This window comes from Kitasatospora sp. NPDC048298 (assembly GCF_043201465.1).
Taxonomy (GTDB): domain Bacteria; phylum Actinomycetota; class Actinomycetes; order Streptomycetales; family Streptomycetaceae; genus Kitasatospora.
In genome coordinates this window covers 1-53537 of the sequence record NZ_JBICYZ010000067.1, presented here as the reverse complement: position 1 = coordinate 53537, position 53537 = coordinate 1, and the positions used below count along the sequence as shown (strand labels likewise).

The following is a 53537-nucleotide window of genomic DNA, read 5'->3' as shown; positions in this document are numbered from 1 at the left end:
CGACAACCCGACGCCGAAACCCTGCCGCCCAACCCCACACACCATGCCTGAACAGCGAAAAGTCATACGCCGCAAGCGGATTGCGGATGCCTTCTGACTCAGCTTCAGGGCGACCCCGTCGACCTCGGAGGCCAGCTTGTTCAGCAGTTCCTCCCACGCCGCGGTGCAGTTGTGCAGCACGGCGCCGACCTGCCAGCCCGACAGAGCGGCGACCGCCGTGTCGGAGGGCTGGTGGATCGCCTTGAGCTCGCCGGCATCGCCTCACCGCTCTCCTTGGCGGCCTTGGCCGCCAAGTCCAGGTCCGCCGGATTGACCCCGAAGGTCGGTCCGCGCGGCGGCGTGGTGGAGGGGACGGCGTAGAGCCCTCCCGGCCCGTCCGAGCCTGCGTACGCGTTCATGGACTACGGTCCCCCTGCCGGCTGTCCTGTGCCCGCTCACGGAGCAGCACCGCCACAACTGCGATGACTGCACATCTGAGCGATTCATTCGTGCATGTGAACGTAGCAGACCGGAATCACGGCCCATCTCGTCGGACCGGTCGGGCCGGCCGCGGCCCGCCGCGAAGGCGGTTGACCGTGCGGATGCGGTCCTCGACCAGGTCGGCGCGCCGTCCGGTCAGCAGCTTGAGCTCGATCGCGGCCTCGTCGCCGGGCTGGATCCGTTGCAGGTCGCGGCGCATCCGGGCCTGATCGGCGATCACGTAGGCGTCGCGGGCATCGGTCTTGCCCTCGCCGCGGTAGCCCCGTCAGCGGCCCGGTTCACCAGGCGCCCGGGAATGTAGAGGACCTCCTGGCCGTGGGCGATCAGCAGGCTCAGCAGCAGAGCCGGCTCCCCGCCGAGCACAAGGTGGGCGGCTGACCCCCGCGGGTGCGGGGAGGACCCTTTCCGAGCTCGGGCGATGCAGCCGCCGTGCCATGCCTTTGCCAATGCGCTCCGCATCATCCATGCGAGCCCGGTCTCACCCGTATTGCGAAGATCGTCCCGCTGGCCGTCGTCGCCGCCGTCGGTGTCGCCGCCTGCGGCCCGACCAACGGCGGATCGTCCGTCGCCGCCTCCGCCCCCTCGGTCAGCTCCTCGGCCACCCCCGGCGCGGGCGCCGTCCCGACCACCCCCGCCCCGGCCGACACCACCACCGAGGCGACCCCGACCACCGCCACGCCCGCCGCCGAGGCCCCGGCCGAGCAGGCCCCCGCGGCCGTGCCCGCCAAGGCCGACGTCAAGGCCGCCGCCAAGCCCCCCACGAAGGCCCCGGCCAAGCCCGCCGGCGGCATCGGGATCACCTTCAACGGCCTCCACCAGGGCCAGAAGATCCAGGTCGGCAACCAGGTCTCGTTCTCGGTCACCTGGAAGAACAACGACGCCACCGGCACCCGCAGCGTGGCACCGGTGGTCGCCACCCAGCAGTACGAAGGCGCGCAGTGCCGGCGGATACTCTCCATGGCACAGGGCACCCTGGAGCGCAAGGACGCCGCCGGCTGGAAGGCCATGCCCTCGCTCAGCCAGGGCGGCGGCACGGACTACGCCGGCACCGGCAACGACGCCGCCTTCACCCTGGCCGCCGGCGAGAGCCGCACCGGCTGCGCCCGACCGTGTACCTGTCCCTGCCCGCCAGCCAGGGCCTCACCGGACAGGACGTCACCGTCGAGGCCAAGATCGGCAACGAGTGGAAGACCTTCGAAGTGACCGAGGACTGCAACGGACGGCTCGGCGTCGCACCGGCCCAACTGGACGACGTGATGAACGGCAACCCGGTCACGTACACCTTCCGAGTCGGCCTCAAGCGAACCCCCACCGCGCCCGTCGGAATCGAGGTCGGCGCCGCCTCCGACGGCCACTACGGCACCGTCACCACCCTGCACCCCACCATCCAGCACTGACGCCCACCGTCCGGAACCGACGCCGCAAGCCCGCATCCGAAATCGAACCGGCCACGCCAACCTCTCGCTTGCGGGTGTTGCCGGCGCACCCTCAGACCTGGGCCGGGGTTGGGGTTGACCCTGCCGCCAAGCTGGCGACCGACTACCGGGCGCGGCCGATCTCACCGTCCGAGGCGAGGGTCCCGGAGAAGACGAAAGACGCCCCGACGGGCAGGCCGAGCCTCGCCGCCCAGGACAGCGCCTCGGCGCGGGAGGCGTCGCGCTCGGCCAGGCGGGCGGCGGCCAGGGAAGGCGGCACCTTGTCCTTGTCCAGCAAGACGGCCCACTGGCTGCTGGTGAGGGCCAGGTAGCGCAGGTGCGGGAAGTCCACGAGCACGGTCAGGTCCTGGACCGCCGCCTGGGAGAGATCCAGGCCGTGCAGATTCGGTGCCGTGCGCAGCGGGGTGAGGTCGGTCGTGGCGGTGGTGGCGAGGTCCAGCGAGCGGAGGTGGCGGTGGCCCTTGAGCGGTGTCAGGTCGCCGCTGTGGAGGGTGACGGCCAGGGACTCGACGGGCAGGTCCCGGAGGGGGGTCAGGTCGGTGACGGGGCGGCGCTTGAGTTCGAGTCGCCGCAGGTGGGGGGCGGCGGCGAGCGGGGTGAGGTCCAGGGGGCTGGTGGGGGCGTTGGTCTGGATCAGGACGGCCTGGAGGCCGGGCGGCACGTCCTGGGGGATTCCGCCGGATCGCAGCTCGGGATCGGCGTAGGACTCGTCGGGGCCTTGCACGAACTCGATGCAGTCGACGTCGATGTCGGCCTCCTCCACCTCGTAGGCGCCCCGATCCAGCAGGTCCAGGTAGTGGGCGAGGAGCGAGGTGACGGAGTCGCAGACGTGGAGCGGCCCGTCGTCGTAGTCGCGGCCGATCTGGATCACTTGTCCGGGGCGTCCGGCATGGGCGGGGGACATGTCGACCGCCAGGTAGTTGCCGTCGTCGGCGGTGGCGAACGGGAGCCACGCGGGGTGCTCGTGGCAGCGCCGGACCGTACCGGGCGGGTCGGCGTCCAGGACGGCCGCGTCCCAGTGGTTCTCCCAGCCGGTCCACATCGGTTCCCGCAGGTCGGCATTGGCGTCGACCAGCCGGGCTAGCGGTATCCAGCTGAGGTTACCGAACAGGCCGAGGGCGTCGTCCCCGCTGCCGTCGGCGAGCAGGTACAGCGCCCGCAGGTCGGCGGGCAGCGGTCGGCCGAGGCGGCGCTCGGCGTCGGCGAGGGCCACCTCGGTCACGGGCGGGGGCAGCGTCTCGGAGCGTCCCAGGATGTCGGTACGCCGCTTCAGGTAGGCGCGGAGCCGGGCGAGCGCCAGGTCCGGGTCGCCTGCCGGTCCGGCCGTTCCCTCCTTCTGGACGTGTCCTGCCGGGGGGAGCCGGTAGCCGTGGTCCAGGACGGCCAGGAAGCCCGGACGCTCTCCGTACAGGCGTGAGACGACGTCGCGGGACGCGGCCAGCGAGTACTCGCCGGACGGCAGGCACCGGATTTCCAGTCTGGTGCGCTCCCAACCGCGAGCCGTACCCACCGCCGCCGTCACGTCACGCAGGCCCTGGTCGCCACGGGCCAGATGGAACCGCCGCGGGGCCGCGTCGGAGAACATGCACTCGCCGAAGATGTTGAGACCGAAAAGGCCTTCGGTGCTGACCAGCACCGCCTCCGTCCACCCCTCCGGTGCGTTCGCCGCGATCGTCCTGGCCACCCGTGTGACGCCTTGTTCAATCAGCTCGGCCATGTTCTGTTCCGCTTCTGTCGACACTCCGGTGATCATCGCAGGGGGCCATGACAGAGACGGTCAGCAGGATCCCGGCCAGGGACTACCGGAGGCTCAGCCTGGTGGAACCGACGGTCATGGGGCGCAACAGTGCTGGTCGCCGCAATAAACGAGTGGCTGTGAGAGACCCTGGCTGCGACCATGCGGCAGTGAACACAGATCTCCCGGACGGATGGACGATCGAGCGGGTCCGTTCGGTGTCGGGCGACGCCGAAGCGGATCTGCTCTCGCCTGAACGACTCGTCGTTGTCGAACAGGTCGGCTCTGTCGACTACGACGTCCTCCAGCCTGACCTCATCCTGTCCTTTCATGACCTGTGCCTCGCCCGAGCCGATGACGAATGGTTCATGGGACAGCTCGACGACGACGGCTCACTCATCTGCTGGGTTTCCTACGGCTCCGACCTGGCCGAAGCCATCCGCGGGCTGTGAGCTTCACGCAGGTTCCTGATCACTTTCACAACAGGCCCTAGCCTGCGTGTTTCACGTCGGGCTGGGACCGGATGGTGAGCGGGAACGCGAAAGTGCCTTCTGAACTGGGACGATGAGGCTTGTCTAAGGTCTCCGTCGTACCAGCAGGAAGGCACTTTCTGCGTGCACCCTACCCGCTCACGCCCCAAGCTCGTGGTTACTATAGCGCCGACGGGTACGGGGTGGTCAGCCACGCTGGCTCGCGTCTGCTCGCGGACCTGGCCGACACCACCACGCTGACCAGCGCCTTCTCCGGCGCCCTGCGCCGGCTGCGACCACGCGGCACCGGACACGATCCCGGCCGTGTCGCGGTGGACCTTGCAGTGATGCTCGCCGACGGCGGCGAGACGATCCGGGACCTGGCCGTGCTGCGCGACCAGGGCGACGTGTTCGGCCCGGTCGCCTCCACCCCCACCGCCTGGCGAGTGCTGGCAGGCATCAACCCGGCCGCCCTGAACGCACTGCGGGCCGCGAGGGCCACCGCCCGGGAGGTCGCCTGGCTGCAAGCCGCCGAGACCGGACGCCCAGCACCTCCCTCGCGCGCCGGAGGACGTGAACTACCGGGCCTGGTCCTGGACATCGACGCCACCCTGGTCACCTGCCACTCCGAGAAGGAAATGGCCGCCGCGACCTACAAGCGCGGCTTCGGCTACCACCCGATGCTCTGCTTCCTGGACAACACCGGCAAGGCCCTGGCAGGTCTCCTGCGGCCGGGCAACGCCGGAGCGAACACCGCAGCCGACCACATCACCGTCATCGACCAAGCCCTCGCCCAGATCCCCGACGCCCACCGCCACGGCACCCCGATCCTCGTCCGCACCGACAGCGCCGGCGGCGCCAAAGCCTTCCTCGCCCACCTGCGAGGCCTGCGACAGCGCGGCATCCACACCTCCTTCTCGGTCGGACACGCCGTCACCGCCGAGGTCCGCCAAGCCATCCGCGCCCTGCCCGACCAGGTCTGGCACCCCGCGCTGGAACAGGACGGCTCCCTGCGTTCCGGGGCCGAAGTCGCCGAGCTGACCGGCCTGGTCAACCTCACCGGCCACCCGGACGGCACCCGCATCATCGTGCGCCGCGAGCGGCCCCACCCCGGCGCCCAGCTGTCCCTGTTCGACCAGGACGAAGGCATGCGCCACCAGGTCTTCCTCACCGACACACCCGTCGCCGACGGCGGATCCCTGCAGCATCTGGAGGTCCGCCACCGGGCCCACGCCAGGGTCGAGGACCACATCCGCTGCGGCAAGACTACCGGCTTCGGTCGCTTCCCCTCCCGCCACTTCCAGATCAACGCAGCCTGGCTGGAGCTGTCCCTGACCGCCATCGACCTGCTCGCCTGGACCCGAACCCTGTTACTGGACGGCGAGTTGGCCACCGCCGAACCCAAGAAACTCCGCTACCGACTTCTCCACGCAGCCGCCCGGATCACCCGCGGAGCCCGCCGCCTACGGCTGAGGATCGCCGCCGGCTGGCCCTGGCGCCACGAGCTGGCCCTCGCGTTCAGCCACCTCGCGACACTGCCCCGCCCGGTCACCTGACCCGACGAAGTCGTCCCTGCCCACCCACGACCCGAGGACCCTTCGGAGCACCCGACCCGCGCGTCGGGCCCTCAACATGCCCGCTCCTCCACAGCAGCCGCATCACGACCGCCTGGAAGATCAACCCAGCTCAGCCAGCCCCAACCGAAACACGGAGGCTAGCTTGACTCTGTCGGGGATCTTGGTGTTCCGCTGCTGGTGATCATGGTGGTGCGCCAGTCTCGCGGATGTACGACGCCCGCGAGATTCCCGAGGAGTGCGAGATGTCGGTCCGTCCCCGTCTGGGTGCCGAGGTCCCGGTGTTGACGGCGCGGATGGCGCGGGCCAGCAACCCGGGTGGTACGACGGCGATGTGGGTGCGTGACCGTCTCGACGGCCTGTGGCGGGACGAGGACTTCGCCGACTGGTACCCGCGCGACGGGCGCCCGGGGCTCTCGCCCGCGCAACTGGCCACGGTGAGCGTGCTGCAGTTCCTGCTGGGCCTGTCCGACCGCGATGCCGCCGAGGCCGTGCGCTGCCGCATCGACTTCAAGTACGCGCTCGGCCTCGAGCTCGACGATCCAGGTTTCCACCACAGCGTGCTCAGTGACTTCCGTGACCGTCTACTGCAGGACGGCCGGGCGGACCGCCTCCTGGATCTCGCCCTGGCCCGTCTGAAGGAGGCCGGCCTGGTCCGCGAGCGCACCACCCAGCGCACCGACTCCACCCACGTCCTGGCCACCGTCCGTGACCTGACCCGCCTCGAGCTGGTCACCGAGGCGATGCGCGCGGCCCTGGAGGAACTCGCCCGCACCGCCAGCCACGTGCTGGACGGCCTGGTCGGTGAGGACTGGGGTCGCCGATACGGCCGACCGGTGCGCTTGGGCAAGAACCCCACCCGCCCCAAGACCAGGATCAACACCACCGGCGAAGACGCCCGCCGCCTGCTCGAGCACCTCGGCCGGAATCATCCGTCCCTGCTCGGCGGCCCCCAAGCCCAGGTCCTACGGCAGGTCCTGGTGCAGAACTACTACTGGGACCCCACCGGCCGCCTGCGCTGGCGCGATGACGACGGCAGCGGTCTGCCGCCTTCGGCGAACCGGATCGTCTCGCCTTACGACCCGACGGCCCGCTATGCGCGCCGCGGGCAGGTCACCCGCTGGACGGGGTTTCTCGCCCATGTGACCGAGACCTGCTCCGGCGACGGGCCCAACGTGATCACGGACGTGACCACCGTGCCGGCCACCAGCGCCGACACCGAGGTCCTGCCCGGTATCCACACCCGGTTGGAACGCCGGGGCCTGCGGCCCGACCAGCACCTGGTCGACGGCGGCTACACCTCCCTGGTCCACCTGGAACAGGCCGAACGCGAGCACCGAATCACCGTTGTCGGACCGCTGCCGGGCAACCCCACCCGTCAGCACCGCCGGGGCGAGGGCTTCGCCCGCGATGATTTCCACATCGACTTCGACCGCAAGGAGGTCACCTGCCCGCAAGGACAGACCAGCGCCGGCTGGCACGGCCCCTACCCGACCTCCTCACCGACCGCAGCCCCGCTGATCGTGGCCCGCTTCACCAAGAGCCAGTGCCAGCCCTGCCCGGTCCGGGCCAAGTGCACCACCTCCCGTGACTCCGCGCGCACCGTGGGCTTTCCACCGCGCGAGCTGCTCGAGCTCCAGTTGCGCAACCGCGCCGAGCAGCAGGACCCGGCCTGGCACAAGCGTTATGCAGTGCGCTCCGGCATCGAGGGCACCATCTGCGAGTTTGCCCACGGCCATGGCATGCGCCGCTGCCGCTACCGCGGGCTGGCCAAGGCCCACCTGCAGCACGTGCTCACCGCCATCGCCGTCAACGTCGAACGCCTCAGCCAGCAGCCTCCTGGCGAAAGCGCGCCCCCACGACCACCGACGGCCTTCCAGGACTACCTCGACCAGCAGTGCATCCCACGGCTACGTTCCTGGCGAGCCGTCAGCTGACACGACAGCGACCAAGATCCCCGACAGAGTCAAGCTGAGGCCCTGTTCTCGAATTGCTACGGCGACCGGACATGTAGCGCTGCGCAACGGGCTCGACGCCTGATCAGGTCGCTGCCCCGCCCGGCCGGTGACCGCCGATACCACCGGAGAGTGCTCCAGGCAGTCTCCGCGTCGAGTAGCTCAGTCCGCGACGAGTAGCGTGCCGAGTACATCAGAAGGTGATTGCTTCGGACGGCTGGGGTGGGAACGTGGAACGGCAGCAGTACCTGGAGAGATGCTCGGAGCTCTTCGCAGTGGGTGGCTATGAGGCTGTGAGAGCTGCGGCACAGGCGGGGCTCAAGGAATGCGGACCCGATCCGGTCCTCTTCCGCTGGCTCGGACAGGCACATGCCGCAGAAGACGAGGACGACCATGACCGCGAGGCTGAGGCCGCATATCGCGATGGCCTCGCGCTGGCAGCAGATGATCTCGGACTCCTGGTGTCGTACCTGGAGCTGTGCCTTCGCTCGGACTCATTCGAATACCCGGGGCGGGCGGGCCGTGCTGTGGCTCTGCGGGAAAGGATCGAAGAGCTGGCCCCGCCAGGGTCAGCCGAGCGCGAGCGGGTCGATGATGCGACGGGCTGGGCCGGACGGGGCTATTGGGACGACCTGAACGTAGCCGCTGTTCAAGGGCAGGCTCAGCAGGCGGCCAAAGCGGCGCAGAGCGTGCTGGTGACTGACGCGCTACAGAGAGCCGCTCGTGGCGAGTCCAGCGAGGACACAGGTGAAGACCTCCAGGCCGCTGAGCTTGCTGCGGCGGTTGAGCTGTTGCAGGGGCCCGGAACGCACCACTACGCCTGCTTCTCGCGCACCGGGTCGAAGCATACGTGCTGACGTTCGTGGCATCGTTCGGCACGAACAAGGCGCTGGTGTGGAGTGGAGTGCTGGACTTCAGCCTGTGGGGCTGGTTGTTCTGGGCTCCCGTGTTTGTCACCGAAGCCAAGCTTCGCCAAGCAAAGAGGCTGGGACGGGAGCGTGTGATCGCTCGCATACAGGCGCGCCATGACGAGATGCACCTGCCCCAGAGCCCGCCCGAGGGCAAGCATCTGTGACACCACAACAGCACCACCAACCAGATCCCCCACCACGGCCCAAACGGCAGAGCCGCTGCTGCGCCGCAGGTCGGGAAGGTGCGCTCTGCCTGTGCGGAGGTTGGCCCGCCACCGGACCACCATCAAGGTTCGGAAGATAAGTACGCTCCGCCCGCGCGGAGGTGACCCGCTCATGGGCGGCCTCGCTTAGGTCTGGAACGAGTCCGCTCCCGGAGGTGACCCGCGCTGCATCCCGTGCTGGCTACGAGCTCTCGCGTCCGCTCCGCCTACGCGGAGGTGGCCCGGTTCGCCTCGGCGGCCTGGGTGACCGCGCCGGGGCCGCCCGACGGGTTGTCGCAGCCAGCTTGTCGCCACCGCTGCTCGGCTGTCCCGGCTTTCCCCGAACGAGGGAAGCCGACCGCAGCTCACGCCGCTCCGGTCCGCGGCGGGGCCTGGCGGGCGGAGTGCAGCGGGATCGCCCCGGCCCGGGTGGCGCGGGCGACGGCGAGGGCCGCGCGGTGGCGTTCGCGTTGCCGGCGGTCGTGCTCGTCGGTGGCCGTGGTCGGAGCGTTCTCGACGGCGGTCCGGTGGGTGTGCTCGGGTTCGCGCAGGCGGTTGAAGTGCTGGCGCAGAATCTCCTCCCGGGCCGCAGCAGCCTCGTCGAGCGCGGCCTGGCGGGCGGGCGGCATCCTCGCGCATCTGGCGGCGCAGTTCCTGGTAGGCGGTGTGGTCGGCGAGAGGGGACCGGGCCGGAGGGACAGTGGCAGGGGCGGGCCTGGGAGTGGGGCGGTCGTCGAGGTCATGGTCGGGCCGCGGCGCGGGGGCGGGGCCGACGCGGACGTCGATGGCCCGGACGGTGCCGAGGCGCAGCTGGTCGAGGTCGGTGAGGATGCGGCGGGTCTGGTAGCGGAGTTGGGCGGCCCAGGTCGGGGAGTCGGCGATCACGCGCAGGCGGCGGGTGGTGGGGTCGTAGCCGGCGAGGTGCCAGTGGGCAGCGGCGTCGGGGCCGACGATCGTGGGCCAGCGGTCGCGTAGGCCTCCGCCGGCGGTGCCGAGCGTCCAGCCGTGGGCGGCGACCAGGGCGAGGAACACGTCCCGATCGGCTCGGGTTCGCGCGGGCCTCGCCGCGGCGCGGTCGTGGTCTGCCGGGGGGTGCGCTGGACGGGGGCGTTGCCGTGGGTGCGGGCGGCGCGCAGAGCGGTGCGGGCAAGGTCGGCCCCGGTGGACGTGGTCATCAGCGGCTCCCGACGAGTTCGCGCTCACGGCGGCGGGCAACCAGCTGCTCGCGGAAGGCGATGGTGCGCCCGCCCAGTGGTGATCTCCATTCGCGGAAGTTCGGCACGTCGTCGGCGAGGAGCTGCTAGCGTGCGCGAATCGTCAAAAGGTGCACGTCCGCGGGTACAACTGGGCGGTACTGGGGCAGTTTTGTCGGCATGCCAGGTGCGGGCCGTCAGCGCGTGGGGTGTGGCGAAGGGGTGCGTGTGGAGACCGCAGGGGATCTCGCTGGCGATGTGGCAGCGCTACGGCGGACGGCAGCCGACACTGCGGCCGCACTGCGGGAGGTTCCCCGCCCGTCGCCTCCACCGCCGAGCCGCCGACCGCCCACAGCCCCGTGCCGACGATCCCCGGAACCGTGAGCACCGCCGCCCCCAGCACCACCCGGGCGCACGCCGCTCCCGGCACGACCGGCGCCGCCGAGCCCGTCACCGCCAGGCTGAACGCCCCCGAGGCCGCGGCCGCCACCGCCGCCCCCAGCAGCACACCGATCGCCGTGGTCAGGACCGCCTCCACGGAAAGCATCCGCAGCAGCTGCCGCCTCGTCGCCCCGACCAGGCGCAGCAGCGCGAACTCACGGCGCCGGTCGGCGGTGAGCGCCACCAGGGTGTTGACCGTGGAGACCGCCGCGAAGCAGACCAGCAGCCCGAGTTCCATCTCACGCAGCCAGATGTCGCTCGCCTTGGTGACGCTGGTCGCGGCACCCGTCTCCCGGGCGACGTGCTCGGCCGTGCTGGTGAGCACCAGCATGGTGCCGGAGAGCCCGACCAGCAGCGCGACCGGCACCACCGCCGAGGAGAGCCGGGCCGCGTAGCCGCGCAGGTTGGCGTCCGCCAGCCAGCCGGCCCTGGGCACCAGCACCCGCACCGGGGCGCCGAGCACGGCTGCCAGGCCCCGCGCCGCGACCGGCGCCAGCAGTCCGACCGCGACCAGCAGCACCAGCGAGCCGAGCAGCGAGGCCTGCCCCGCCTTGTCCAGCTCTCCGGCCGGTCGGCTCGCCGCCAGTCGCAGCAGCAGCCCACCGCCCGCGAGCACCGCCACCCCGGCGAACAGCCGCGGCAGTCCCGTCCGCCGTGGCCCGCCCCCGCCCTCGGCCAGCGCGACGGCCGGGGCCGGCCCGGTGATCCGGCGGGCCGCCACGGCGGTGGCCGCCAGGCCGACCAGCAGCGCCACCCCGATCCCGATCAGCGCCGGCACCGGCGCCCCGGGTATCCGCAGCCCTGGTGCGGCCATGCCGCGCTCCTGGAGTGCGGCGAGGAACGCCCGGGCGGCGAGGAATCCCACCAGGCCGCCGGGCGCGGCCACCAGCAGGACCGTCAGCGCCACCTGCGCGCGGACCACCCTGCGCACCTGACGGGGTGTCGCCGCGACGGTGCGCAGCAGCGCGAGGTCGCGGTGCTGCTGGCGCAGGGTGAAGCCGAGCGCGTTGACGACGACGAACAGCGCGACCAGGACGGCGATCTCGCCGAACGCCCCGGCGATCAGCACCAGCCCCGGCCCGGGGACCGCCGCCCGCTTCGCCGCGTCCGGCGCCGTGACCTGTGCGGCGACCAGCGAACCGAACAGCGTCACCGCCGCCACCGCCAGGAACAGCGCCGTCCCCAGCCCGGCGAAGGAGGCCGGGCGGCGACGGATCTGCCCCGCCGAGAGACTCAGTACGGGACTGTTCATCGCGCTCACCCTCCCAACCGGCTCAGCCGCTCGCCGACCTGTGCGGCCGTCGGCCTGGCCAGCTCGTCCACCAGCAGGCCGTCGGCCAGCAGCAGCACCCGGTCCGCGTACCCGGCGGCGACCGGGTCGTGGGTGACCATCACACACGTCTGCCCGTCGGCGTCGACGCCCGCGCGCAGCAGGGCCAGGACCTCCTGCCCGGTGGCACGGTCCAGCGCGCCGGTCGGCTCGTCGGCGAACAGCACCTCCGGCCGGGAGACCAACGCCCTGGCGATCGCCACCCGCTGCTGCTGACCGCCCGACAGCTGCCCGGGCCGCTGCCGCTCGCGCCCGGCCAGCCCGACCCGGGCCAGCGCCTCGCGCACCCGGGCCCGCTCCGGCGGCCGCCCGGCCAGCCGCCCCGGCAGTTCGACGTTCTGCGCGACCGTCATCGCGGACATCAGGTTGAAGGCCTGGAACACGAACCCCACCCGGGTGCGGCGCAGCTCCGCCAGCCGCCGCTCGGGCAGCCCGGACACCTCGGTGTCGCCCCACCGCACGGTGCCCCTGGTGGGGCGGTCCATGCCGGCCAGGCAGTGCAGCAGGGTGGTCTTGCCGGAGCCCGACGGCCCCATCACCGCCGTGAACGTCCCCGGTGCGAAGGCCACCGAGACCCCGCGCAGCGCCCATACCGCCGCCGCGCCGCGCCCGTAACTCCCGGTGCAGCCCGGCCGCGCTCAGGGCGGAGCCCGTCACTCCGTCGTGCGCCACCGTGGCGGCGGCTGTCGTCATCCCGTTCATGCCCTCCATCGTGGGCGTCCGGGGTCGGGAGATCGATTGTGCTGGCACCCGAATCCGGGGTTCGGGAAACCGAACCCCACAGGTGGTGCTACACCCCCTCGGAGACATCGCGGGAGACATCGCGACGCCGCCGGGCCCACCCCCGGAGCGTGCTCACCCGGTGGTCGTGCTCGGACTCGGGCCCGGTCAGCGGCCCCAGCAGTCCGACCGCGGTCGCCGTGCGCGGGTCGTCCCGCAGGGCGAGTCCGTGGCCGGCCTCCAGGCGCACCTGCCGGTCGTCCGCGCCCAGCAGTGCGGCCAGGGCGTCGGCGAGCTCGGGCGTCCGGTCCGCGGAGCCGGCGAGGACGGAGACGGCGGCGCCCTGGACGTCCGGGGACTCATCCCCGGTCAGGGCGAGCAGCGCGGCCCTGGTCTCCGGGGTGCGCCGTGCGTCGCCGAGCGATCTGGCGGCGGCAGACCGGACCGATGCGTCCGGGTCCCGGGTCAGCCGGAGGACGCAGTCGTGCCCCGCCCCGGTCAGCGGGGCACCGAGGAGGTTCGGCACCGTGCGGCGCACCCGGGGATCGGGGTGTCCGGCGTGGCGCAGTCCGATGGCCTCCGCGTCGGGGTACTCCCGGCCGTCCAGGGCTCCGAGGAGCGTGGCGAGCACCTCGTCGTCCGGTTCGGTCGACGTCCAGGCGGCGATCAACTCCGTCTCCTCCCCCTCGTACTCGACCGGTCCGCCCTGCCGCAGGAACGGGGCGTCGAGCAGGAAGCCGGCGACGAAGCGGCGGTGCGCGGGGTCCGGGTGCCGGTGGTGGGCCATCAGCGCCGACCAGGCCTGCCGGCTGCGGCGTTCCCCGAGCACGAACAGGCAGGCGGACCGCCCGACGTGGAGCCCGTCCCGGTGCCGGACTGCCCGGGCCACCAGTTCGTCGACGGGGGTGAGGACGCTGAACCTCCACTCCAGTTCGGTCGGCACGGCCCCGTGTCCGGCACGGACGGTCAGCCCGCCGAGGGAGACCTGTTCGACGTCCGCGTGGTCCTCCCTCACCGGCACCCGCTCCGCCGGCACGCCGGCCCCGGTCCGTCGCCGCAGTTCCTCCTCCGCACCGGTCTCGTACCAGGACCTGGCCAGCGCGAGCAGCCGTGCACGGGCCGCGGCGGGCAGCCGCGGCGGGCAGCCGCAGCGCCGGGTCCTTGCCGAGGACCGCCCCGACCAGCGCCGGGGAGCCGAGGTCCACGGCGCGCAGCAACGGGGTCGTCCCGTCGGGCAGCGGACGGTCCGGGTCGGCGCCGTGCTTGACCAGGACGGCGGCGACCTCGTGGTCGATGCCATCCACAGCCGCCCACAGCAGGGGCAGCCCGTCCGCGGTGCGGGCGTCCGGGTCCGCACCGGCGCAGAGCGCCTCCCACACCGCGTCGACGTCCCGTGCCCGGACCGCCGCCACGAGGCGCGCGTCCGCCGCCAGTTGTTCGTCCGCCGCCAGTCGTTCGTCCGCCGTCATCCGCGCGCTCCCCCTCGCCGCACAGCCGTCCCCGTCCGCACCCTGGTCATGCCGCCCCCGGAAGGCTCGGCTTTCCCGTGCCCGCCGCTTCCACCCCCGCCGCTTCCACCCCCCGGCTCCTCGACCGTCCGTCCGACGGGCGATCATGATCAGGTGACCATCGACCTGCTGCCCGGTCGCGGCGTCGGCCTGCCCGCCCCGCTGCCCGAGCTCCGCTTCGGCCTCACCGAGGCGGAGGTGCGCGCACTGCTGGCCCCGCACGCCGGCCTGCTGCCCGACGGGGTGCGGAGCACCTTCGTCTGCGGCTGCTCCTGGGCGCCGGCCTTCGAGCTGCCCGGGGTGAGCGTGACCCTCGGCGCCGACGACCACGACCGCCTCCACTCCGTCTCGGTCGGCCGGAACCCGAGCGACGACCGCCCCGCCTGCCCGGTCGGCTACCACGGGATCGACCTGCTGGGCCGGCCGGCGCACGAGCTGGTCGAGGCGCTGCGCGCCGAGGGCCTCCCGGTGCCCGATCCCGGCGGCGGCAACCTCCGCCATGGAGCGCTCTTCCTCCACCGGGCGCCCGGCCCCCGGCGCCTACCACCCGCCCCGGGCCGCAAGCCGCGCCGCGAGAAACCGTTCGCCTTCGACTACGCCTCCCTGTCCGCCCCCGCCGAGCAGGACGCACCCACCGGGCAGGGCTCACCCACCGGGCACGAAGCACCCGCAGAACACGACGCCCCCACCGGGCACCATGCCCCCGCCGAGGCCGCCGAATGATCCCCCACCCGACCGGTACCGCCACCGGTCCGCACGACGCCGCCTTCCTCCCCCGCAGGCAGCTGTCCCCGCGCCCGGCCGAGCGGCCGATCACCGCACCCGTCCCCAAACTCGGCGGCGAGCCCTGCTGGTTGGCCGAGCCCACCTGGCCGCTCTCCCCCACCACCGGTGAACCCCTGGTGTTCATCGGGCAGTTCCCCGTCCCGGGCGAGCCGAGCCGGCTGGCGTACCTCTTCCTGGAGGAGGCGGACGAGCTCATGGGCGGCCTCGACCCGGAGCGGGGCGACGGCCTGCTGCTGGTCCAACCCGGCGGGCGCATACCGCCGTTCGCGGTGATCGGGCCGCCCGAAACCCGGGGCCGTACGCTCTGGCGCTGCGAACCCGACGGCGAACGGACCCCGGTCGAGTACCACCTGGACGTGGTGCCGCTGCCGGACGGCGTCGACCGGGCGATGGACCGACGGGCCGACTTCCAGCGCTACCTGCGCCACGAGGGCCCCGAGGGCCCCTTCCCGGACGGCGACCACGTGCACGACCACCTCGGCGGGGACCCGTCCTACCCGGCCGGCCGGGCCCGGGTCGCGGCGCCCTGGCGGTACCTCTTCTCCCTCTCGGACGCCCCGGACGAGGGCGACCCGTACTTCCTCAACTTCGGTTACGGCGACGGCTTCGGCTTCCTCAGCCCGGACGGTCTGGAGGGACGGTTCTTCTGGGAGGCCCCGTAGCCGCGCCCGGCCTCCGCCACCCCCATCCCCCGTCCACCCACCCCCACCCACCCACCCATCCATCCACGGGAGCCACCATGACCACCACCCCCCTGACCGTCGCCGTCCTCGGACCGGGCGGCGTCGGCGGACTGATCGGCGGGCTGCTCGCCCGCGACGGCCACCGGGTCGTCTGCCTGGCCGGCGAGGAGACCGCAGCCGCCATCGAGCGGGACGGACTGCACGTCCGCAGCGCCCGGTTCGGCGAGTTCACCGCCCGGGTGGAGGCCGCGACCGAGCTGCGCGAGCCGGTCGACGCGGCCTTCGTGACGGTCAAGGAGACGGCGCTGGCCGCCGCGCTCGACCGGATGCCCGCGCAGGTGCTCGGCACCGGGATCATGGTGCCGCTGCTCAACGGCCTGGACCACATGGCGCTGCTGCGCGAGCGCTACCCGGCCGGACGGGTGGTGGCCGGCACCATCCGGGTCGAGGCCACCCGGACGGCGCCCGGGCGGATCGAGCACACCAGCCCGTTCGCCACCGTCGAGCTCGGCGCGACCGCCGAACCCGACTCCCCCGTGGCCGAGTTCGCCGAGCAGCTGCGGCACAGCGGGCTGGACGTCGCGCTGCGCGAGGACGAGACGGCGATGCTGTGGAGCAAGCTCTCCTTCCTCGCCCCGTTCGCCCTGCTCACCACCCGCCACGCGAGCGGGATCGGCACCGTGCGCACCGAGCACCGGGCCGAACTCCTCGCCGTGCTGGACGAGATCGCGGCCGTCACCCGGGCGGTCGGCGCGCCGGCGGACGCGCAGACCCTGCTCGCCTCCTTCGACCGCCTCCCCGAGGCGATGAAGTCCTCGATGCAGCGCGACGTGGAGGCAGGCCGACCGACCGAACTGGACGCCATCGGCGGCGCCGTGCTGCGGGCGGCCGACGCGCACGCGGTGGCCGCCCCGACCATCGCCGGCCTGGTGCGTGACCTGTCCGACTCCGCCGACCGGTAGCACCAGCCCGGGTGTTCACCCCACGGACGCCTCCCCGGGGTGAACACCCGGCACCCGGCCCAGCCCGTCCTGCCCTGCCCTGCCCTGTCCTGCCCTGTCCTGCCCGGACCTGTCCGGACCTGTCCGGACCTGTCCGGACCAACCGACGGGGCACCACCTCCCCCGAGAGCAAGGACTTTCCCAACAGTTCACACAGCCACCCGGAACCGCCGCACGGCATACCGGCGTTGACCCGGTGGGAGGGATACAGACATGACAAGGAAGCCGTACCGCCTGGCCGCCACCACGCTCGCGCTGCTCCTCGCGGCCCCGCTGTTCACCGCGTGCGACACCGACCAGGCCCTGGACTGCGGAAAGCGGGCAATCAGCCTCACCGGCGACGTCCAGGACCTCGCGGATTCGGCGGTCAACGTCGGGCAGATCACCGACGACAGCCGTCGCACCCACACCGTCGAGGCCCTGAAGAAGGTCGCCGACGATGCGAAGAAGATCCGCCAGGACAACGGGGGCAAGGCCGACGCGGCCGCCGACCGGCTCTCCAAGGCCGTCAACGACGCCATCGACCGGGTCTCCAAGGGCAAGCAGCCCGACTTCAAGCCGATCACCGACGCCGCCGGCGACATCGGCAAGGCCTGCGCGGACTCCTGACGGACCGGAGCACCCGCCGCCACCGACTCACCGCCGCCCACTCGACCGGCTCCCGGCCCGGGCACACCGCACCGGCCGGGAGCGCGTCCCTGCCCCGGGCCCGGCCTGTCGCCGCCGCGCGGGCACCGCCGGACGGTAGGAATGGCACCGGACCGAACCGCACCCCGGAGGCACCGGTGAACCACCCGATCCTCGACCAGATCCACGCCCTGCGCGCCGAACTGGCGCCCGGCGACACGGCCCCCGCGCTGGTCACCGCGCTCGCCGACGGCACCGCGCCGCGCTCGGCACTGGCCGAACTCGCCGCCCAGCAGCACCGGATCATCCGCTCCGACCGCCGCAGCCTGCTGCTGCTCGCCGGCCGCTGCGCGGACCGGCCGGTCAGCGCCTGGTTCGCCACCATGGCCGAGGGCGAGGGCGCCGCACTACGAACCCTGCCCGACCTCGGCGCCGCCGTCGGCCTCGACCGCCGCGCACTGGAGTCCCACCCGCCGCTGCCCGGCTGCCAGGCCTACCCCCACTACCTCGCCTGGCTCGCCCTGAACGGCGAGCCCGACGCCACGGCCGTCGCCCTGGTCGCCAACTTCGCCGCCTGGGGCGGCTACTGCGCCACCATCGCGCAGGCCCTGCGCCACCAGTACGGGTTCTCCGACGGGGCCTGCGCGTTCTTCGACTTCTTCGCCCGGCCCGCACCCGAGCTGGAGCAGCAGGCCGCCGACGCGCTGGGCCCGGGCCGGCTGGACGAGCCGACCCTGGACACCGCGCGCGAGTACGGGCTGCTGCTCCAGGGCTACGAGTACCTGTTCTGGGACACCCTGGGCGTCATCGACGCCTGAGCGCGGACCGCCCCGGGGCCGAGGGGCCTCAGGCCTGCCAGTGCGGCTTCCCGCTGACCATCCGGCAGTAGATCACCCGGCCGCCGGCCTCGTGGGTGCTCTTGCCCAGGTCCGCGTTGCGGCAGAACTGCCCGGCCTCGTAGCAGTTGCCCGCGTTCGAGCGGATCTCGCACCCGGCGCCGGCCCCGGCCGCCGCGGGGGGCTCGGGGTCGGTCGGCGGCTGGGCGGTGGTCACCTTCGGCTGCGGCGCCTTGGTGGCGGGCGCCTGCGAGTGGGCACCGGGCTGGGCCGAAGGCGCCGCGGGCGGGGGCGTGGCCACCGGGGCGGCGGGCGCCGGCTCGGCCGGCGGGGTGCTGACCGGGGCCGGCGCCGCGGGCGCCGCCGGCGGAGTGGTCACCGCGGCCACGGCCGTGGTGGCGGCCGCGGTCGGCGTGGCCGAGGCCGTGGCGGCGCTGTCGGCCGCCGACGGGTCGCAACCGGTCAGCGCCAGGCCGACGGTGAGGACGAGTCCGGCGAATCCGGCCAGGCCGGCCCGGCGGCGACCGGGTATCCGTGAAGGCATGGGTGGAGAACGCTCCGTTCCGTTTGGATGAGTCGTGCGATTCAAGCAGGAACCGCACACGCACCGTCCACCGAATCCCCACTCGTTGGCAGATCGAGACCTTCCGACCACCGAGCGTCGCCGACCCGCCCGAGCCCCGGCCGTCCCACCCGCACACGCCCGCCGTCAGCACCGACCGGCCGTCAGCGCCCAGGCCGGCCATCAGCGCCAGGCCGGCTCTCAGCGCAGCCCTGCGGTCCGGCGCTCGAACACCACGGGGCGGGCGGTCTCCAGCGCCGTGGAGACCGCGCCGAGGAGCACCGCCTCCTCCCCCAGCAGGCTCGGCGCGAGCGTCGGACGCATCGGGGCGAGCCGGTGCAGGGCCTGCTCCAGCGGTTCCAGGAGCAGATCCGCGCTGCTGCCGATCCCGCCGCCCAGCACCACCAGGTCCGGGTCCAGGACGGCCGACAGCACGGCCACCGCGTAGGCGAGCCGCTCGGCCTCCCGCTCCACCGCCCGGACCGCCGCCGTCTCCCCGGCCCGGGCCCGCTCGAACACCTGCTTCGCCGTCAGCTGCCGCGCCGCCGAGTCCCCGTCCAGCCCGAAGTCCCGGGCCGTACGCACCACGGCGTCCGCGGCGGCCTCCTGCTCGATGGTCGCGGTCGGCTCGTCGACCCGCCCGGGCAGCGGGACCAGGCCGATCTCGCCCAGCGCGCCGTGCGCGCCGAGCAGCAGCTCGCCGTCCTTCACCACGCCCAGCCCGAGCCCGGTGCCGACCAGCAGGTAGGCGAACATCCGGCTGCCCCGCCCGGCGCCCAGGGTGTACTCGCCGAGCGCCGCCAGATTGGCGTCGTTGGCCACCGAGACGCCCGTCCCCAGGCCCTCGCCTATCCGGTCGAACAGTCCCGGCCTGCCCCAGCCGGGCAGGCTGTTGGCGTAGCGCACCCCGCGCAGCCGCTCGTCCCACACCCCCGGGGTGCCGATCACCGCGTGCACGATGTCCGGGGCGGCCAGGCCGGCCTCGGCGATCGCCTCGTGCGCGGCCTCGACCACCGCGTCCGCGACGGCGTTCGCCGAGCGGCCCCGGTTGGCCACGTCCCGGCGGGCGACCACCGTCCCGGCCAGGTCCGCCACTGCCACCCGCAGCCGGGCCCGGCCGATGTCCACGCCGAGCACGTGCCCGGCCGTCGGGTCGACCTCGTACAGCACGGCCGTGCGGCCGCGTTCGGGGGCCAACCGACCGGCCTCGCGGACCAGGCCGGCCCGCTCCAGTTCGGCCAGCGCGGCCGACACCGTCGGCTTGGACAGACCGGTGTCCCGGGCCAGCTGGGCGCGCGAGGAGCCGCCGCCGGTGCGCAGCAGTTCCAGCAGCAGCCACTCGTTGTTGCTGCGCAGCCGCTGCCGGTTCCACGGCACCCCTGGGGCCCCGGCCGCCGGGCGACTGGTCGGCTGGTGGGGGCTCATCGGGTTCCTCCGGTGTGGGTCTTCGGGCGTGGGTCGGGTCGGTACGGCCGGGTGGGCCCGGCCCGGGGCGTCCGGGGTCGGGCGCCGCCGCCCAGTATGACCGGTGATCATCCCGCGTTCGCCCGCCGTATCCGTACGGCCCCGCCGGCGACCTCGTCGACATACCCGCGGCCCCGCCGGCGACCTCGTCGACATACCTGCGGACCCGCCGGCCTCGTGGACGTACCCGCAGCCTCGTGGACACACGACGCACTCCGTTACAACACCGTCCCCGGCCAGTCAACGTTTCACCCACTTGTGGGCGTGCCGCGCCCGGGCGCGTGATCATGGGCGTATGCACTTCCGGCACGGCAACCGAGCAGAGGGTCCGCGGCCCGCGACACCGGACTCCCGGTCCCTGGCGGCAGCCGCGGCGGCCCTCGCCGCGCGGCTCGGAGCGATCACCGGCGGTGACGGCGGCGACGATCCGGAGCGGCTCCGCGAGGTCCTCGCGGCCGCCCCGGTCGGGGTCGCGCTGCTCGACGAGCGGCTGCGCTGGCAGTACCTGAACGCGGCCTTCACCACCGCCACCGGGCTGCGCCGGGCGGACCTGCTCGGCCGTGCCGCCGGGACCACCGCCTTCGCCGGGTCCCTCGGCATCCTGCGCCGGGTCCTCGACGACGGGCTCGCCCGCGAACACGCCACCGGGGGCCCGGACGGCGCCGGCACCCCCGTGCCGCCCGGCCTGCGGGTACGCTACCGGGCCCTGCGGAAGTCCGGGCGGACCACCGGTGTGATCGTCGTCGTGCTGGACGACCCCGACCCGGCCCGCGACCAGCTGCGCGAGCTGGAACAGGCCCGGGCCCGACTCGCCCTCCTGGACGCCGCCACCGAACGGATCGGCACCACCCTCGACGTCGGGACCACCGGCACCGAGCTCGCCGTCTTCGCCGTGCCCAGGCTCGCCGAACTCGCCGTCGTGGACGTGCTGCCGCCCGCGGCCGAACCCGCCCGGGGCGGCCACGGCGCGTCCCAGCGGCTGCACCGGGCCGGCGCCCGGGCCGTACCCGCGCTGGCCGCCGGCCTCGCCGAGCTGCCCCGGCCGGGCGAATCGATCCGCCACCGGGAGGGTTCGGCCGCCGCCCGCAGCCTGGCCGGCGGTGTCGCCGTGCTGACCGAGCCCGGGCCCGAGGACGCCTGCCCGGCCGGGACGGCCTCACTGCTGGTCCTGCCGCTGGCCGCCCGGGGCCGGCTGATCGGGCTGCTCACCCTCGGCCGCACCACCGCCGGCCCGGCCTTCACCCCGGACGAGGCCGCCCTGCTCGGCGACCTCGCCGCCCGGGCCGCCGTCGCCCTCGACAACGCCCGTCGCTTCGCCCGCTCCCAGGGCATCGCCCTGGAACTCCAGCGGGCCCTGCTCAGCGAGCCCGGCAGCCCGCACCAGAACCTCACCCTGGCCTCCCGCTACCTGCCCTCCGGGAGCACCTCGGTGGTCGGCGGCGACTGGTACGAGACGGTCCGGCTGCCGTTCGGGCGCACCCTGCTGGCCATGGGCGACGTCATGGGGCACGGCGTCGAGGCCGCCGTCGACATGAGCCACTACCGCTCGGCGCTGCGCGACCTCGCCGGAACGGACCTGCCCCCGCACCGGATCCTGCGCCAGCTCGACCACGTCATCTCCACCGACGACTCCGCCCGCCCGGCGACCTGCCTGCTGGCCCTCGCCGACCCGGGCCGCGGCCGCTGGACCCTCTCCAGCGCGGGCCACCTGCCGCCCGCCCTGATCGCCCCCGGCCATCCGACCGAGCTGCTGCGCATCCCCACCGGCCCGCCGCTGGGCACCGGCCTCGGCGGCTACGAGCAGACCGCCCACCCGCTCCTGCCGGACCAGACCCTGCTCCTCTACACCGACGGCCTGGTCGAGCGCCGGGGCGAGGACATCGACGTCTCCCTGGAACGGCTCGCGGCCCTGCGCCTGCCCGCCGCCGGAGACCTCGACGACCTGCTCGACGCCGTCCTCCACGCCCTCGCCCCGCCCCCGGCCCCGACCGCCGAGGACGACATCGCCCTCCTGGTGGCCCGCCCCCGACGACGCTGACGGCCCGCCGGGTCCCGGGCCCGGGGCCGCTCGCCCATCCTCGCTCCGACCGTCCTCGCACCGACCTTCCTTGTGCCGACCGAGCTTGAACCGACCGAGACTGTTCGGGGCGGGCCCCACCCCGACGGCCTCCCGGGCTCACACCTTCGCCAGTGCCCGCCGCACGTCCGCCCAGATGTCCTCCGGGTGCTCGATGCCCACCGACACCCGCACCGTTCCCGGACCGATGCCCGCCGCCGCCAACTCCGGGTCCGACAACTGCCGGTGGGAGGTGCTGGCCGGGTGCAGCACCAGGGTGTGCACGTCGCCCAGGGAGGGGGCCAGCGAGGCGAGCCGGACGGACTCGGTGAACGTCGCGGCGGCTTCGCGGCCGCCGGCCAGGTCGAAGGCCAGGACGCCGCCGTGGCCGTCGGGCAGCAGGCGGCGGGCGAGTTCGTGGTCGGGGTGGGTGGGCAGGCCCGGGTAGTGGACGGCGGTGACGGCGGGGTGGGCGGCGAGCCGGCCGGCCAGGTCGAGCGCGGTCTCGCAGTGGCGGCGGACCCGCAGGGCAAGGGTCTGCATGCCGCGCAGGGTCAGCCAGGCGGCGAACGGGTCGGCGCTGGCACCGAGTTCGAGCGAGCGCCGCCAGACCCGCCGGTGCAGCTCCGGGTCGGCGAAGACGGCGATCCCGCCGAGGACGTCGGAGTGTCCGCCGAGGTACTTGGTCACGGAGTGGATCACGATGTCCGCGCCGTGCTCGAGCGGCCGGCACAGCAGCGGCGTCGCGAAGGTGTTGTCCACCACGCTCACCACCCCGGCCCGCCCGGCGACGGCGATCAGCCCGGGCAGGTCGGTGACCCTGGTGGTGGGGTTGGAGACGGTCTCCAGGAGCAGCACCCGGGTGCGGGGCCGCAGCGCGGCCGCCACCCCGGCGGGGTCGTCGCCGCTCACGTAGCTGACCTCGACGCCCCAGCGCTCGGTGAGGTCGGTCAGCGCGCCGATGGTGCCGCCGTACAGGTTGCGCTGGGCGACCACGTGGTCCCCGGCGCGCAGCAGGGCGAGCAGAACGGTGGTGATCGCGCCCATGCCGGAGGCGGTGGCGAGGGCGCCGGTGCCGCCCTCCAGTCCGGCGACGGCCTGCTCCAGCGAGCGGACGGTGGGATTGCCGAAGCGGTTGTAGAAGAAGGCGCCGTCCGGTCCTCCGTGGGCCTCGGCGAGCGCGTCGCCGGTGTCGAAGGCGAACAGGTGGCCCTGGTGCAGCGGGACGCCGAGCGGACGGCTGCCGGTGGCCTCGGCGAGCGGCGGGTGGACGACCCGGCTATCGGGGCGCAGCTCGTCGGGGGCTTCGTACGCGCGGGGTGCCTCGTACGCCTCCGAGACGTCGGAGACTTCGTGGGAGCCGGGGGCCGTGTGGGAGTGGAAGTCGCTCATGGCGGTCATCCTCGGGCGGTCCCGGCACCCGGGCCAGGGCCAATCACCGCCAAGTGGCCCGCCCCGGGCGGTCGTTCCGGCTCCACCGCCCGGAGGGCGGCGGCGACGCCCGGGTCACGGCTGCGGACGGCCCGCGCGGCTCACCAGCGGCTACTTGCGGCGGCTGAAGATCCGCTTGACGGCGTAGACGATCCCGACGATGAGCAGCACCACGAACAGGATGATCAGGATGACCACGACCAGCAGGAACTTGCCCAGCTTGGCGAAGAAGCCCTTTTTCTTCTTCTCGTCCTTGGCCAGGTGCGTGGCATCGGCGGAGGCGGCGCGCGCCTCGGTACGGACCTCCGAACCGGAGGCAGCGGCAGCGGCCCCCACGGTGGCCCCCGGGTTCGCGGCGGCGGCCGCGACGGTGCGGGGCGCGGCCACGGCCGCCGCTCCCGATGCCGCGGCGGTGAGGCCGACGGCGGCCAGCAGGGCCACCAGGGCGCCGGCTATCGAACGTGCGATCCGATCAGTCATCGTGCTCCTCTTGCGAGTCCGGAGCAGCGCGGATCAGCTGATCTGACCAATTTCTCATGGTCTGACCAGCTGGTTTTCCCATCCGCGCCTAGTATGCTCCACTGAAGTTCTACAGCGGTGTAAAAGTTTAGCGACGGGCGGCGCCCGGATCGGCTCCGGCCCCGGGCCACGCGAACCCACCGCTTCGACGGGGGCTTGCGTGGCAACTGTGGAGGATGACGACGTGTCTGGCCGCAAGGGTTCCCCCGAAGCCGAGAATTCGCCGCACCGGGCAACCGGGCGCCGGGCGGCCGGCCGGAGGGACGACCAGCGGAACGGCCGCAGAGACGACCCGGCGGGCGACCGGAACCCGGACGGTGCGAACATACCGGACGGCCGAGCGACGGGCCGCACCCGGAAGAAACCCAAGCGCAGCACCAAGGAGAAGGTGCTCTGGGCGACCGCCGGCTGCACCGCCCTCGCCGTCCTCGGCGGCGGCGCCCTCTACTACCGGCTGAACAGCAACATCAACACCTTCGACGGCGACGCCCTCAGCAAGGACCGCCCGGAGGCCGCGGCCCCGGACGCCCAGGGCCGCACCCCGGTCAACGTGCTGCTGATCGGCTCGGACAGCCGCGGCAACGGCAACAGCGACCTGGGCGGCGGCGGGGACGGCGGCGCCCGCTCGGACACCGCGATCCTGCTGCACGTCTACGCCGACCACAAGCACGCCGTCGGCATCTCCATCCCCCGCGACTCCCTGGTCACCATCCCGCCGTGCAAGCTCCCCAACGGCAAGTGGACCAAGGAGCAGACCAATGTGATGTTCAACAGCGCCTTCTCGGTCGGCGACAGCGATCAGGGCAACCCGGCCTGCACCCAGAACGCCGTCGAGAAGCTGACCAACCTGCGCGTCGACCACACCGTCGTGGTGGACTTCAACGGCTTCGCGTCGATGACCAAGGCGGTCGGCGGCGTCGAGGTCTGCCTGCCGACCGACATCCACGAGGGGGACCTCAACCCCAACCTCGGCCACAAGGGCAAGCTGATCTTCCCCAAGGGCAAGCAGAAGGTCGAGGGCCAGGCCGCGCTGGACTACGTCCGGGTGCGGCACGGCATCGGCGACGGCTCCGACATCGGCCGCACCAAGCGCCAGCAGGCCTTCCTCTCCTCCCTCATCAAGGAGGTCAAGTCCCGCGGCATGGACCCGACCACGCTGCTGCCGCTCGCCGACGCGGCCACCAAGTCGCTGACCGTCGACCCCGGCCTCGGCTCGGCCGCGAAGCTGCTCTCCTTCGTCATGGAGCTCAAGGACGTCGACCTGCACGACATCAAGTTCCTGACCGTGCCCTGGCGTTACGAGGGCCCGCGGGTCGCCCTCGTACACCCCGACGTGGACCAGCTGTGGGCCGCGCTCAAGGCCGACCGCACCATCGACGGGCAGGACGCGAGCGCCCCGGCCGACCCGGGCCCTGCCGCCGCCGTCACCACCGCTCCCACCGCCACCGCGCCGACCCCGGTTTCCGCCCCGACCCCCGCCTCGGACGCCAAGGCGGCCGAGGTGAAGGTCTCCGTGCTCAACAGCACCGGTGAGACCGGGCTCGGCGGCCGGGCCGCGGAGACCGTCAAGGGCGCCGGCTACACCGTCACCGGCGTCGGCAACGCGGTCGGCAAGCCGCGCAGCACCACCGTCGTCGAGTACGGCACCGGCGAGCGCACCGCGGCCGAGGCGGTCGCCAAGCTCTTCCCCGGCGCCACCGTGCAGCCCGGCGGCCGGGGCGTCAGCGTCGTCCTCGGCCACGACTTCGCCGCCGCCAACCCGGCGAGCGCCACCGCGCCGGCCCCCGGCGGCACGGCCACCGCCCCGGCCCCGCTGCCCACCAGCGTCAGCGGCGCCGCCCGCTCGGCCGACGACGACCCCTGCGCCAACCTCTCGTACGGCTGAGCCCGGCCGCACCCCTCGGGCGAACCGCGGTGGGGCACCCAGCCGCGGCTCGCCCGAGGGGCCATGGCTCATCCGAGGGGGTGTCAGCGCCTCGTCCCGCAGGACGGGCAGAACGCGGCGCCGTCCGGGACGTTCTGGTTGCAGCTCGGGCACTGGACGGGCTGCGCCAGCCGGAAGCCGCAGCCCGGGCAGAACGGCGTGCCGTGGGTCTCGGTGTGACACTGCGGGCAGACCAGCTGGCGCGGCGCGTTCACGTCGAACTCGGCCCCGGACTGCTGCCCGGACTTGTACGCCCGCTCGCTGACCGTGTCGTTGAGGCCGCGGTGCTGCGCCGCCATCGCCTCGGCGGCGGTATCCGGGGCGCAGTTGTGGCACAGGCCCTGGGCCGGGTTGAAGCAGCGCCCGCAGACGTAGTGGGTGCACCGGGCGCAACGGTTGAAGTGGGACTGGGCGTTGGCGATGGACCGCTGGAAGGCGGCGTCCCGCGAGGTGCCCCAGGTCTGACCGGCCAGCCCGTCGGCGGCGTTGCCGATGGTGTTGGCGTTGCCGCCGATGAGGTTCCAGGCCGCACTGACGCCCTTGCCTATCCAGCCGGCCACCTGACCGGTCCGGAACGGCTCGAACGTCGAGCGCCAGGTGTCCGAGCAGCGGTAGCAGTAGAACTCGAACTGGAAGCCCGCGCCGGTGCCGTGCTGCTCGCACAGGTCGCGGTAGTTGTTGCTGAAGTAGATCTCCGAAGTCACGTCGTCCCCGGTCGCTAAGTGGCCTGTCAGCGGTCGCTCCCAGGGACGATAGGGGCTCACCGAACGGTTCCGCCAGGAACTCGCGTCCCGCCTGCTCAGAGCCCGGAGACCGGCAGCAGCAGCACCCGCACCGGATCGAACCGCTGCCAGAGCGCGGGCTGTCCGCTGCGGCCGATCCGCAGCCGGCACCAGCGCTGCCCGGCCGCGTCCTGCCACCACGCGCTGATCCGGCCGAGTGCCCAGGCGCCGTCCCCGAGGTCCACCTCGACCGGCTGGTAGACCCACCGGACGTCCCGGTCCTCGGGCTCCGCTTCCGCCGGGCCCCCGGCGCCCTCGGCGCCCCCGGGACTGCACTGACTCTCCATCACGGCTCCGCCTCCCGACCCGGCCCCGGCCGCCGGACGCCCGCTCGGGGCGGCCGGCGGCCGGGGGTGCAGCTCACCTCCTGAACTCTACAGGCGTGTAGAGATCAGCGGGAGGAGTTCCGTCGAAGACGATCGACCCGTGGCCCGTCGGCCGAGCGCCGGGGTGTGGTGCGCCGGGGCGTGGTGGGCCTGGGTGTGGTGGGCCTGGGTGGGCCGGGGCGGTGTGGTCCGGGGTGAACCGGCCTCAGCGTTCCTTGCGCGAGGACCGCCGTCGCCACAGGGCGAGCGGCACGATCCCGGCCAGCGCGGCGGCCTCCGGCGCCGGCGGCTCCTCGAACGGCGCACCGGCCGCGCCCGCCGCCCCGGCCGGCACCTTGTCGAAGGTGTCCGGGACCGGCAGGGTCGACCAGTCGGACAGCGGCCAGGCGACCACGAAGGCCCGGCCGACCACGTTGTCCACCGGCACGAAGCCGTCGCCGGTCTGGTTGTGGTGCCAGCGGGAGTCGCGCGAGTTGTTGCGGTGGTCGCCCATCACCCACAGCTTGCCCTTGGGCACGGTCACGGTGCCGACCGGATCGTCGTCGCAGGGCGTCGAGCCGGGGAACAGGTACGGCTCGTCCAGCGCGACGCCGTTGACCTTCAGCGGCGCGCCGGCCTCGCAGTCGACGGTGTCCCCGCCGACCGCGATCACCCGCTTGATCAGGTCCTTCTCGTCCGCCGAGGGCATCAGGCCGACGGTGCTCAGCACCTTCTGGACAGTGCCCGTCACGGAGTCGCCGGAGGTGGTCGGCGTGCCCTCCAGCCAGCCGCCCGGATCGCGGAACACCACCACCTCGCCGCGCTCGGGCTTGGCGCCGAACCACGGGGTGAACTTGTCGACCAGGACCCGGTCGCCGATCGCGAGGGTCTGTTCCATCGACCCGGAGGGGATGGAGAAGGCCTGGACGAAGAAGGTCTTGATGCCGAGCGAGAGCAGCAGCGCGACCACCAGCAGGATCGGCAGCTCCTGCCAGAACGGCCGCTTCTTCCGGGGGCGTTCGGCCTTCTCCTCGGCCTCCCCGTCGGGCGTCCCGGACACCTTCCCCGCCCCGCCGGCGCCCACGTCCGCGCCCTCTGTCACCGTGGTGCCCGTACCCGCCTGCGCCCGGCCGTCCCGGGCGTCCTCGCGTTCCCCGGCTCCGCCGCCGCTCTCACCGGACTCCGCGCTCCGCTGCACACTCATTTCCTCGGCCCCTCCCGCGGCCTGGCGGGAGCCGGTAGGAAGACCCCCTGTCAGGAACGAACCTACCGAACAGAGGTTCCCGGGCGCGCCCTGACGTGGATGCGCTCACCCTGCGGACCGAACAGGCTGAGGAACTCCACCGGCTGCGGGCCCGCGTTGCCGAAGGCGTGCGGGGTGCGCGTGTCGAACTCGGCGGCCTCACCGGCCGTCAGCACCAGGTCGTGGGTGCCGAGCACCAGCCGCAGCCGTCCGGACAGCACGTACAGCCACTCGTACCCCTCGTGGACCTTCAGCTCCAGCTCGGGCCCGGCGTTCCTGCCCGGTGGCACGATGTGCTTGTAGGCGTGCAGCCCGCCCAGGTGGCGGGTGAGTGGGACGATGGTCTGGCCGTTCCTGGTCACCGGGCGCGGGTGGATCCTCGGGTCCCCGGTGGCCGGGGCGCCGACCAGTTCGTCCAGCGGCACCCGGTACTCCCGGGCCAGCGGCAGCAGCAGCTCCAGCGTCGGCTTGCGCTGCCCGGACTCCAGCCGGGACAGCGTGCTGAGCGAGATGCCGGTGGTGGCCGCCAGTTTGGCGAGGGTGGTGCCGCGCTCCCGGCGCAGCGCCCGCAGCCGCGGGCCCACCGTGGTGAGGACGTTCTCGAGCTCTTCGTCGGCCATGCCTGCCATTTGCCAGCACGGCAATGCCGATTGTCAATCCGGCACACGGGTGAGGTCTCGGCCGCCACCCCTGCGGGTCACCCCCGCCGGTCCCGCCTATCCTCCCGTCATGCGCATCCTCCTCACCCGGGACAGCGTCTCGGCCGGCGACGACGCCGACGCCCCGCACGCCGAGGCCGTCACGCTCCCCGACGGCCTGGACGCCCCGGCGGCACTCGCCGCCCTCGGACTCCCCAGACCCCGGCTCCCGCTGATCGGCGGCGGCCGCGCCACCTGGGTGGTGCGCGGCGCGGACGGCAGCGCGCTCGCCGTCCTCGCCCAGCAGTGGCCGCAGCCCCGCCCGCTCCCGGCCGGCCGGGGCCCGCTCGAGCACCTGGCCGGAGCGGACGGCGCCGTCCGGCTGCACCTCGAGTACCGGCGCCAGACGGACCCGGTGGCCGAGTACGAGCGGCTGCTGCCCGGCTAGGGCGTTCGGTGGTCAGGGCGTGCCGAGGAGCCGGCCGCCAGGCCGTGCCGAGGAACCAGCGGAAGGCTCCGGCCTCGCTCCCCTCGGACCTACAGCCAGTCCCGCTTCTTGAACACCAGGTACAGCCCGGTGCACACCAGCGCCATCAGCCCGATCGCGAACGGGTAGCCGAAGACCCACTTGAGCTCCGGCATCGTCTCGAAGTTCATCCCGTAGACCGTTCCGATCAAGGTCGGCGCGAAGAGGATGGCCGCCCAGGAGGAGATCTTCTTGATCTCGTCGTTCTGCGCGTGCCCCGCCTCGGCGAGCTGCTTCATCTCCTCGTTCTGCCGCTGCGAGACCAGCGTCGCGTTGACGGTCAGGATGTTCTGGAGCATCTGCCGGAAGCCGTCCACCCGCTCGGCGGCGTAGGTGGCGTGGTCGGCGACGTCGCGCAGGTAGCGCTGGAGCTCGTCGTCGGTGCCGTACTTGCCGAAGCCCGCCTCCAGGCTCTTCATGATCTCCAGCAGCGGACGGGTGGCCCGCTGGAACTCGATCACCTCGCGGGACAGCTCGTAGATGCGGCGGGAGACGTGCGGGTCGCCGCCGAACACCTCGGTCTCGATCTCGTCGATGTCGTGCTGGAGGCCGGCGATCACCGGCGCGTAGCCGTCCACCACGGCGTCCAGCACCGCGTACAGCACCGCCTCCGGGCCGAGTGCCAGCAGCTCCGGGTCGTCCTCCAGGCGGCGGCGCACCGCCGAGAGGTCCGGGGCCTGGGAGTGGCGGACGGTGAGCACGAAGTCGGGGCCGACGAAGAGGTGGATCTCGCCGAAGTCGACCTCCTCCGCCTCGTCCAGGTAGCGGGCGGCGCGCAGCACCACGAACAGGGTGTCGCCGTAGCGCTCCAGCTTCGGCCGCTGGTGGGCGACGATGGCGTCCTCGACGGCCAGCTCGTGCAGGTTGAACCGGTCGGCGGCCTCCAGCAGCTGCGCCTCGGCGGGGCGGAACAGGCCGATCCAGGCCATGGTGCCGGGCCGGCCGGGCAGCTCGCGGTAGATGTCGGCGAGGTCGGCGGGCGCCTCCGTCCGGCGGCCGTCCCGGTAGACCGCCGCGTCCACGACGGAACGTTCCAGCGTCACCGGTTCGACGGGCTGGTCGGGGCGCGGGTCCATCGAGTGCTCGGGCGCCGGCTGGGTGTCCGTGGACCGGACGACGGAACGGGAGAACGGACGCTTGCTCGCGCGCACGGCGCGCACACGCCAGTCGGACATGGCGGGGACCTCCACGGTGGATGCCCGGCCGCCGTACGGGAACACGGCGGACCGGAGGCGCCCGGCCGGCCGCCACGCGCACGGCGCGACCGGCGGCGCCTCGTCGGGAGGACGAGGTCAGCGCCGCGCGGGAGCCGTACGGGAGGAGGTGTGCCGGGGGCCGTGAGTGGTGCGGGACAACCGGGGGCGGGGCCGACTTCGGCCCGTACTACTGCACTCCACGGCTCTCACCTCCTCGCCTCCGCGCGCCTGCGCACCGGGAGGGGTGCCAGCACAACCCCGCCGAGTGTAGTACCCGCACGCCCCGGGCTCCGACCGGGGCCCTGCCGCGGACCGCTCCCACCACGCCCACCGCTCACGCCCGCACACCACGGACCGCCCGGGATCGTTCCTCACGCTGTGTCAACGGCCCCGCCGGGCAGGCGCGTTCGTCCGGAGCGAAGTGATCACGGGGAGGAGACGGCGCCACTACGCTACGTGCCATGACTTCTTCGGAGAGGGCCCCGGGGCGGGGAACGGCAGTAGTGATGGGCGGCGGGCTCGCGGGACTGGCGGCCGCGTGGGCGCTGCGCGGGTTCGCCGAGCGGATCGTCGTGGTGGAGCGGGACCGGTACCCGGCGGGGGCGGAGTTCCGGGCCGGGGTGCCGCAGGGCCGGCACGCCCACCTGGTGCTGGAGGCCGGGCACCGGCTGCTGGAGGAGATGATGCCCGGCATCCGGCAGGAGCTGACGGCCGCGGGCGCGCAGCGGGTGGCCGCCTCGGACGTCCAGTGGCTGTGCGCCGCGGGGTGGCTGGCCGAGTACCCGGCACAGGTGAGCTTCCTCTCCTGCACCCGGCCGCTGCTGGACAAGCTGGTGCTGGACCGGATCCGCGCCCACCCCGCGATCGAGATCCTGGAGGGGACGGACGTGGTCGGGCTGCTCGGCTCGGCGGGCGTGGTGACCGGGGTGAAGGTCCGCTCGCGCGGGTCGGCGCACGACTCGGAGCGGTCCGGGGACAGCTCGGAGCGCGACTCGGAGAACGGCTCCGCGCACAACTCGGCGAACGGCTCCGCGCACGGCTCGGCGAACGGCTCGGCGCACGACTCGGTGCGCAGCTCCGAACGCGGCGAAGTCCGGGAGATCCCGGCCGAGTTGGTGGTGGACGCGGCGGGCCGTTCGACCTCGGTGCCGAAGTGGCTCGCCGAGCTGGGCTGCCCGCCGGTACCCGAGGAGCGGGTGGACGCGGGCGTCGCGTACGCCTCCCGGATCTTCCACCGCCCCACCGGGTCCGAGCTCGGGCCGGGCCGGGCGGCCTACCTCCAGACCAAGGCGCCGGACGAGCCGCGCATGGGCGTGCTGCTGCCGGTCGAGGGCGACCGCTGGATCGTCAGCCTCGCCGGGATGCGCGGCGCCGAACCGGGGCCCGGCGAGGAGGGGTTCACCGAGCACCTGGGCCTGCTGCGCGACCCGCTCCTGCACGAGCTGCTGCGGGACGCCGAACCGGCGGGCGGGATACGCGGCTTCCACCCCGGCCCTGGCGTGCGCCGGCACTACGAGCGCAGCTCCCCGGACGGGCTGGTGGTGGTCGGCGACGCCGCGAGCACCTTCAACCCGGTGTACGGGCAGGGCGTCACCGTCGCCCTGTTCTGCGCCCGGGAGCTGCGCCGCACCGCGAAGCGGCACGGCGGGATCGGGCACGCCACCGCCCGGGCCGCGCGGCACGCCGTCGCCGCGGCGTCCAAGATCCCGTGGATGATCTCCTGCGCCGAGGACGCCCGCTTCCACGCCACCACCGGCGCGCCCTCCGGCAGCCTGGTCGGGCTCCAGCACCGGTTCTTCGACAAGGTGCTGGCCGCCAGCACCCGGGACCCGGCCGTCACTTCGGCGTTCCACGAGGTGATGTCGCTGGTGGCGCCGCCGTCACTGCTGTTCCGGCCGCCCGTGCTCGCGGCGATCCTGCGGGCCTGAGCAGGCGAGGCGGCATGGACCCGAGGCGGCATGGACCCGAGGGGGCATTGACCCGAGGAGGCCGCGGACCGTGGGCCCGAGCGGGTCACGGACCGTGGGCCCGAGGGCCTCAGGCCCGGCGCCGGGGGCACCCGGGTGCTACTCGCCGAGGTGCGCCGCGACGTACGGCAGCGCCACCTGTTCCAGGCCACGTCGGCCGAACGCGGGGTGGACGTTGACCTCGAAGACCACGCCGCCGCTCTCGGCGGCGAGGTCCACCCCGGCGAGGTCCAACCCCAGGGAGGCGGCCGCCGCGATGGCCGCCTCCGCCAGCCCGTCGGGCAGGTCGCCGTAGTCGAGCAGGGTGGAGACGGCGCCCCGGCTCTCGTTGCAGGGCGCGTCCGGGTCCGCCTGAACGTGCTCGACCACCCGGACCACCCTCCCGTGCAGCACCACCACCCGGTACTGGTGGCGGCTCCCGTCCGGGAGGACGTTCCGCGCGTCGCGGGCGATCAGCCAGTCCGCTCCCGCCCGCGCGTAGTGCCGCGCGGCAGCGTCGAGCTGGGCACGGGTGGTGACGTGGAAGACGTCGTCCCCGCCCATCCCGACGCAGGGCCGGGCCCAGACGTCGCCGCCGAGCTCCGCGAAGGCCTCGGCGACGGCCTCCGGGCTCGGCTTGGAGAGCGCGATGCTGGGCATGTGCGGCACGCTGTCCCGGAGGAAGCGGGCGACGGTGAGGTCCTTCTCGGTGGCCGCCCGCCACGCCTCGGCGTCGACTCCGAGCGACCGGGCGCCGAATCCGCGCAGCCGCCGCTGGCAGTCCTCGAACGCGCGCCGCCGGTGCGGCGGGATCTCGTACACGATCACCGTGTCGGCGGACACCCTCCGACCGCCCGCCTCCAGCCGGAACCCGCCCTCGACGTCGGCCTCGACCAGGCCGCTGCCGCCGGTCATGAAGTGCCGGGCGTCCAGGTGTACGGGCTCCCGGCCGGTCAGCGTCCGCGCGGCGGCGGCGAGCACCTTCCGGCTGCCTTCGGTCGAACTGTGATCGGTCAGGAGTACGAGGTCTCGTCGGGCCATGCGGACATGCAAGCGATTGCGCCGTGACCACGACAAGAACGCCCCGTGCGCCATCCGCCGAGCCGCATGGCCGAAACGTCGCCACTGCGGGCGGGGCGGCGTGCGCCCGCCAACCCGCCGCGGGCGGGGGAGCGTGCACCGACGACCCGCTCCGGATGGGGGCAGCGTGCGCCGACCACCCGCTCCGGATGCGTCGCCCGTTAATTCGGATGCGCCCGCTCCGCCCCAGCGGCTACCGTGCCCCACATGTCTACGCCCCGAATCTCCTAGCCGACGGACCGCTTCCACGCCACCCGTCTGTCCGCTAGTCGTTTCGGAGCGTTATCCCATGATCACCACCCGTGGTGTCGACGTGCGCGTCGGCGCCCGCCTGCTGCTGTCCGACGTCACCCTGCACATCGCCCCCGGCGACCGGATCGGCCTGGTCGGCCGCAACGGCGCCGGCAAGACCACCCTGCTCGCCACCCTCGCCGGACAGCTGGCGCCCGCCGACGGCACCGTCACCCGGACCGGGGCCGTCGGCTACCTCCCGCAGGACTCCCGCGCCGCCGACCCGTCCGTCACCGTCACCGACCGCATCCTGTCCGCCCGCGGCCTGGACAGCGCCGTCCACGCCCTGCGCGCCGCCGAGGCCGCGATGGCCCGGGCCGGGTCGGCGGCCGAGGAGTGCCGGGCGATGGACGCGTACGCCCGGGCCGAGGCCGGGTTCCAGTCCCGGGGCGGCTACGCCGCCGAGGCCGAAGCGGCCCGGGTCGCGGCCGGACTCGGCCTGCCCACCCGGGTGATGGACTCCCCCGTCGGCACGCTCTCCGGCGGCCAGCGCCGCCGGGTCGAGCTGGCCCGCATCCTGTTCGCCGACCACGGCACCCTGCTGCTGGACGAGCCGACCAACCACCTGGACGCCGACGCCATCACCTGGCTGCGCGGCTTCCTCTCCGGCCACCAGGGCGGGCTGGTGCTGATCAGCCACGACCTCGGGCTGCTCGCCGAGACCGTCAACCGGGTCTTCCACCTCGACCCGCAGCGCGCCACGGTCGACGTCCACAACACCGGCTGGCAGGCCTACCTGACCCAGCGTGCCGCCGACGAGCGCCGCCGCACCCGGGAACGGGCCAACGCCGAGCGCAAGGCCGCCTCCCTGCACGCGCAGGCCGGCCGGATGCGGGCCAACGTCGCCACCGCGACCACCGCCCGCAGCATGGCCCGCCGGGCCGACCGGATGCTCGCCGGACTCGAACCCGTCCGGCAGGCCGAGCGCACCGCCCGGATCCGGCTACCCGAACCCGCCCCGTGCGGCCGGATGCCGCTCGGCGCGATCAGCCTCGCCAAGTCCTACGGCGGCCGGCCGGTGCTGACCGGCCTGGACCTCGCCGTGGACCGCGGCAGCCGGCTGGTCGTGCTCGGCCTGAACGGGGCCGGCAAGACCACCCTGCTGCGCATCCTGGCCGGCCGGGAGACACCGGACTCCGGCCGCGTCGTCCCCGGCACCGGACTGCGGCTCGGCTACTTCGCCCAGGAGCACGACACCCTCGACCCGGCGCTCAGTGTCCGCGACAACCTCGCCGAGGCCGCGCCCGGCCTGACCGACGGCGAACTGCGCCACGTGCTCGGCGCGTTCCTCTTCCGTGGCGACGACGCCGACAAGCCGGCCGGGGTGCTCTCCGGCGGCGAGAAGACCCGGCTCGCCCTCGCCGCCCTGGTGCACTCCGGCGCCAACGTCCTGCTGCTGGACGAGCCGACCAACAACCTCGACCCGGCCTCCCGCACGGAGGTCCTGGCGGCGGTCGGCACCTACCCGGGCGCGATCGTGATGGTCACCCATGACCCGGGCGCCATCGAGGCCCTCCGGCCGGACCGCGTGCTCCTCCTGCCGGACGGCGACGAGGACCTCTGGCACGACGCCTACCTGGACCTCGTCGCACAGTCCTGACGTTCGTTCGCCGCCCGCCCGCCCACCGGGGCTCCTCCCGGCGGGCGGGCGGGAACCTCCGCTTCGACCGCAACCTGTTCGCCGGTCACGGCCTGCGCGCCTCGATCAGGAAGCGCGCCGAGTGGGCGACGAACGGCCATCGAGGTGTCCGTCGGGGTCGGCAACCCCGCCCGCTGATCCCTCGACCGGGCACCTCGATGACCCTCCCCGGCCGGGCAGTCCTGCGGGTCCACCCCACCCGGCGCCGCAATCTCCGCTGCCTGCACTGCTACTCGTCCTCCGGGCCGCACGTCGCGGAGACCACCGGGCCGCCCGTCCTGCAGCAGGCGATGGCCGACGCCGCGGCCCTCGGATACGACGTACTCGGGGTGTCCGGTGGTGAACCGATGCCCTACCGGCCGCCGGACGACCCGCTGCGAACGGCGCGCTCACACGGCATGCGGACCACCGTCACCAGCAACGGCATGCTGCTCACCGGCCGCCGGCTCTCCGAACTGGCGGGCCTCGTCGACGTGTTGGCCATCTCGCTGGACGGCGTGCCGGACAGTCACGTCCGAATGCGCCAGGACCCCCGGAGCTTCGCGGTCATGGAGGCAGGCTCCCGCTGGTACGGGCAACGCGATGGGAGCCCTGCCCGAGTCCGAACCCTACGAGTTCGTGCGACGGATGCGCCCAGCGGCACGGAGCCACTACGGCGCATACGGATCCGGATCGGGGTTCATGCAGATCTTCCAGGACTGCAGGCAGTCGCTGTTGCACGGCTGCCAGGCGTCGTAGTTGTCCTTGAGTGGATCGCACCCCTCCTCGCAGATCCTGTAGTACCGCTCGCACTCCTCCATCAGGTCGAGCTGCTCCTGCGTGAACATCGGCGCGATGCGGTCGGCGAGCGCGGCGCGGGATCGGCCGAGTGTCCGATACGGCCCGGTGCCGGGCTGGACGGTGGCCTCGGCACGGAAACCGGGAATGGTCATGGTGGGTCCTCCCGTCTCGGCCTCGTGGGGCCCGGACCCGCCGGTCCGACGGCGTACCCCCGGCGACCCGACGACCTCGCCTTCCAGGCTACGGCACAGCGTCCGCCGAGGTGCGCGGACGGCGGCGCGGAGGCAGCCTGGAAGTGTGGGACGCCGTGGGTGGGCGCTTGTGCGCTGCGGCGGGTCCCGGTCTCCGGAACGGCCTCGGCGTGCGGGTTCCGTCCTACGCCCGCACCAGGTGAGGAGTGTCCGACATGACGACGGGCGAGAAGAGTGATCGCCGCGACCAGGCTGCCGGGAGTGCGCCGCGGCGGGTGCGGCTGCCGGGCTTCGTCACGGACCAGGACATCGGGCTCGGCGACGCCGTCAAGCGGGTCACCTCGACGCTGGGCATCCGGCCCTGCGGCGGGTGCGAGCGACGCGCCGCCGCACTGAACCGCCGGCTGGTCGTGTCCGGCCGGCCGAGCCGTCGGCAGCGGAATTGACCTCCGAGGAGCCAGCGATGGAACAGGACCAGGGCGTCGGGGGACCGGTGCAGGCCCGCACGACGGGAGCGGCGGAACCACCAGGAGCGGAGCAGCCGGCGCCCGAACCGCCACCGGACAGTCGGCGCTCAGCACCGGCCCCCGGCCATGGCGGAGCCTGGGCGGACCCGGCCGGCCACCTCGAACCCGCGTCCGCGCCTGTCACCCCGGCCTGCGGGTGCGGCGGTCCGGGCGCCGACGCGGCTGAAGGGCGACAGACGGCGGCCTCGGGTTCGGCATCGGACCAGCCCGGCTTCGTCTACGCGATCGGCCAGGTCGACTTCCGTTTCCCGAGCCTGGGGGTCGAGAAGGAGCTGGCGCAAGCCGTCGGTCGGGTGGAGACCACGGGACTGAGCGACCGCCAGACCGTGTACTCGGTCATCTCGCAGCCCGAAAACCGCTACCTCGCACGGCAGTTGTGCTACGTACTGAACATCCAGGGCATCGACACCTACCTGCTGCGCCCCCGCGATCCGGCCGACGTCGCGCTGTTGGTGGACGCCGTCCGGCCCGACCCGCGTCCGACGGACCTGGACGTGGTGGTCGGCCTGCGAGGGCCGTTGGCGCCTCCGTCGCTCTGCAACGGCCTGACGCTCCCGGTGGTCTTCTTCGATCAGCTCTACTCCTTCGACAGCGCGGAGCTGATCAGCGCGATCGAGCGGCCCGAACTGATCCCCGCCGACCAGTTCGAGTCCGCCTCCTACGAACTCCTCAGCCGGATCCTGTATTTGGGTGACAACGCCGGCGACACCGACGAGCACCGGGCGCTCAACTACCTGGCCGTTCGGTACCAGGGGATCTACCACAAGACCGTGGAGGCGTTCGCGGCCAACTCCGCGCTCAGCGCCGTCGAGGTCTGCGACTCGAGGCTGAGCGGCGCCCGCCGGATCCTCGACGTGGTGCTCTCCTACACGAACCGCCACAGCGACGTCACCGAGAAGTTCTTCGTGCGGCTCGACTGCACCGAGGAGTTCCCCTTCGTGGTGACGAAGCTGGGGCCCTACTACGACCGCTGATCGGCCGCCGGGCCGAGATGAGGTGAGGTGAGGTGAGGTGAGCGACGATGAGCATTCCGGGTTTCACCGCGGACACGGCGACCTACCGGAGCGGTGGAGGCTACCGGCCGGGGCACGGCGTCCCGGCACGGCGGAGGCCGGGTCTGCTGCCACAGGGCCGAGCCGGCCGACGGGCCGGTGGCGACGTCATGCCGGGCGTGTGCGTCCGGCTGTGCCGGAACGAATGCCGACCGTTCTGCCACAACCCGCGCAGCGAGGATTGCGACACGTGTTACTCCCCCTGCATTGATGCGTGTATGGGCTCCGACGATGCTGCGGGCCCGTTCTGAGACGAGGTGTGTACCGATGAGGATGCCAGGCTTCACCGCCGACGCGGCGGTCTACCGGAGCCGGCGGCACTACCGCCCGAGCCCGCCCCGGGGCGGGTCGGCGCGTGCGAACGTCCTGGCGCCGTCCGGATGTTCGGGCAGCGGATCGCCTCTGGTCGACCCGATCTGCATCCCCGAGTGCCGCGGGGCCTGTTACCCGTTCTGCATTCATGACCCCTACGGCCGGAGGTGCCGCGACTGCTTGAGCGACTGCTACGCCCAATGCCCACCGTTCCCGGGCGTGTGAGGCCGCTCGACCTTGTCGGGCTGGCGCCGCTGATGGCGCGCAGTGCCGGACGGCCGGAGGTTGCCGTCGGGTTGCTCGACGGCCTGGTCGCCGTCGGACAACCCGCCTTCGCCGGGCGGCGGTTGCGCGTTCTGCCCGGCCGACCGGACGCCACCGGCGGGTCGGCCGAAGCCGGGGCGGTCTGCGCGACCGCCGGCGACGGCCCCTGCGTGCACGGCAGCTTCGTCGCCGGCGTGTTGAGCGCCGACCGCGCCTCGCCGTCACCGGGCATCTGCCCTGACTGCACCCTGCTGATCCGTCCCGTCTTCGCCGGCCACCGCGTCTCCCCGGTTGCCGTACCGGCCGGTTCTCCCTCCCCGCTGGCAACCTCGGCCGAGGAGCTGGCCGCCGCCATCGTACAAGCCGTCGATGCCGGAGCCCGGGTGCTCAACCTGAGCGTCGCGCCCGAGCGGCCGTCCGGCAACGGGCACCGCGAGCTGACGGCCGCCCTGGACCACGCGGCGGCGCGCGGGGCGCTCACCGTCGTCGCGGCCGGTAACCAGGGCCGGCTGGGCAGCTCCGTGCTGACCCGGCACCCCTGGACCATCCCGGTCGTCGGGTACGACGGCCGGCGCCACCCGATGGACCTGTCCAACCTCGGCGGCTCGATCGGCGCCCGCGGTGTCGGCGCACCGGGACAGGCCGTGGTGCAACTGAACCCCGACGAACGCCCGCTCGTGCTATCGGGCACCAGCGTGGCCGTCCCCTTCGTCGCCGGCACCCTCGCCCTGCTGCTGTCCTGCTTCCCTCGGGCCGCCCCGGCAGAGGTCCGCGCGGCCGTGCTCCGCAGCGCCGCCCGCACATCCGTGCGACGCTCGGTGGTACCGCCGCTGCTGGACGCCTGGGCCGCGCATGAAAGCCTGCGGGGCTGACATCTGACGGTCACTCAGCCCATGATCCGGCAGCCGCCGCCATCACTGCACTACGGCGAGATGGAGATGCGCCGCCAGTCGGGCCCCGAGTAAGACGCGACCTGCTCTGGGTGTACCGGCTGCTCTCCCGGCTACGGCATGCGTGCCGCCGGGGCGCAGCACCCGGGCGATCTCCGTCCACCAGGCCCGCACCGGGTGGCGACTGCCGACCAGGTCGAAGGCTCCGTCGGCGAACGGCAGCGGCGGCTCGTCCGGGTCCGCGACCACCACCGCGCCCGGCGGGTGCAGCAGCCGCGTGGCGCGGGCCAGGTTGGGCGGCCAGGACTCGGTTGCCGCGAGCACGGGCGGGCACCCGTCCAGACGGACGGCGCCCGCGAGCACCTCGCCGCCGCCGGTCTGGATGTCCAGGTCCGCCGTCGCCTCGCCCAACCGCCCGCCCAACCGCCCGGCCAACCGCCCGGCCAGCAGCCGCTGGTAGCCCCTGGAGGGCCGCTCCTCGGCGGCCCGGCCCTCCAGCCAGGAGAAGTCCCAGCCGTCCACGGACACGGTCTCGGCCTCGGCCTCGGCGATCAGCTCTTCGAAGGTACGCATGCCCGCATCATCGCGGTGAGGGTGCCGTCCGGCCGGCGGACGTCCCGTCCGGGTCGTCCGCCGGCCGAGGAAGCGGCGGAGGAAGCGGCGGAGGGACCGGCCGAGAAGCCGGCCGGCCGGTACCGGAGGACGGTGCCGACCCGCAGCTCCAGGCTCACCGCGGCGATCAGCCTGCTCACCGGCTCCGCGCCGCCGTCGTCCGCCTCGAAGGCGACCAGCGCGCCAACCTCCTCCCCACACTGCCGCTCCACCAGGCGCCGCTCCTCGGGCGTGGGCGGGCGGAACACCGAGTCCTGGAAGGACGCCGGGCAGCGGACGTACAGCGGGTCGGCGAACACCGGCTCCAGGCCGTGGTGGTAGCAGAGGTCGGACCCGACGGCCAGCCGCAGCTCGCCGGGGCGCCAGGACCGCCCGTCCCCGTCCCACCAGCTACTCTCCGGCAGCTCGACCGCCCCGGTCGCCTGCTCGGCCGGCCGGACCCCGTCCGGCTCCCATGCCATGCGCCCGCCCCTCGACGGCCCCGAAAACCGGTACTCCGCGCCGGTACGCCCGGGCGAGGATAGCGCCGTGGCGGACGGCCCGCTCCCACACCCCCGGGCTCTCCCGCCCCGTTGCCGCTCGCACCGACGACCCCGTGGAGACCCTGCCGCCATGAACCAGTCCTCCCTCGGCCGCTTCTACGACGACTTCGCCGACGACTACCACCTCCTCTACACCGACTGGAACGCCTCGCTCGCCCGCCAGGGCGCCGCCCTGGACGCCCTGATCCGCGCGGACCTCGGCGACGGCCCCGCCGAGGTGCTGGACTGCGCCTGCGGCATCGGCACCCAGGCGATCGGCCTGGCCGCGCTCGGCCACCGCGTCACCGGCACCGACCTCAGTCCGGTCTCCGCCGCCCGCGCCGCCGCCGAGGCTGCCTCGCGCGGCCTTCGGCTGCCCACCGCGGCCGCGGACATGCGTGAACTCCCCTTCCCGGACGGTCGGTTCGACGTTGTCGTCTGCGCCGACAACGCACTGCCCCACCTACTGACAGCCGAGGACGTCCGCGCCGCGCTCGGTGAGCTGCGCCGGGTCCTGCGCCCGGGCGGACTGCTGCTGGTCACCACCCGCCCGTACGACGAGCTGCGCCGCACCCGGCCCGCCTCCACCTCACCGCAGACCGCCGAACACGGCGGCCGGCGGTCGGTCGTCTTCCAGCTCTGGCAGTGGCACGAGGACGGCGAGCGGTACGACCTGGAGCTCTTCCGGCTGCTGCCGGACGACGCCGAGCAGTGGCAGGTCGCCGTCAGGCGCGCCACCTACTGGGCGCTCACCCAGGACCAGTTGAGCGCCTTCGCCGCCGAGGCGGGCCTGGCCGGCGTCCGCTGGGCGCAGCCCGTCGACACCGGCTTCTTCCAGCCCGTCCTGATCGCCCGGGCGCCCTGACCTCCTGAGGTCCTGACGCCCCGACACCCAACCACCCCCGTGGTTCCGTCGTGGCGTCCGGGTGCTCACCGCCGTCCGGGGCGCGGCCGCCTGCTCGACGCCCTCGTCCGACTGACCTTCGCGTACCTCCTTCCCGTCGATGCCGCCCCGGCGGCCATGAACCTCAGCCGGCCGGTGATTCGCCGCGCCGTTGCTCGCGTTCCACCTCGTGTACGCCGGCCGGCACGGCCCGCGGGCGACCGGCCCGAGCTCGCCGCCGCATGCCTCAGCTACCGGCCCAAGGCCACCACCGCCTCCGCGACCCGGCTCGCGCCGTCCTCCTTCGCCATCGCGCGGGCCGCCTCCTGCGCCCGCTCCCGCAGCCGCTGCTCCTCGACGGCCCGGCGGATGGCCGCCGCCAGCCGGTCGGCGGTCAGGTCGGCGAACCGGATCGGAGGGGTGGCGGCCCCGAGCCGGGTGAGCCGGCCGGCCCAGAACGGCTGGTCCGCCGTCACCGGGACGGGGACGCTCGGCACACCCGCGCGCAGCGTCGCGGCCGCCGTGCCCGCACCCGCGTGGTGCACCACGGCCGCCATGTGCGGGAACAGCCGCGCGTGCGGGAGTTCGCCGACCGTCAGCACGTCGTCGCCGTGCCCGGCGATCCCGGCCCAGCCGGCCTGCACCACGCCCCGGGCGCCCGCCCGCCGCAGGGCCTCCACCGCGAGGGTGCTCAGGCGCTCCCTCTGCCCCGCCGCCATGCTGCCGAAGCCGATGAACACCGGCGGCGGCCCGGCCCGCAGGAAGTCCTCGACCTCGGCCGGGAGGCGGTAGTCCTCCGCCACGTGCGGCCACCAGTTGCCGACCACCCGCAGCCCCTCCCGCCAGTCGGCCGGGCGCGGTATGACGGTCGGGCTGAAGCCGTGCAGCACCGGCCAGTTCGCCCGCTCCATGACCTGTCGGCACGCGGTCTGGGAGAGCGCCGGGAGGCCCAGCCGCGACCGCAGGCTGCGTGCGGCCTCGGTGTGCAGGCGGTCGACGACCCGCTGGCCGAGCGCCCCTGCCGCCCGGTTGCCCCAACCGCCCAGCGAGCGGCCGCCCCCGACGACCGGCGGGAACTCTCGGGTCGGCAGCGTGGGTTGGAGGTAGACCCCCAGGCTGGGGACGCCCATCGCCTCCGCGAGGTGCCAGCCCAGTGGCGCGGTGGTGGTGGCGAGCAGGAGCAGATCGGCGCCCGGCGCGGCGGCGTCCGCGAGCGCTCCCCCCAGCTGCCCGATGAACGCGGCGGCCCGTGCGAGGAGTTCGGAGCGCCCGCCGCGCGACTCGGTGCCGGCCCCGCGCGGATCGACCGGGAGCGGGCGGAAGTCGAGGCCGCTGCCGGCCACCAGCTCGCGGAAGGTTTCGGGCGCCGCGAGCACGACCTCGTGCCCCGCGCCGCGCAGGTGCGCCCCGAGACCGGTGTAGGGGGCGACGTCGCCGTACGATCCGGCGGCCATCACGAGGATCCTCATCGGGCCGCCTCCTGGTGGCCGCTGCCGTCGCGCCGTTCGGCGTTGGCGCCGATCGCCAACCGGAGATAGCCGGCCAGGCCGGGGCGCTGTTCGGCTGGCGGGACGACGAGGGCGAAGGCGCGGGCGTCCGCCTCGTAGTCGTCGGCGATCCGGCAGTGCATCTCCGGCGGGCAGGGCGTGAACCACCGGGTGATGTGCTGCCGGTGCTGCTCGGCGAGGTCCAGCACCGTCCGGTGGTCGACCGGCAGCCCCTCGTCGAAGGCGTCCAGGAGCCGGCCGCGCCATTCGGCGGCCTCCGCCATCAGCTGCTGCCAGTCCTCCTTGGAGTGGGTGGCGGCGCGGGCCAGGGCCTCCTGGTGGCTGTCCCGCTCGCCCCACTTGAGGTGGGCGTCGGCCGCGTAGCTGAGGTCGAAGACCACGTCCCCGAAGACCTCGAAGCGCTCCTGGGGCGTCAGTTCGACCCCGGTGCGCTGGACCTCGATGGCCCGCTCGGCGACGTCGACCAGCTTCTGCAGGCGGCCGATCTGCTCGGTGAGGGCCTGGCGTCTCGCCAGCAGGTGGTCGAGCGCGTTGGCCTGCGGGTCCGCCAGGATGTCGGCGATCTCGTCGAGCGGGAAGCCGAGTTCCCGGTAGAAGAGGATCTGCTGGAGCCTGGCGAGGTCCGCGCCGCTGTAGAGCCGGTAGCCGGCCGGGCTGCGCTCACTGGGCGAGAGCAGCCCGGACCGGTCGTAGTAGTGCAGGGTCCGGATCGTGACCCCGGCGAAGCCGGAGACCTGGCCCACCGACCAGCTCATGCGTCCCTCCGATCATCCGTGCGTTCTGCTGCGCCCCCACCGTGCGGCCTGACGTGGGGTAAGGGTCAACACGCGCAGCTCAGGGGCCTGCTCCGGATGCCGGGAAGCGCCCTCGGTCAGGTCTCGCGCTGCGGGTGGTAGGCGCTCTCGGGTATACCGAAGGTCCAGGCGACCCCGGCGCGCGCGGTGCGGGTGCTCGGGGGGACGCGCAGCCAGTAGGTGCGGTGGGTGCCGTCCGGCTCGGGGGTGGAGTTGACCACCTCGACCATCACCACCGGCTCGTCGTCGGGCAGGACGATCCGCCAGAGCACACCGGTCTCGTCCCGGTGGACGGGCTCGGCCCCGGAGTCGGCCAGGTAACGCTCGTAGCCGTAGTGCTCCAGCAGGACGCGGCGCAGTTCGGCGTTCTCCTCGGTGCGGATCCGCTCGACCGTCACCCCGGCCAGGCCGGCCAGGAACTCCGGCGGGACGGGCATGCCGCGCCAGGCGTGCAGGGCGAAGCCGTCGGCGTACTCCAGGGCGGGCCCGTCCGCGCGGTCGAGCCGGCCGGCCTCGTCGCGGTGCAGGGCGGTGGGCCGCTCGCTGATCAGTGCCACGTCCCGGTACGGCCACCACCAGCCGGCCCGTCGGGCCAGCTCGGCGAGCGGGGCGACGGCGTCGGCGCCCGCCCCGGCGGCTTCGAAGGCGGCGAACCACGGCGCGTCGTGCTGGCCCCGCACGGCGTCCAGCAGGGCGAGCCGGACGGTGGTGCGACGGGCCCGGGCCTCCTCGGCCACGGCGGCGTCGGCCTCCCGGTCGGCCTCGGGGGCGAGCCGGTCGAGCACGGCGTTGCGCAGCCGGTCGGCGAGCGGGGTGGTGACCGGGCCGAGCTCACCGCCGGTGAGCGCCCAGTGGCCCGCCCACCCGGCGGTGCCGACCTGCTCGACGGCCCGCCGCCGGGCCTCCTCCCAGGGCCGGGTGCGCACGGCCTCGCGCACGCTCTGCGCGCCGGCGGCCCGCAGCTCCAGCGCCGCCTCCGTCGCGGCGAGCGGCGACCCGAACCAGCGGACCGCCTCGGGCTCGGGCAGCCCGGCCGCCCGGTAGGCGGCCCGGACGGCGTGCTCGGCCGCCGCCCGGTCGCCCGCCCCGGTGGCCGCCGCGGCCGCCCGCCAGCGGGCCGTCACCTCGGCCGGCCCGGACACCACCTGCGCGGCGCCGCCGTGGACCTCGTCGTGGATCACCGTGTCCATCCCTGCTCCGTTCCCGGCCGAGCTCCCCGCCCGGCCGTCCGTTCCCGTTCCGTGCCGCGGCCCCGGCCGCGCGCTCCGCCCTCGTGCCCCGCCCCGCGCTCACCCGCCCGCCGACCCCCGTGCGGCGGGCGGAGCGGTCGTCAGTCCGCGACCATCCGCACGGCGCCCGGCACGTACTCGCGCTGGCGGACCACCCGGTACCACCCCTTGGGTAGCGGTATCGCCGCGTGCTCCTCGTGCACCACCCGGCCGCCCTCGGGCAGGTGGAGCCAGCTCGCGCCGAACGGCCCGCTCTCGCGCCGCAGCGCGCCGGGGCCGACCACGGCGTGCGCGTGCCCGGTGACCTCGCCGAGCGCGAGCACCATCCGGCCCCGGGCGTCCCGGGCCCGCACGGCCAGCTCGGCCACCCGCAGCGGCACCGCACCCTCCTCGACCGGCACGATCAGCACATCGCCCTGGCGGTACATCAGTCCTCCCTCGCCGTACGGCCGGACTCCGGCGGACGCCGGAACCCATGGCTCCGCCGCGTCCGCCGCGGTCACTCTCCGGAGCCAGGACCCGAACATAGGGCAAGGGTCTGACAACGCGCCCGGGCGGTGACCCGGCCGCCGGATTGTCAGTCCCGGCTGGTAGACAGTTGTTCGGCCCAGATCCCGAGGAGCGGCGCATGACTGTCAACGACCACATCGAACGGTTCCACGGTCTCCCCGTCTTCGACTTCGTGGAGGCCTTGGCGGAGGCCGAGGAGAAGGGAGGCTCCGGCGCCGTCCGGCTGCCGGACGCGGCCTCGGCTGCCTGGCGGATCAGGCTCGACTACGAGTCCGACGCGATGTTCGTCGAGCGCTGGGAGCAGTTCCTCGCCACCGTCGACACCGAGCGGGTCACCGCGGTGGTGATCGGCCAGTGGTCGCCGGACGAGCCGGACGGCTTCCGGGAGCCGATGGAGGCGATCGTCGCCGCCGCCGGCCGGCTGCCCGCCCTGCGCGCGCTGTTCGTCGGCGACATCACCGCCGAGGAGTGCGAGATCTCCTGGATCCAGCAGTGCGACATCACACCGCTGCTGACGGCCTTCCCGCGGCTGGCCGAGCTGGTGGTGCGCGGCGCCTCGCAGGACTGGGACGGCAAGGGCGGGCTGGCTCTGGAGCCGCTGCGGCACGAGGCGCTCGAGGCGCTGCGCTTCGAGGCCGGCGGCCTGCCGGGCTCGGTCGTGCGCGCGGTGGCCGGCTGCGACTTCCCGGCCCTGGCGCGGCTGGAGTTCTGGCTGGGCGTGGACAACTACGGCGGCGACGCGACGATGGACGACCTCGCTCCGTTCCTGGACGGCACCCGCTTCCCGGCGCTGCGCCACCTCGGCCTCCAGAACAGCGAGTTCCAGGACGACATCGCGGCCGCGGTGGCGCACGCGCCCGTCGTCGCCCGGCTGGAGTCGCTCGACCTCTCCAAGGGCGTGCTGACGGACCAGGGCGCCACCGCCCTGCTGGAGGGCCAGCCGCTCACCCACCTGCGCGCCCTCGACCTGCACCACCACTACCTCACCGAGGAGATGCAGCAGCGCCTGCGCCAGGCCCTGGCCGGGGTCGAGATCGACCTCTCCGAGGCCGGCAAGCCCGACGACAGGTGGCGCTACGTGGCCGTGGCCGAGTAGCCGTCACCTCCCGCGCGCACCGACCGACCTCCCGCACGCGCCCGACCATCCGTCCGACCACTCGACCCACCAGGATCCGACATGGCCGTCTCCCGCCACATCGAACGCTTCCACGAGCTGCCGATCCACGAGTTCACGCCCGACGACGCCCGGCCGCGGCCCGCCGCCGGCGCCGTCGCCTGGCGACTGTCCCTCGAATACGGTTCCAAGCAGGACTTCGCCCACCTCTGGCGGTCCTTCCTGGAGAAGGTCGATCCGGCCGGTGTGCGCGCCGTGGTGATCGGCGCCTGGTGGCAGGACGGCTACACCTCCGTGGGCCCCGCGGTCGAGGCCGTCACCGCCGACGCTCGGCGCCTGCCCGCCCTGGAGGCGCTGTTCCTCGGTGAGGTGACGTACGACGAGTGCGAGATCTCCTGGCTCGAGATGGACGACGTCACCCCGCTGCTGAACGCCTTCCCCGGGCTGCGGTCGCTGGCCGTGCGCGGCGGCATGGACCTCACCCTGGAGCCGGTCCGGCACGACCGGCTGACCAGCCTGCGATTCGAGTCCGGCGGCCTTCCGGCCACCGTGGTGCGCGCGGTGGCCGGCTCCGAACTGCCCGCGCTGGAGCGCCTGGACCTCTGGCTCGGTGTGGACGAGTACGGCGGTGACACGACGCCGGACGACCTGGCGCCGTTCCTGGACGGCACCCGGCTGCCGAGGCTGCGCCACCTCGGGCTGGCCAACAGCGAGTTCCAGGACGAGATCGCCGCCGCGGTGGCGCACGCCCCCGTGGTCGCCCGGCTGGAGTCGCTCGACCTCTCCATGGGTGTGCTCTCCGACGACGGTGCCACGGCCCTGCTGGAGGGCCAGCCGCTCACCCACCTGCGCGCCCTCGACCTGCACCACCACTACCTGAGCGACGCGCTGCAGGAGCGCCTGCGGGAGGCCCTGCCCGGGGTCGAGGTCGACCTCGGCGAGGCCGAGGGCGACGAGATGGACGACGAGGACGACCGCTACGTCTCGGTCGCCGAGTAGGCGGGTGCGGAGGCGATGACCATGCGGCTGACCGTCCTCGGCAATCCGGGGCACCGACGGGTGACGCTGTTCGCGGCCGCCGCCCGGGCCGCCGGGCTGCCCGAGCCCGCCGTCCTGCCCTGGCTGGACGTGCTGCGCGGCCGGTACCGGCTGCCCGAGGGCGGTCTGCTGCGCGTCGAGTCACCCGGCGAGGAGCCGGAGGTCGACCGGCTGCTGCGCGGCCCGGCGCTGGGCTCCGGCTACGCGCCGACCAGGGTCGAGGGCACGGCCGTCTGGTACGAGGGCGTCATGGCCGCGCTGCGCGGGCTGGCCGCCCGGCCCGGCGTACGGCTGCTCGGCGATCCGGAGGAGATCGCCGTGATGTTCGACAAGCGCCGGGCGCACGCCCTGCTCGCCGCGGGCGGGGTGCCGGTGCCCAGGGCGCTCGGCGGCGAGGTCACCGGTTGGGAGCACCTGCGCGAGCGCCTCGCCGAGGCCGGCCTGCGCCGGGTCTTCGTCAAGCCCGCGCACGGTTCCTCCGCCTCCGGGGTGATGGCCCTGGAGTTCGGGCCGCGCGGGCAACTGCAGGCCACCACCTCGGTGGAGCTGGCCGACGGCCGGCTGCACAACTCGCTGCGGGTGCGCCGCTACCGCGACGAGCGGGAGGTCGCCGCGATCGTCGACGCCCTGGCACCGGACGGGCTGCACGTCGAGCAGTGGATCCCGAAGGCCTCGCAGTCCGGCCGCTCCGCGGACCTGCGGGTCGTGGTGGTCGCCGGCCGGGCCACCCACGCCGTGGTGCGCACCAGCACCCAGCCGATGACCAACCTGCACCTCGGCGGGGCCCGCGGCAGCATCGAGCAGGTCCGGGAGACGGCGGGGCCGGCCTGGCCGGCCCTGCTGGAGACGGCCGAACGCGCGGCGGCCTGCTTCCCCGGCTCACCGATGGTCGGTGTCGACGTCCTGCCCACGGCCGGCTGGCGGCGCGCCCTGGTCGGCGAGGTGAACGCCTTCGGCGACCTGCTCCCCAACCTCACCGGCCTGCCCGGCGGCCCCGCCGAGGGTCTGGACACCTACGGCGCCCAGCTGGCCGCACTCACCGCCCCCTCCCCGTCGTCCCCCGTGGCGACGGACCACCAGATCACGGAACCCGCTCGATGAACCACCAGAACACCACCCCCGTCCCCGCTCCCGCTCCCGCTCCCGCTCCCGCTCCCGACATGAACGCCGTCGTGGGCACCCACGACCTGCTGCTCGTCACCCTCGACACGCTCCGCTTCGACGTCGCCGAGGAGCTGGCCGCCGCCGGCCGCATCCCGAACCTCGCCGCCGTCCTCCCCGGTAGCAGCTGGGAGCGCCGGCACGCGCCGGGCAGCTTCACCTACGCCTCCCACCAGGCGATCCTGGCCGGCTTCCTGCCGACACCGGCCTCTCCAGACGGCCCGCACCCGCGCCTGTTCGCCGCCCGCTTCGCCGGCTCGGAGAGCACCGCCCCGCGCACCTGGGTGTTCGACGCCCCTGACCTGCCGACGGCCCTGGCCGCCTCCGGGTACCGCACGGTGTGCATCGGCGGCGTCGGATTCTTCAACAAGCAGGGCCCGCTGGGCTCGGTGCTGCCCGGCCTCTTCCAGGAGAGCCACTGGGCACCCGAGTTGGGCGTGGCGTCGCCGACGTCCTTCGAGGAGCAGGTCGCCCGGGCCGAGTGGGTCGCCGCCGAACAGCCCGCCGACCAGCCGCTGTTCCTCTTCCTGAACGTCTCGGCGCTGCACCAGCCGAACTGGTTCCACCTGCCCGGCGCCACCCGCGAGCACGGGGACTCCCGGGACAGCCACGCCGCCGCCCTGGAGTACGTGGACGCGCACATCGGCCGCCTGTTCACCGCGATGAGCGCCCGCCGCCCCTGCTTCGCGATGGTCTGCTCCGACCACGGCACCGCCTACGGCGAGGACGGCTACACCGGGCACCGGATCGGCCACGAGGTGGTCTGGACGGTCCCGTACGCGCACTTCACCCTCCCCGCCCGGGCGACGCACCCCACCGCGACCTCCGAGGAGCGCGCATGACCACCGCACCCCCGCGCCCGGACTCGCCGTACCAGTCGTACGTCTACGCGTACCCGCACAAGACGGCCTACCGCCCGCTGCCCGGGCGTCCCCCGCTGCGCGAGCTGTGGGCCGGCGAGGCACAGCACGCACTCTCGCTCTACCTCCACATACCGTTCTGCGAGGTCCGTTGCGGCTTCTGCAACCTGTTCACCCGGATCGGCAGCCCCGAGGGCCTGACCACGGCATACCTGGACGCCCTGGAACGCCAGGCCACGGCCGTGCGCTCGGCACTGGACGACGGGGCCCGGTTCGCGCTGGCCGCGTTCGGCGGCGGCACCCCCACCTATCTGACGGCCGGTGAGCTGGAGCGGCTGTGCGACATAGCCGAGCAGCGGATGGGCGCCGACCTGAGGGCGGTACCGCTCTCGGTGGAGGCCTCACCCGCCACCGCGACCGCCGACCGGCTGGAGGTGCTGGCCGCCCGGGGCACCACCCGGCTGAGCCTGGGCGTGCAGTCCTTCGACGACACCGAGGCGCGCTCCGCGGTCCGCCCGCAGAAGCGGGCCGAGGTGGAGGCCGCCCTCGGCCGGATCCGCGCGGCCGGCTTCCCGGTGCTCAACATCGACCTCATCTACGGCATCGACGGCCAGACCGAGCCGAGTTGGCTCCGCTCGCTGGACACCGCGCTCGCCTGGCAGCCCGAGGAGCTGTACCTCTACCCGCTGTACGTCCGCCCGTTGACCGGCCTGGCCCGGCGCGGCGAGCAGGAGAGCCAGGCCGCCTGGGACGCGCGCCGGCTCGCGCTCTACCGAGCCGGCCGCGACCACCTGCTCGCCCACGGCTACCAGCAGGTGTCGATGCGGATGTTCCGCCGCGCCGCCTCCCCGCAGGCCGGAGCGAGCGAGTACGCCTGCCAGACCGACGGCATGGTCGGGCTGGGCTGCGGCGCCCGCTCCTACACCTCGCGGCTGCACTACTCCTTCGACTACGCGGTGAACGCCACCGCGGTGCGCGGCATCATCGACGACTACGTCGCCACCGAGGACTTCCACCGGGCCGAGGTCGGCCACTGGATGGGCGGCGAGGAGCCCCGCCGGCGGCACCTGGTGCAGTCGCTACTCCAGGCCGAGGGCATGGCGCTGGCGGACTACCGCGCCCGGTTCGACAGTTCACCGGCCGAGGACTTCCCGGCGGAGCTGGCCGGGTTCGCCGAGCGCGGCTGGCTCGCCGAGGGCGATCCGGCGTGCCTGCGGCTCAGTCCGGAGGGGCTGGCGCACTCGGACGCCGTCGGGCCGATGCTGTTCTCGCCCGAGGTCCGGGCCCGGATGGCCGGTTACGAGGCGAAATGACCTTCCTCGGCATGCCCTCCGCCCCACCGTTGCCGGAGGCCGGCGCGCGGAGCCTCACGCTGCTCTACCGCGGTCCGCTCGCCTCCTGCGACTACGACTGCCCGTACTGCCCGTTCGCCAAGCGGCGCGACAGCCCCGAGCAACTTCGGGCCGACCGGGCCGCGTTGGAGCGCTTCACCGGCTGGGCCGCCGGGCGCACGGACACCGGCGACACCCTGTCGCTGCTGTTCACCCCCTGGGGCGAGGGGCTGGTGCGGTCCTGGTACCGCCGCGCGCTGGTCGAGCTGAGCCACCTGCCGCACGTCCGCCGCGTCGCGATCCAGACCAACCTCAGCTGCCGCACGGGCTGGCTCGCCGAGGCGGACCTCGACGCCCTCGCCCTCTGGGTCACCTTCCACCCCGGCCAGGTCACCCGCGAGCGCTTCCTCGCCAAGTGTCGCGAGCTGGACGCACTCGGCGTGCGCTACAGCGTCGGCGTGGTCGGCCAACCCGAGCACCTCGCCGAGGCCCGTCGGCTGCGCGCCGAACTGTCCGACGGCGTCTACCTGTGGGTCAACGCCGCCGAGGGCCTCGCCTACACCGACGCCGAGGCCGCCCAGTGGGCAGCGGTGGACCCGCACTTCGGCTACAGCCGGCACGCCCACCCCAGCGCCGGGCTGCCGTGCCGCACCGGGGAGTCCGTACTGTCGGTCGACGGCGACGGCACCGTGCGCCGCTGCCACTTCGTCCGGGACGTCCTCGGCAACCTCTACGACGGCAGCTACCGCTCCCGACTGCGGCCGCGCGCCTGCCCCCTGCCGGTCTGCGACTGCCACATCGGCTACGTCCATCTGGAGACCCTGCCGCTGTACGAGCTGTTCGGCGCAGGCGTGCTGGAGCGCGTGCCGCACGACTGGCCGTCGGGCCGGTGATAAATCGGTTGCGATCCAACCACTCTGTGTGAAAGCGTACGAACATCCGCACAGGACCAGCTGGTTCGGACATTCGGAGAGGAGGCCCGCAGATGATCAGTGGTATACGGCCCGCCGTCGTGCCGGGCCTCCTACTCGGTGACACCTCGGCTCGCGCTTCGACGCGTGAGCCGCACCCGGCCTGACGCCCCGCGCCCGCCATCCCGGCGCGCCTGCTGCTCACCTCCTCGTCGAAGCGCTCTTCGTGTCCCCTGCACGATCGACCACGAGGAGTCCCGGTGTCCGACACCCACCGGCCCGGCATCGTCACCCTGCCCACCTCTTCCGCCCTGCCCGCACCCTGGCACAGCGAGAACGGAGCACCCCCGCCGCAGAGCCTGATCGTCGCCGACGACACCCTGTCCGCCGGGGCCGCCTACAGCCTGGCGTGCGAGGGCACCGCCCTGCTCTGGCAGGGCACCTACCCCGGCGCACTGCGCCTCCTGCACGCCATGCGCCGCCGCGCCGAGCGGCGCCGGCCCCGATCCACCCCCGACTCCCCGGCCGATGCCTTCCGGCAGCACCGTCGGGAACGCGCCCGCCTCGCGCGTGTCCTCGGCACGCTGCTGGTGCCGCTCGGCGCGGACCACCGCGTCCGACTCCACCGGGCGCCCGACGTCCGCGAGGCCTGCCTGACGGCCTACGGACCGCTCCTTGACAACAGAATCGTGTCCCTTCGCGAGCTCCTCGGTGTGATCGGCGCACACCAGTGGCGCACCACGGGCGTCGAGGTTCCGGCCCTCGGCGCCCGCATCCACCCGCACTACGGGGTCTTCTCACCCGTCCGCGGCGAGTACGTCGACCTCGTCGCCCGGGCGCCGCTGCCACCGGCCGCCCGTACCGGCCCCACGGCCACCGCCCAGGACCTCGGCACCGGCACGGGGGTGCTCGCCGCGCTCCTGGCGCGGCGCGGACTGCGCGAGGTCCTGGTCACCGACGCCAATCCACGCGCCCTCGCCTGCGCCCGCGACAACGCCCGCCGCCTCGGGCTCGCCGACCGCATCAGGATCGCCGGCACCGGCCTCTACCCTCCCGGCCACGACCGGGCCGCCCTGATCGTGTGCAATCCCCCGTGGCTGCCCGGCCGCCCGAGCTCCAGCCTCGACGAGGGCGTCTTCGACCGGGACGGCCGCATGCTCCGCGGCTTCCTCGACGGCCTGGCCGACCGTCTACTGCCCGGTGGCGAGGGCTGGCTCGTCCTCTCCGACCTCGCCGAACACCTCGGCCTGCGCTCCCGCGCCGACCTGCTCGGCGCCGTCTCCGAGGCCGGGCTGCGCATCACCGGGCGTCTCGACACCGTCCCCCGCCAACCCCCGGGCCACCGCCCCCGATCGGGCCGATCCCCTCCTGCGCGCCGCCCGCGCCGCCGAGGTCACCTCGCTCTGGAGGCTGGCCCCCGCATGACTCCCGGCAGCCTCCCGCGCACGGCTCGACTAGGGCACGTATTTGGTCGTGATCAATCTGAGGGATTCACCCTCGCGACGGGTCCTGATCCGGTAGACCGTGTTGCGTGACGCGAGCGCAACTTACCGACGCG

Annotated in this window: 48 protein-coding genes and 7 pseudogenes; 29 read left to right on the top strand and 26 right to left on the bottom strand. The window is 73.9% G+C overall.

The window, feature by feature from the left end; genetic code table 11:
- The coding region (locus tag ACGF0D_RS35095; RefSeq protein ID WP_392923183.1) for a hypothetical protein at positions 1-180 on the bottom strand (180 nt) is incomplete at its 3' end.
- Between the two features lie 376 nt (positions 181-556).
- Positions 557-837: pseudogene (locus tag ACGF0D_RS35090) on the bottom strand (IS110 family transposase); the annotation flags it as partial.
- Between the two features lie 72 nt (positions 838-909).
- Between ACGF0D_RS35090 and ACGF0D_RS35085 the strand changes: the two are divergent.
- On the top strand, positions 910-1683 hold the full coding sequence (locus tag ACGF0D_RS35085; protein WP_392923180.1) for a hypothetical protein: 774 nt from the start codon (positions 910-912) through the stop codon (positions 1681-1683).
- Entirely contained in the window at positions 1680-1877 is a 198-nt protein-coding gene (locus ACGF0D_RS35080; protein WP_392923178.1) for a hypothetical protein, read from the top strand. Before ACGF0D_RS35085 ends, ACGF0D_RS35080 begins: the two co-directional genes overlap by 4 nt.
- A 142-nt stretch (positions 1878-2019) precedes the next feature.
- Here ACGF0D_RS35080 and ACGF0D_RS35075 read toward each other — a convergent pair whose 3' ends face one another.
- Positions 2020-3633 carry an SMI1/KNR4 family protein gene (locus tag ACGF0D_RS35075; RefSeq protein ID WP_392923175.1) on the bottom strand — a complete coding sequence of 538 codons (1614 nt, stop codon included), beginning with the start codon at positions 3631-3633 and terminating at the stop codon, positions 2020-2022.
- 188 nt (positions 3634-3821) lie between these two features.
- Between ACGF0D_RS35075 and ACGF0D_RS35070 the strand changes: the two genes are divergently transcribed.
- From ACGF0D_RS35070 to ACGF0D_RS35050, 5 genes and pseudogenes are all read left to right on the top strand, one after another.
- Positions 3822-4103 carry a hypothetical protein gene (locus ACGF0D_RS35070; RefSeq protein WP_392923173.1) on the top strand — a complete coding sequence of 94 codons (282 nt, stop codon included), beginning with the start codon at positions 3822-3824 and terminating at the stop codon, positions 4101-4103.
- A gap of 162 nt (positions 4104-4265) precedes the next feature.
- Positions 4266-5677, top strand: a pseudogene (locus ACGF0D_RS35065) (IS1380 family transposase).
- A gap of 263 nt (positions 5678-5940) precedes the next feature.
- Positions 5941-7632, top strand: a complete 1692-nt coding sequence (locus ACGF0D_RS35060; RefSeq protein ID WP_392923171.1) for an IS1182 family transposase — start codon at positions 5941-5943, stop codon at positions 7630-7632.
- 248 nt (positions 7633-7880) lie between these two features.
- Positions 7881-8507, top strand: a complete 627-nt coding sequence (locus tag ACGF0D_RS35055; protein ID WP_392923170.1) for a hypothetical protein — start codon at positions 7881-7883, stop codon at positions 8505-8507.
- A complete protein-coding gene (locus ACGF0D_RS35050; RefSeq protein WP_392923168.1) occupies positions 8501-8725 on the top strand; it encodes a hypothetical protein in 225 nt (74 codons plus the stop codon). The genes ACGF0D_RS35055 and ACGF0D_RS35050 overlap by 7 nt, the downstream gene beginning before the upstream one ends.
- Before the next feature lie 404 nt (positions 8726-9129).
- Here ACGF0D_RS35050 and ACGF0D_RS35045 read toward each other — a convergent pair whose 3' ends face one another.
- The 6 genes and pseudogenes from ACGF0D_RS35045 to ACGF0D_RS35020 form a co-directional block, all read right to left on the bottom strand.
- Positions 9130-9393, bottom strand: a complete 264-nt coding sequence (locus ACGF0D_RS35045; RefSeq protein WP_392923191.1) for a hypothetical protein — start codon at positions 9391-9393, stop codon at positions 9130-9132.
- 163 nt (positions 9394-9556) lie between these two features.
- Positions 9557-9796: pseudogene (locus ACGF0D_RS35040) on the bottom strand (DciA family protein); the annotation flags it as partial.
- 285 nt (positions 9797-10081) lie between these two features.
- Positions 10082-11650 carry an FtsX-like permease family protein gene (locus tag ACGF0D_RS35035; RefSeq protein WP_392923165.1) on the bottom strand — a complete coding sequence of 523 codons (1569 nt, stop codon included), beginning with the start codon at positions 11648-11650 and terminating at the stop codon, positions 10082-10084.
- A gap of 5 nt (positions 11651-11655) precedes the next feature.
- Positions 11656-12421: pseudogene (locus ACGF0D_RS35030) on the bottom strand (ABC transporter ATP-binding protein).
- Positions 12422-12518: 97 nt separating this feature from the next.
- On the bottom strand, positions 12519-13463 hold the full coding sequence (locus ACGF0D_RS35025) for a HEAT repeat domain-containing protein (RefSeq protein WP_392923163.1): 945 nt from the start codon (positions 13461-13463) through the stop codon (positions 12519-12521).
- Positions 13464-13674: 211 nt separating this feature from the next.
- Positions 13675-13917: pseudogene (locus ACGF0D_RS35020) on the bottom strand (hypothetical protein); the annotation flags it as partial.
- A gap of 153 nt (positions 13918-14070) precedes the next feature.
- Here ACGF0D_RS35020 and ACGF0D_RS35015 point away from each other — a divergent pair.
- From ACGF0D_RS35015 to ACGF0D_RS34995, 5 genes are all read left to right on the top strand, one after another.
- Positions 14071-14679: a hypothetical protein gene (locus tag ACGF0D_RS35015; RefSeq protein ID WP_392923161.1), complete on the top strand. Its 609-nt coding sequence runs from the start codon at positions 14071-14073 to the stop codon at positions 14677-14679.
- On the top strand, positions 14676-15404 hold the full coding sequence (locus ACGF0D_RS35010; RefSeq protein ID WP_392923159.1) for a hypothetical protein: 729 nt from the start codon (positions 14676-14678) through the stop codon (positions 15402-15404). Before ACGF0D_RS35015 ends, ACGF0D_RS35010 begins: the two co-directional genes overlap by 4 nt.
- A gap of 77 nt (positions 15405-15481) precedes the next feature.
- On the top strand, positions 15482-16387 hold the full coding sequence (locus tag ACGF0D_RS35005) for a ketopantoate reductase family protein (protein WP_392923156.1): 906 nt from the start codon (positions 15482-15484) through the stop codon (positions 16385-16387).
- Positions 16388-16639: 252 nt separating this feature from the next.
- Positions 16640-17035 (top strand): hypothetical protein, encoded by a 396-nt coding sequence (locus ACGF0D_RS35000; RefSeq protein WP_392923153.1) that lies wholly within the window; start codon positions 16640-16642, stop codon positions 17033-17035.
- Positions 17036-17211: 176 nt separating this feature from the next.
- Complete coding sequence (locus ACGF0D_RS34995; protein ID WP_392923152.1) at positions 17212-17871, top strand: transcriptional regulator; 660 nt, start codon at positions 17212-17214, stop codon at positions 17869-17871.
- A gap of 28 nt (positions 17872-17899) precedes the next feature.
- On the opposite strand, the gene ACGF0D_RS34990 is transcribed toward ACGF0D_RS34995, so the two are convergent.
- Together ACGF0D_RS34990 and ACGF0D_RS34985 are read right to left on the bottom strand one after the other, a co-directional pair.
- The gene (locus ACGF0D_RS34990) at positions 17900-18433 is read right to left on the bottom strand and encodes a hypothetical protein (protein WP_392923149.1); all 534 of its coding nucleotides are present in this window, start codon (positions 18431-18433) and stop codon (positions 17900-17902) included.
- 219 nt (positions 18434-18652) lie between these two features.
- Complete coding sequence (locus ACGF0D_RS34985) at positions 18653-19876, bottom strand: ROK family protein (RefSeq protein ID WP_392877652.1); 1224 nt, start codon at positions 19874-19876, stop codon at positions 18653-18655.
- Positions 19877-20210: 334 nt separating this feature from the next.
- On the opposite strand from ACGF0D_RS34985, the gene ACGF0D_RS34980 reads away from it, so the two are divergent.
- Positions 20211-21953: a SpoIIE family protein phosphatase gene (locus ACGF0D_RS34980; RefSeq protein WP_392923147.1), complete on the top strand. Its 1743-nt coding sequence runs from the start codon at positions 20211-20213 to the stop codon at positions 21951-21953.
- Positions 21954-22091: 138 nt separating this feature from the next.
- On the opposite strand, the gene ACGF0D_RS34975 is transcribed toward ACGF0D_RS34980, so the two are convergent.
- Both ACGF0D_RS34975 and ACGF0D_RS34970 read right to left on the bottom strand, forming a co-directional pair.
- A complete protein-coding gene (locus ACGF0D_RS34975; protein ID WP_392923144.1) occupies positions 22092-23363 on the bottom strand; it encodes a trans-sulfuration enzyme family protein in 1272 nt (423 codons plus the stop codon).
- A gap of 150 nt (positions 23364-23513) precedes the next feature.
- Positions 23514-23882: a hypothetical protein gene (locus ACGF0D_RS34970; protein WP_392877658.1), complete on the bottom strand. Its 369-nt coding sequence runs from the start codon at positions 23880-23882 to the stop codon at positions 23514-23516.
- A gap of 427 nt (positions 23883-24309) precedes the next feature.
- On the opposite strand from ACGF0D_RS34970, the gene ACGF0D_RS34965 reads away from it, so the two are divergent.
- A complete protein-coding gene (locus tag ACGF0D_RS34965) occupies positions 24310-25806 on the top strand; it encodes an LCP family protein (protein ID WP_392923141.1) in 1497 nt (498 codons plus the stop codon).
- A gap of 83 nt (positions 25807-25889) precedes the next feature.
- Here the strand turns inward: ACGF0D_RS34965 and ACGF0D_RS34960 are convergent, their stop codons facing one another.
- The 4 genes from ACGF0D_RS34960 to ACGF0D_RS34945 all read right to left on the bottom strand — a co-directional run bounded on the left by ACGF0D_RS34960 (position 25890) and on the right by ACGF0D_RS34945 (position 28795).
- Positions 25890-26549, bottom strand: a complete 660-nt coding sequence (locus ACGF0D_RS34960) for a zinc ribbon domain-containing protein (RefSeq protein ID WP_392877661.1) — start codon at positions 26547-26549, stop codon at positions 25890-25892.
- A gap of 95 nt (positions 26550-26644) precedes the next feature.
- Positions 26645-26917 carry a hypothetical protein gene (locus ACGF0D_RS34955; RefSeq protein ID WP_392877663.1) on the bottom strand — a complete coding sequence of 91 codons (273 nt, stop codon included), beginning with the start codon at positions 26915-26917 and terminating at the stop codon, positions 26645-26647.
- 241 nt (positions 26918-27158) lie between these two features.
- On the bottom strand, positions 27159-28136 hold the full coding sequence (lepB, locus tag ACGF0D_RS34950; RefSeq protein WP_392923139.1) for a signal peptidase I: 978 nt from the start codon (positions 28134-28136) through the stop codon (positions 27159-27161).
- A 62-nt stretch (positions 28137-28198) separates the two neighbouring features.
- Positions 28199-28795 (bottom strand): helix-turn-helix domain-containing protein, encoded by a 597-nt coding sequence (locus ACGF0D_RS34945; protein ID WP_392877667.1) that lies wholly within the window; start codon positions 28793-28795, stop codon positions 28199-28201.
- A gap of 109 nt (positions 28796-28904) precedes the next feature.
- On the opposite strand from ACGF0D_RS34945, the gene ACGF0D_RS34940 reads away from it, so the two are divergent.
- Positions 28905-29261 (top strand): hypothetical protein, encoded by a 357-nt coding sequence (locus ACGF0D_RS34940; protein WP_392923136.1) that lies wholly within the window; start codon positions 28905-28907, stop codon positions 29259-29261.
- 89 nt (positions 29262-29350) lie between these two features.
- Here the strand turns inward: ACGF0D_RS34940 and ACGF0D_RS34935 are convergent, their stop codons facing one another.
- On the bottom strand, positions 29351-30514 hold the full coding sequence (locus ACGF0D_RS34935) for a magnesium and cobalt transport protein CorA (RefSeq protein ID WP_392923134.1): 1164 nt from the start codon (positions 30512-30514) through the stop codon (positions 29351-29353).
- Between the two features lie 482 nt (positions 30515-30996).
- On the opposite strand from ACGF0D_RS34935, the gene ACGF0D_RS34930 reads away from it, so the two are divergent.
- Positions 30997-32463, top strand: a complete 1467-nt coding sequence (locus ACGF0D_RS34930) for an FAD-dependent oxidoreductase (RefSeq protein WP_392923132.1) — start codon at positions 30997-30999, stop codon at positions 32461-32463.
- A gap of 138 nt (positions 32464-32601) precedes the next feature.
- On the opposite strand, the gene ACGF0D_RS34925 is transcribed toward ACGF0D_RS34930, so the two are convergent.
- Positions 32602-33522 carry a RimK family alpha-L-glutamate ligase gene (locus tag ACGF0D_RS34925; RefSeq protein ID WP_392923128.1) on the bottom strand — a complete coding sequence of 307 codons (921 nt, stop codon included), beginning with the start codon at positions 33520-33522 and terminating at the stop codon, positions 32602-32604.
- Positions 33523-33850: 328 nt separating this feature from the next.
- Between ACGF0D_RS34925 and ACGF0D_RS34920 the strand changes: the two genes are divergently transcribed.
- Together ACGF0D_RS34920 and ACGF0D_RS34915 are read left to right on the top strand one after the other, a co-directional pair.
- On the top strand, positions 33851-35452 hold the full coding sequence (locus ACGF0D_RS34920; RefSeq protein ID WP_392923125.1) for an ABC-F family ATP-binding cassette domain-containing protein: 1602 nt from the start codon (positions 33851-33853) through the stop codon (positions 35450-35452).
- A gap of 197 nt (positions 35453-35649) precedes the next feature.
- Positions 35650-36003: pseudogene (locus tag ACGF0D_RS34915) on the top strand (radical SAM protein); the annotation flags it as partial.
- A 138-nt stretch (positions 36004-36141) separates the two neighbouring features.
- On the opposite strand, the gene ACGF0D_RS34910 reads toward ACGF0D_RS34915, so the two are convergent.
- Positions 36142-36423 (bottom strand): hypothetical protein, encoded by a 282-nt coding sequence (locus tag ACGF0D_RS34910; RefSeq protein WP_392923189.1) that lies wholly within the window; start codon positions 36421-36423, stop codon positions 36142-36144.
- Between the two features lie 254 nt (positions 36424-36677).
- On the opposite strand from ACGF0D_RS34910, the gene ACGF0D_RS34905 reads away from it, so the two are divergent.
- The 3 genes from ACGF0D_RS34905 to ACGF0D_RS34895 all read left to right on the top strand — a co-directional run bounded on the left by ACGF0D_RS34905 (position 36678) and on the right by ACGF0D_RS34895 (position 39489).
- Positions 36678-36908, top strand: a complete 231-nt coding sequence (locus tag ACGF0D_RS34905) for a hypothetical protein (protein ID WP_392923122.1) — start codon at positions 36678-36680, stop codon at positions 36906-36908.
- Positions 36909-36925: 17 nt separating this feature from the next.
- Positions 36926-37963, top strand: coding sequence for a hypothetical protein (locus ACGF0D_RS34900; RefSeq protein ID WP_392923120.1), 1038 nt, complete (start codon positions 36926-36928; stop codon positions 37961-37963).
- A 611-nt stretch (positions 37964-38574) separates the two neighbouring features.
- On the top strand, positions 38575-39489 hold the full coding sequence (locus ACGF0D_RS34895) for a S8 family serine peptidase (RefSeq protein ID WP_392923118.1): 915 nt from the start codon (positions 38575-38577) through the stop codon (positions 39487-39489).
- A 138-nt stretch (positions 39490-39627) separates the two neighbouring features.
- On the opposite strand, the pseudogene ACGF0D_RS34890 reads toward ACGF0D_RS34895, so the two are convergent.
- Positions 39628-40080, bottom strand: a pseudogene (locus ACGF0D_RS34890) (methyltransferase domain-containing protein); the annotation flags it as partial.
- On the bottom strand, positions 40059-40580 hold the full coding sequence (locus ACGF0D_RS34885) for a hypothetical protein (RefSeq protein WP_392923115.1): 522 nt from the start codon (positions 40578-40580) through the stop codon (positions 40059-40061). The pseudogene ACGF0D_RS34890 and the gene ACGF0D_RS34885, both read right to left, overlap by 22 nt.
- Positions 40581-40731: 151 nt before the next feature.
- Here ACGF0D_RS34885 and ACGF0D_RS34880 point away from each other — a divergent pair, with 151 nt between their 5' ends.
- Positions 40732-41505 (top strand): class I SAM-dependent methyltransferase, encoded by a 774-nt coding sequence (locus ACGF0D_RS34880; protein ID WP_392923112.1) that lies wholly within the window; start codon positions 40732-40734, stop codon positions 41503-41505.
- Positions 41506-41774: 269 nt separating this feature from the next.
- Here ACGF0D_RS34880 and ACGF0D_RS34875 read toward each other — a convergent pair whose 3' ends face one another.
- The 4 genes from ACGF0D_RS34875 to ACGF0D_RS34860 form a co-directional block, all read right to left on the bottom strand.
- A complete protein-coding gene (locus tag ACGF0D_RS34875; protein WP_392923109.1) occupies positions 41775-42992 on the bottom strand; it encodes a glycosyltransferase in 1218 nt (405 codons plus the stop codon).
- A complete protein-coding gene (locus ACGF0D_RS34870) occupies positions 42989-43786 on the bottom strand; it encodes a MerR family transcriptional regulator (protein WP_392923107.1) in 798 nt (265 codons plus the stop codon). The genes ACGF0D_RS34875 and ACGF0D_RS34870 overlap by 4 nt, the downstream gene beginning before the upstream one ends.
- A 116-nt stretch (positions 43787-43902) precedes the next feature.
- A complete protein-coding gene (locus ACGF0D_RS34865) occupies positions 43903-45015 on the bottom strand; it encodes a DUF6745 domain-containing protein (protein WP_392923104.1) in 1113 nt (370 codons plus the stop codon).
- Positions 45016-45155: 140 nt separating this feature from the next.
- Positions 45156-45482, bottom strand: coding sequence for a hypothetical protein (locus ACGF0D_RS34860; protein WP_392923101.1), 327 nt, complete (start codon positions 45480-45482; stop codon positions 45156-45158).
- 200 nt (positions 45483-45682) lie between these two features.
- On the opposite strand from ACGF0D_RS34860, the gene ACGF0D_RS34855 reads away from it, so the two are divergent.
- The 7 genes from ACGF0D_RS34855 (at position 45683) to ACGF0D_RS34825 (ending at position 53514) form a co-directional block, all read left to right on the top strand.
- The gene (locus ACGF0D_RS34855) at positions 45683-46660 is read left to right on the top strand and encodes an STM4015 family protein (RefSeq protein ID WP_392923098.1); all 978 of its coding nucleotides are present in this window, start codon (positions 45683-45685) and stop codon (positions 46658-46660) included.
- Between the two features lie 81 nt (positions 46661-46741).
- Complete coding sequence (locus ACGF0D_RS34850) at positions 46742-47677, top strand: STM4015 family protein (RefSeq protein WP_392877702.1); 936 nt, start codon at positions 46742-46744, stop codon at positions 47675-47677.
- A gap of 15 nt (positions 47678-47692) precedes the next feature.
- The gene (locus ACGF0D_RS34845) at positions 47693-48817 is read left to right on the top strand and encodes an STM4014 family protein (protein ID WP_392923096.1); all 1125 of its coding nucleotides are present in this window, start codon (positions 47693-47695) and stop codon (positions 48815-48817) included.
- Between the two features lie 59 nt (positions 48818-48876).
- Entirely contained in the window at positions 48877-49719 is an 843-nt protein-coding gene (locus tag ACGF0D_RS34840) for an STM4013/SEN3800 family hydrolase (protein WP_392923186.1), read from the top strand.
- Positions 49716-51050: an STM4012 family radical SAM protein gene (locus ACGF0D_RS34835; protein ID WP_392923093.1), complete on the top strand. Its 1335-nt coding sequence runs from the start codon at positions 49716-49718 to the stop codon at positions 51048-51050. Before ACGF0D_RS34840 ends, ACGF0D_RS34835 begins: the two co-directional genes overlap by 4 nt.
- Before the next feature lie 11 nt (positions 51051-51061).
- Entirely contained in the window at positions 51062-51961 is a 900-nt protein-coding gene (locus ACGF0D_RS34830; protein WP_392923091.1) for an STM4011 family radical SAM protein, read from the top strand.
- A gap of 278 nt (positions 51962-52239) precedes the next feature.
- The gene (locus tag ACGF0D_RS34825; protein WP_392923088.1) at positions 52240-53514 is read left to right on the top strand and encodes a methyltransferase; all 1275 of its coding nucleotides are present in this window, start codon (positions 52240-52242) and stop codon (positions 53512-53514) included.
- The last annotated feature ends 23 nt before the right edge of the window (positions 53515-53537 follow it).

Coding starts and splice junctions, on each gene's coding strand:
- ACGF0D_RS35075 (WP_392923175.1), bottom strand. CDS start 3,633: ATGGCCGAGCTGATTGAACAAGGCGTCACACGGGTGGCCAGGACGATC.
- ACGF0D_RS35060 (WP_392923171.1), top strand. CDS start 5,941: ATGTCGGTCCGTCCCCGTCTGGGTGCCGAGGTCCCGGTGTTGACGGCG.
- ACGF0D_RS35045 (WP_392923191.1), bottom strand. CDS start 9,393: ATGCCGCCCGCCCGCCAGGCCGCGCTCGACGAGGCTGCTGCGGCCCGG.
- ACGF0D_RS35035 (WP_392923165.1), bottom strand. CDS start 11,650: ATGAACAGTCCCGTACTGAGTCTCTCGGCGGGGCAGATCCGTCGCCGC.
- ACGF0D_RS35010 (WP_392923159.1), top strand. CDS start 14,676: ATGATCCCCCACCCGACCGGTACCGCCACCGGTCCGCACGACGCCGCC.
- ACGF0D_RS35005 (WP_392923156.1), top strand. CDS start 15,482: ATGACCACCACCCCCCTGACCGTCGCCGTCCTCGGACCGGGCGGCGTC.
- ACGF0D_RS35000 (WP_392923153.1), top strand. CDS start 16,640: ATGACAAGGAAGCCGTACCGCCTGGCCGCCACCACGCTCGCGCTGCTC.
- ACGF0D_RS34990 (WP_392923149.1), bottom strand. CDS start 18,433: ATGCCTTCACGGATACCCGGTCGCCGCCGGGCCGGCCTGGCCGGATTC.
- ACGF0D_RS34985 (WP_392877652.1), bottom strand. CDS start 19,876: ATGAGCCCCCACCAGCCGACCAGTCGCCCGGCGGCCGGGGCCCCAGGG.
- ACGF0D_RS34980 (WP_392923147.1), top strand. CDS start 20,211: ATGCACTTCCGGCACGGCAACCGAGCAGAGGGTCCGCGGCCCGCGACA.
- ACGF0D_RS34975 (WP_392923144.1), bottom strand. CDS start 23,363: ATGAGCGACTTCCACTCCCACACGGCCCCCGGCTCCCACGAAGTCTCC.
- ACGF0D_RS34970 (WP_392877658.1), bottom strand. CDS start 23,882: ATGACTGATCGGATCGCACGTTCGATAGCCGGCGCCCTGGTGGCCCTG.
- lepB (WP_392923139.1), bottom strand. CDS start 28,136: ATGAGTGTGCAGCGGAGCGCGGAGTCCGGTGAGAGCGGCGGCGGAGCC.
- ACGF0D_RS34945 (WP_392877667.1), bottom strand. CDS start 28,795: ATGGCCGACGAAGAGCTCGAGAACGTCCTCACCACGGTGGGCCCGCGG.
- ACGF0D_RS34940 (WP_392923136.1), top strand. CDS start 28,905: ATGCGCATCCTCCTCACCCGGGACAGCGTCTCGGCCGGCGACGACGCC.
- ACGF0D_RS34935 (WP_392923134.1), bottom strand. CDS start 30,514: ATGTCCGACTGGCGTGTGCGCGCCGTGCGCGCGAGCAAGCGTCCGTTC.
- ACGF0D_RS34930 (WP_392923132.1), top strand. CDS start 30,997: ATGACTTCTTCGGAGAGGGCCCCGGGGCGGGGAACGGCAGTAGTGATG.
- ACGF0D_RS34925 (WP_392923128.1), bottom strand. CDS start 33,522: ATGGCCCGACGAGACCTCGTACTCCTGACCGATCACAGTTCGACCGAA.
- ACGF0D_RS34920 (WP_392923125.1), top strand. CDS start 33,851: ATGATCACCACCCGTGGTGTCGACGTGCGCGTCGGCGCCCGCCTGCTG.
- ACGF0D_RS34910 (WP_392923189.1), bottom strand. CDS start 36,423: ATGACCATTCCCGGTTTCCGTGCCGAGGCCACCGTCCAGCCCGGCACC.
- ACGF0D_RS34905 (WP_392923122.1), top strand. CDS start 36,678: ATGACGACGGGCGAGAAGAGTGATCGCCGCGACCAGGCTGCCGGGAGT.
- ACGF0D_RS34900 (WP_392923120.1), top strand. CDS start 36,926: ATGGAACAGGACCAGGGCGTCGGGGGACCGGTGCAGGCCCGCACGACG.
- ACGF0D_RS34885 (WP_392923115.1), bottom strand. CDS start 40,580: ATGGCATGGGAGCCGGACGGGGTCCGGCCGGCCGAGCAGGCGACCGGG.
- ACGF0D_RS34880 (WP_392923112.1), top strand. CDS start 40,732: ATGAACCAGTCCTCCCTCGGCCGCTTCTACGACGACTTCGCCGACGAC.
- ACGF0D_RS34875 (WP_392923109.1), bottom strand. CDS start 42,992: ATGAGGATCCTCGTGATGGCCGCCGGATCGTACGGCGACGTCGCCCCC.
- ACGF0D_RS34870 (WP_392923107.1), bottom strand. CDS start 43,786: ATGAGCTGGTCGGTGGGCCAGGTCTCCGGCTTCGCCGGGGTCACGATC.
- ACGF0D_RS34865 (WP_392923104.1), bottom strand. CDS start 45,015: ATGGACACGGTGATCCACGACGAGGTCCACGGCGGCGCCGCGCAGGTG.
- ACGF0D_RS34860 (WP_392923101.1), bottom strand. CDS start 45,482: ATGTACCGCCAGGGCGATGTGCTGATCGTGCCGGTCGAGGAGGGTGCG.
- ACGF0D_RS34855 (WP_392923098.1), top strand. CDS start 45,683: ATGACTGTCAACGACCACATCGAACGGTTCCACGGTCTCCCCGTCTTC.
- ACGF0D_RS34850 (WP_392877702.1), top strand. CDS start 46,742: ATGGCCGTCTCCCGCCACATCGAACGCTTCCACGAGCTGCCGATCCAC.
- ACGF0D_RS34845 (WP_392923096.1), top strand. CDS start 47,693: ATGACCATGCGGCTGACCGTCCTCGGCAATCCGGGGCACCGACGGGTG.
- ACGF0D_RS34840 (WP_392923186.1), top strand. CDS start 48,877: ATGAACGCCGTCGTGGGCACCCACGACCTGCTGCTCGTCACCCTCGAC.
- ACGF0D_RS34835 (WP_392923093.1), top strand. CDS start 49,716: ATGACCACCGCACCCCCGCGCCCGGACTCGCCGTACCAGTCGTACGTC.
- ACGF0D_RS34830 (WP_392923091.1), top strand. CDS start 51,062: ATGCCCTCCGCCCCACCGTTGCCGGAGGCCGGCGCGCGGAGCCTCACG.